Source organism: Streptomyces sp. YIM 121038 (assembly GCF_006088715.1).
Classification (GTDB): domain Bacteria; phylum Actinomycetota; class Actinomycetes; order Streptomycetales; family Streptomycetaceae; genus Streptomyces.
On the sequence record NZ_CP030771.1, the window covers coordinates 572,366 to 628,281 of the forward strand.

At 73.7% G+C, this 55,916-nt stretch carries 56 protein-coding genes (1 of these 56 cut by a window edge); 34 read left to right on the forward strand and 22 right to left on the reverse strand.

The features are described from left to right. Positions 1–38: 38 nt before the first annotated feature. The 6 genes from C9F11_RS02440 to C9F11_RS02465 all read left to right on the forward strand — a co-directional run bounded on the left by C9F11_RS02440 (position 39) and on the right by C9F11_RS02465 (position 5,797). Positions 39–527: a DUF5994 family protein gene (locus C9F11_RS02440; protein ID WP_138957676.1), complete on the forward strand. Its 489-nt coding sequence runs from the start codon at positions 39–41 to the stop codon at positions 525–527. Between the two features lie 311 nt (positions 528–838). Continuing rightward, a complete protein-coding gene (locus C9F11_RS02445; protein WP_138957677.1) occupies positions 839–1,273 on the forward strand; it encodes an NUDIX domain-containing protein in 435 nt (144 codons plus the stop codon). A gap of 77 nt (positions 1,274–1,350) precedes the next feature. Beyond that, the gene (locus tag C9F11_RS02450; RefSeq protein WP_138957678.1) at positions 1,351–2,448 is read left to right on the forward strand and encodes a hypothetical protein; all 1,098 of its coding nucleotides are present in this window, start codon (positions 1,351–1,353) and stop codon (positions 2,446–2,448) included. Between the two features lie 149 nt (positions 2,449–2,597). Beyond that, complete coding sequence (locus C9F11_RS02455) at positions 2,598–3,404, forward strand: DUF4239 domain-containing protein (protein ID WP_138957679.1); 807 nt, start codon at positions 2,598–2,600, stop codon at positions 3,402–3,404. A 151-nt stretch (positions 3,405–3,555) separates the two neighbouring features. Beyond that, on the forward strand, positions 3,556–4,767 hold the full coding sequence (locus tag C9F11_RS02460) for a serine hydrolase domain-containing protein (RefSeq protein ID WP_138957680.1): 1,212 nt from the start codon (positions 3,556–3,558) through the stop codon (positions 4,765–4,767). Positions 4,768–4,819: 52 nt separating this feature from the next. Continuing rightward, on the forward strand, positions 4,820–5,797 hold the full coding sequence (locus C9F11_RS02465; RefSeq protein WP_138957681.1) for an SMP-30/gluconolactonase/LRE family protein: 978 nt from the start codon (positions 4,820–4,822) through the stop codon (positions 5,795–5,797). Positions 5,798–5,823: 26 nt separating this feature from the next. Here the strand turns inward: C9F11_RS02465 and C9F11_RS02470 are convergent, their stop codons facing one another. The 5 genes from C9F11_RS02470 to C9F11_RS02490 form a co-directional block, all read right to left on the reverse strand. Beyond that, a complete protein-coding gene (locus C9F11_RS02470; RefSeq protein WP_138957682.1) occupies positions 5,824–7,134 on the reverse strand; it encodes a cytochrome P450 in 1,311 nt (436 codons plus the stop codon). 109 nt (positions 7,135–7,243) lie between these two features. Then, positions 7,244–8,509 carry a threonine--tRNA ligase gene (gene thrS / locus C9F11_RS02475; protein WP_346347444.1) on the reverse strand — a complete coding sequence of 422 codons (1,266 nt, stop codon included), beginning with the start codon at positions 8,507–8,509 and terminating at the stop codon, positions 7,244–7,246. 178 nt (positions 8,510–8,687) lie between these two features. Further along, positions 8,688–9,098 carry a cysteine/serine endopeptidase inhibitor gene (locus C9F11_RS02480; protein WP_138957684.1) on the reverse strand — a complete coding sequence of 137 codons (411 nt, stop codon included), beginning with the start codon at positions 9,096–9,098 and terminating at the stop codon, positions 8,688–8,690. A 313-nt stretch (positions 9,099–9,411) separates the two neighbouring features. Further along, entirely contained in the window at positions 9,412–10,506 is a 1,095-nt protein-coding gene (locus tag C9F11_RS02485) for a winged helix DNA-binding domain-containing protein (RefSeq protein WP_138957685.1), read from the reverse strand. A gap of 269 nt (positions 10,507–10,775) precedes the next feature. Continuing rightward, a complete protein-coding gene (locus C9F11_RS02490; protein WP_138957686.1) occupies positions 10,776–11,375 on the reverse strand; it encodes a short chain dehydrogenase in 600 nt (199 codons plus the stop codon). Between the two features lie 253 nt (positions 11,376–11,628). On the opposite strand from C9F11_RS02490, the gene C9F11_RS02495 reads away from it, so the two are divergent. Both C9F11_RS02495 and C9F11_RS02500 read left to right on the forward strand, forming a co-directional pair. After that, complete coding sequence (locus C9F11_RS02495) at positions 11,629–12,492, forward strand: LysR substrate-binding domain-containing protein (RefSeq protein WP_138957687.1); 864 nt, start codon at positions 11,629–11,631, stop codon at positions 12,490–12,492. A 385-nt stretch (positions 12,493–12,877) separates the two neighbouring features. Continuing rightward, positions 12,878–13,405: a GNAT family N-acetyltransferase gene (locus tag C9F11_RS02500; RefSeq protein WP_138957688.1), complete on the forward strand. Its 528-nt coding sequence runs from the start codon at positions 12,878–12,880 to the stop codon at positions 13,403–13,405. Here the strand turns inward: C9F11_RS02500 and C9F11_RS02505 are convergent. Further along, positions 13,396–13,578: a hypothetical protein gene (locus tag C9F11_RS02505; RefSeq protein ID WP_138957689.1), complete on the reverse strand. Its 183-nt coding sequence runs from the start codon at positions 13,576–13,578 to the stop codon at positions 13,396–13,398. The two genes, C9F11_RS02500 and C9F11_RS02505, sit on opposite strands and share 10 nt — an antisense overlap. A 219-nt stretch (positions 13,579–13,797) precedes the next feature. Here C9F11_RS02505 and C9F11_RS02510 point away from each other — a divergent pair, with 219 nt between their 5' ends. The 5 genes from C9F11_RS02510 (at position 13,798) to C9F11_RS02530 (ending at position 19,964) form a co-directional block, all read left to right on the forward strand. Continuing rightward, positions 13,798–16,521: a sel1 repeat family protein gene (locus tag C9F11_RS02510; protein WP_138957690.1), complete on the forward strand. Its 2,724-nt coding sequence runs from the start codon at positions 13,798–13,800 to the stop codon at positions 16,519–16,521. A 98-nt stretch (positions 16,522–16,619) separates the two neighbouring features. Continuing rightward, positions 16,620–18,767 (forward strand): hypothetical protein, encoded by a 2,148-nt coding sequence (locus C9F11_RS02515; protein ID WP_138957691.1) that lies wholly within the window; start codon positions 16,620–16,622, stop codon positions 18,765–18,767. A 165-nt stretch (positions 18,768–18,932) separates the two neighbouring features. After that, entirely contained in the window at positions 18,933–19,166 is a 234-nt protein-coding gene (locus C9F11_RS02520; protein WP_138957692.1) for a hypothetical protein, read from the forward strand. Next, the gene (locus C9F11_RS02525) at positions 19,159–19,734 is read left to right on the forward strand and encodes a sigma-70 family RNA polymerase sigma factor (RefSeq protein WP_138957693.1); all 576 of its coding nucleotides are present in this window, start codon (positions 19,159–19,161) and stop codon (positions 19,732–19,734) included. Before C9F11_RS02520 ends, C9F11_RS02525 begins: the two co-directional genes overlap by 8 nt. Then, positions 19,731–19,964 (forward strand): hypothetical protein, encoded by a 234-nt coding sequence (locus C9F11_RS02530; protein ID WP_138957694.1) that lies wholly within the window; start codon positions 19,731–19,733, stop codon positions 19,962–19,964. The genes C9F11_RS02525 and C9F11_RS02530 overlap by 4 nt, the downstream gene beginning before the upstream one ends. Before the next feature lie 56 nt (positions 19,965–20,020). Here C9F11_RS02530 and C9F11_RS02535 read toward each other — a convergent pair whose 3' ends face one another. Continuing rightward, positions 20,021–21,247 (reverse strand): trypsin-like peptidase domain-containing protein, encoded by a 1,227-nt coding sequence (locus C9F11_RS02535; RefSeq protein WP_138957695.1) that lies wholly within the window; start codon positions 21,245–21,247, stop codon positions 20,021–20,023. Positions 21,248–21,751: 504 nt separating this feature from the next. Here C9F11_RS02535 and C9F11_RS02540 point away from each other — a divergent pair. From C9F11_RS02540 to C9F11_RS02560, 5 genes are all read left to right on the forward strand, one after another. Continuing rightward, entirely contained in the window at positions 21,752–22,360 is a 609-nt protein-coding gene (locus C9F11_RS02540; RefSeq protein ID WP_138957696.1) for a hypothetical protein, read from the forward strand. A gap of 112 nt (positions 22,361–22,472) precedes the next feature. Then, positions 22,473–23,048: a TerD family protein gene (locus C9F11_RS02545; protein ID WP_138957697.1), complete on the forward strand. Its 576-nt coding sequence runs from the start codon at positions 22,473–22,475 to the stop codon at positions 23,046–23,048. Between the two features lie 275 nt (positions 23,049–23,323). Then, the gene (locus tag C9F11_RS02550; RefSeq protein ID WP_138957698.1) at positions 23,324–24,682 is read left to right on the forward strand and encodes a hemolysin family protein; all 1,359 of its coding nucleotides are present in this window, start codon (positions 23,324–23,326) and stop codon (positions 24,680–24,682) included. Beyond that, positions 24,679–25,698: a hemolysin family protein gene (locus C9F11_RS02555; protein WP_138957699.1), complete on the forward strand. Its 1,020-nt coding sequence runs from the start codon at positions 24,679–24,681 to the stop codon at positions 25,696–25,698. Before C9F11_RS02550 ends, C9F11_RS02555 begins: the two co-directional genes overlap by 4 nt. 151 nt (positions 25,699–25,849) lie before the next feature. After that, a complete protein-coding gene (locus C9F11_RS02560; RefSeq protein ID WP_138957700.1) occupies positions 25,850–26,293 on the forward strand; it encodes a GNAT family N-acetyltransferase in 444 nt (147 codons plus the stop codon). 71 nt (positions 26,294–26,364) lie between these two features. Here C9F11_RS02560 and C9F11_RS02565 read toward each other — a convergent pair whose 3' ends face one another. Beyond that, complete coding sequence (locus C9F11_RS02565; protein ID WP_138957701.1) at positions 26,365–26,592, reverse strand: hypothetical protein; 228 nt, start codon at positions 26,590–26,592, stop codon at positions 26,365–26,367. Positions 26,593–26,767: 175 nt separating this feature from the next. Here C9F11_RS02565 and C9F11_RS02570 point away from each other — a divergent pair, with 175 nt between their 5' ends. Next, a complete protein-coding gene (locus C9F11_RS02570; RefSeq protein WP_138957702.1) occupies positions 26,768–27,781 on the forward strand; it encodes a sporulation protein in 1,014 nt (337 codons plus the stop codon). 85 nt (positions 27,782–27,866) lie between these two features. Here C9F11_RS02570 and C9F11_RS02575 read toward each other — a convergent pair whose 3' ends face one another. Together C9F11_RS02575 and C9F11_RS02580 are read right to left on the reverse strand one after the other, a co-directional pair. Continuing rightward, a complete protein-coding gene (locus C9F11_RS02575; RefSeq protein WP_138957703.1) occupies positions 27,867–28,802 on the reverse strand; it encodes a M56 family metallopeptidase in 936 nt (311 codons plus the stop codon). Positions 28,803–28,808: 6 nt separating this feature from the next. Then, entirely contained in the window at positions 28,809–29,213 is a 405-nt protein-coding gene (locus C9F11_RS02580) for a BlaI/MecI/CopY family transcriptional regulator (RefSeq protein WP_138957704.1), read from the reverse strand. Between the two features lie 345 nt (positions 29,214–29,558). Between C9F11_RS02580 and C9F11_RS02585 the strand changes: the two genes are divergently transcribed. Continuing rightward, entirely contained in the window at positions 29,559–30,194 is a 636-nt protein-coding gene (locus C9F11_RS02585) for a hypothetical protein (RefSeq protein ID WP_138957705.1), read from the forward strand. A 42-nt stretch (positions 30,195–30,236) separates the two neighbouring features. Beyond that, positions 30,237–30,830, forward strand: a complete 594-nt coding sequence (locus C9F11_RS02590) for a TerD family protein (protein ID WP_138957706.1) — start codon at positions 30,237–30,239, stop codon at positions 30,828–30,830. An 11-nt stretch (positions 30,831–30,841) separates the two neighbouring features. On the opposite strand, the gene C9F11_RS02595 is transcribed toward C9F11_RS02590, so the two are convergent. The 4 genes from C9F11_RS02595 to C9F11_RS02610 all read right to left on the reverse strand — a co-directional run bounded on the left by C9F11_RS02595 (position 30,842) and on the right by C9F11_RS02610 (position 34,835). Then, positions 30,842–32,071 carry a cytochrome P450 gene (locus tag C9F11_RS02595; protein WP_138957707.1) on the reverse strand — a complete coding sequence of 410 codons (1,230 nt, stop codon included), beginning with the start codon at positions 32,069–32,071 and terminating at the stop codon, positions 30,842–30,844. A gap of 153 nt (positions 32,072–32,224) precedes the next feature. Continuing rightward, positions 32,225–33,703: an alpha/beta hydrolase gene (locus tag C9F11_RS02600; protein ID WP_138957708.1), complete on the reverse strand. Its 1,479-nt coding sequence runs from the start codon at positions 33,701–33,703 to the stop codon at positions 32,225–32,227. Positions 33,704–34,011: 308 nt separating this feature from the next. Continuing rightward, positions 34,012–34,275, reverse strand: a complete 264-nt coding sequence (locus C9F11_RS02605) for a hypothetical protein (protein ID WP_138957709.1) — start codon at positions 34,273–34,275, stop codon at positions 34,012–34,014. Positions 34,276–34,427: 152 nt separating this feature from the next. Continuing rightward, a complete protein-coding gene (locus C9F11_RS02610) occupies positions 34,428–34,835 on the reverse strand; it encodes an XRE family transcriptional regulator (RefSeq protein WP_249401560.1) in 408 nt (135 codons plus the stop codon). A 215-nt stretch (positions 34,836–35,050) separates the two neighbouring features. On the opposite strand from C9F11_RS02610, the gene C9F11_RS02615 reads away from it, so the two are divergent. Then, positions 35,051–35,263: a hypothetical protein gene (locus tag C9F11_RS02615; RefSeq protein ID WP_138957711.1), complete on the forward strand. Its 213-nt coding sequence runs from the start codon at positions 35,051–35,053 to the stop codon at positions 35,261–35,263. A gap of 38 nt (positions 35,264–35,301) precedes the next feature. Here the strand turns inward: C9F11_RS02615 and C9F11_RS02620 are convergent, their stop codons facing one another. Continuing rightward, on the reverse strand, positions 35,302–36,234 hold the full coding sequence (locus C9F11_RS02620) for an SDR family NAD(P)-dependent oxidoreductase (RefSeq protein WP_138957712.1): 933 nt from the start codon (positions 36,232–36,234) through the stop codon (positions 35,302–35,304). 130 nt (positions 36,235–36,364) lie between these two features. Here C9F11_RS02620 and C9F11_RS02625 point away from each other — a divergent pair, with 130 nt between their 5' ends. The 5 genes from C9F11_RS02625 (at position 36,365) to C9F11_RS02645 (ending at position 41,238) form a co-directional block, all read left to right on the forward strand. Further along, complete coding sequence (locus tag C9F11_RS02625) at positions 36,365–37,606, forward strand: histidine kinase (protein ID WP_249401561.1); 1,242 nt, start codon at positions 36,365–36,367, stop codon at positions 37,604–37,606. Next, positions 37,603–38,268, forward strand: coding sequence for a response regulator transcription factor (locus tag C9F11_RS02630; protein ID WP_138957714.1), 666 nt, complete (start codon positions 37,603–37,605; stop codon positions 38,266–38,268). Before C9F11_RS02625 ends, C9F11_RS02630 begins: the two co-directional genes overlap by 4 nt. A 19-nt stretch (positions 38,269–38,287) precedes the next feature. Then, positions 38,288–38,908, forward strand: coding sequence for an L-threonylcarbamoyladenylate synthase (locus tag C9F11_RS02635; RefSeq protein ID WP_138957715.1), 621 nt, complete (start codon positions 38,288–38,290; stop codon positions 38,906–38,908). A 144-nt stretch (positions 38,909–39,052) separates the two neighbouring features. Beyond that, a complete protein-coding gene (locus C9F11_RS02640; RefSeq protein WP_138957716.1) occupies positions 39,053–40,126 on the forward strand; it encodes a hypothetical protein in 1,074 nt (357 codons plus the stop codon). A 2-nt stretch (positions 40,127–40,128) separates the two neighbouring features. Then, positions 40,129–41,238 (forward strand): hypothetical protein, encoded by a 1,110-nt coding sequence (locus tag C9F11_RS02645; RefSeq protein WP_138957717.1) that lies wholly within the window; start codon positions 40,129–40,131, stop codon positions 41,236–41,238. 70 nt (positions 41,239–41,308) lie between these two features. On the opposite strand, the gene C9F11_RS02650 is transcribed toward C9F11_RS02645, so the two are convergent. The 3 genes from C9F11_RS02650 to C9F11_RS02660 form a co-directional block, all read right to left on the reverse strand. Next, positions 41,309–41,722, reverse strand: a complete 414-nt coding sequence (locus tag C9F11_RS02650) for a rodlin (RefSeq protein ID WP_138957718.1) — start codon at positions 41,720–41,722, stop codon at positions 41,309–41,311. A gap of 193 nt (positions 41,723–41,915) precedes the next feature. Continuing rightward, positions 41,916–42,170, reverse strand: a complete 255-nt coding sequence (locus tag C9F11_RS02655) for an EF-hand domain-containing protein (protein ID WP_138957719.1) — start codon at positions 42,168–42,170, stop codon at positions 41,916–41,918. A 101-nt stretch (positions 42,171–42,271) separates the two neighbouring features. Continuing rightward, positions 42,272–43,432 (reverse strand): abortive phage infection protein, encoded by a 1,161-nt coding sequence (locus tag C9F11_RS02660; protein WP_171076044.1) that lies wholly within the window; start codon positions 43,430–43,432, stop codon positions 42,272–42,274. 361 nt (positions 43,433–43,793) lie between these two features. Here C9F11_RS02660 and C9F11_RS02665 point away from each other — a divergent pair, with 361 nt between their 5' ends. The 5 genes from C9F11_RS02665 to C9F11_RS02685 all read left to right on the forward strand — a co-directional run bounded on the left by C9F11_RS02665 (position 43,794) and on the right by C9F11_RS02685 (position 50,658). After that, positions 43,794–44,810 (forward strand): DUF4073 domain-containing protein, encoded by a 1,017-nt coding sequence (locus C9F11_RS02665; RefSeq protein WP_138957720.1) that lies wholly within the window; start codon positions 43,794–43,796, stop codon positions 44,808–44,810. 532 nt (positions 44,811–45,342) lie between these two features. Then, the gene (locus C9F11_RS02670; RefSeq protein ID WP_138957721.1) at positions 45,343–46,581 is read left to right on the forward strand and encodes an NAD(P)/FAD-dependent oxidoreductase; all 1,239 of its coding nucleotides are present in this window, start codon (positions 45,343–45,345) and stop codon (positions 46,579–46,581) included. Positions 46,582–46,766: 185 nt separating this feature from the next. Continuing rightward, positions 46,767–47,528 carry a uracil-DNA glycosylase family protein gene (locus tag C9F11_RS02675; RefSeq protein ID WP_138957722.1) on the forward strand — a complete coding sequence of 254 codons (762 nt, stop codon included), beginning with the start codon at positions 46,767–46,769 and terminating at the stop codon, positions 47,526–47,528. Continuing rightward, positions 47,528–49,081 (forward strand): amidohydrolase family protein, encoded by a 1,554-nt coding sequence (locus C9F11_RS02680; protein WP_138957723.1) that lies wholly within the window; start codon positions 47,528–47,530, stop codon positions 49,079–49,081. Before C9F11_RS02675 ends, C9F11_RS02680 begins: the two co-directional genes overlap by 1 nt. Beyond that, a complete protein-coding gene (locus tag C9F11_RS02685) occupies positions 49,078–50,658 on the forward strand; it encodes a S41 family peptidase (protein WP_138957724.1) in 1,581 nt (526 codons plus the stop codon). The genes C9F11_RS02680 and C9F11_RS02685 overlap by 4 nt, the downstream gene beginning before the upstream one ends. A 5-nt stretch (positions 50,659–50,663) precedes the next feature. On the opposite strand, the gene C9F11_RS02690 is transcribed toward C9F11_RS02685, so the two are convergent. After that, on the reverse strand, positions 50,664–51,116 hold the full coding sequence (locus C9F11_RS02690) for an Lrp/AsnC family transcriptional regulator (RefSeq protein ID WP_138957725.1): 453 nt from the start codon (positions 51,114–51,116) through the stop codon (positions 50,664–50,666). A gap of 113 nt (positions 51,117–51,229) precedes the next feature. Between C9F11_RS02690 and C9F11_RS02695 the strand changes: the two genes are divergently transcribed. Further along, complete coding sequence (locus tag C9F11_RS02695) at positions 51,230–51,859, forward strand: LysE family translocator (RefSeq protein ID WP_138957726.1); 630 nt, start codon at positions 51,230–51,232, stop codon at positions 51,857–51,859. 65 nt (positions 51,860–51,924) lie between these two features. Here C9F11_RS02695 and C9F11_RS02700 read toward each other — a convergent pair whose 3' ends face one another. Next, complete coding sequence (locus C9F11_RS02700) at positions 51,925–53,379, reverse strand: L-lactate permease (RefSeq protein WP_171075616.1); 1,455 nt, start codon at positions 53,377–53,379, stop codon at positions 51,925–51,927. Positions 53,380–53,495: 116 nt separating this feature from the next. Then, a complete protein-coding gene (locus C9F11_RS02705) occupies positions 53,496–54,314 on the reverse strand; it encodes an AraC family transcriptional regulator (protein WP_138957728.1) in 819 nt (272 codons plus the stop codon). A 168-nt stretch (positions 54,315–54,482) separates the two neighbouring features. On the opposite strand from C9F11_RS02705, the gene C9F11_RS02710 reads away from it, so the two are divergent. Next, positions 54,483–54,869, forward strand: coding sequence for a hypothetical protein (locus C9F11_RS02710; protein ID WP_138957729.1), 387 nt, complete (start codon positions 54,483–54,485; stop codon positions 54,867–54,869). A 28-nt stretch (positions 54,870–54,897) separates the two neighbouring features. Here C9F11_RS02710 and C9F11_RS02715 read toward each other — a convergent pair whose 3' ends face one another. Further along, positions 54,898–55,916: the 3' portion of a PHP domain-containing protein gene (locus C9F11_RS02715; protein ID WP_212767789.1), read on the reverse strand. Its footprint extends 7 nt past the window's final position; only the last 1,019 of its 1,026 coding nucleotides appear in the window; the start codon falls outside the window, past its right edge — the gene reads right to left on this strand; the stop codon is at positions 54,898–54,900.

Sequence of the window (55,916 nt, forward strand, 5' to 3'; positions counted from 1 at the left end):
GGGCCGCCGCGCGGCTGCCCGGGGACAGGGATCGCGCCATGGACGCGCCCAACGCCCACAACCGTCCCCCGACACGCCCGCAGTACTCCACCCCGCCTCCGCCCGCCCGGCTCGCCCTGCGACCGCCCAGCTTCCCGCCCGGCCCCGTCTGCGGTGCCTGGTGGCCCCGCTCCAACGACCTGGAAGCCGAACTTCCGGGCCTCGCCGCGGCGTTCGCCACCGAGAAGGGACGGGTCACCCGCATCACCTCGCACCGCGAGACCTGGTCGGCGGCGCCCCGCAGCCTGCGCGTGCCCGGCCACACCGTGCGGGCCGCCTGGCTCGTCTCCGGGTGCGACCCGTACTCGATCCGGCTCTTCTCCCACAACCTGCGCCGCTGGGACCTGCTCGTCATACCGCCCGACACCGTCGACGCCACCGCCGCCCGGCTCATGACCGCGGCGTCCGATCCCATGAACCACCTCACCGCGAGCGCGCTCGTGGCGGCGGAGCGGCGACGACTCCCGGAGAGCGGGGCGGCCGACTGAGCCCGGCTCCCGCGCTTCTCCGGGTGGGCTGCCCGGCCCGCCCTCTCCGGGACGACCGCTCTGATCCGGCGCTTGCGCAGATGGCTGCGGTCGGCGCGGGACGACAGCGATCCGCGTCAGGCCGCCCTCGGGGGCCGCGCCCCTCACGCCCGCTACCCCGCGGAGACCGCAGCGCACGTGGATCGGCCCGGCGTCCTCCCTCGTTCTGCGTGCGGTCGGGCCCACGGCAGGAGAAGATCATGGCCGGGTCGGCCCTCCCGCTCCGCCCCGCCCCACGACGACGGCACAGCGAGAGAACCAGGTAGGCGAACATGAACACTCCTCCGCAGACCCGGGTTTCGGCCTACGCCGTCGTGGTGGAGGACGGGCGGATGCTCCTGGCCCGACTGTCCGCCGCGTCGCCCGTCTTCGCGCCGGGGCTCTGGCACCTGCCCGGCGGCGGGATCGACCCGGGCGAGCAGCCCGCGCAGGGGCTCGCGCGGGAGCTGCTGGAGGAGACCGGGCGTGAACTCCTCGACGCCAGGCTGCTGGACGCACGCTCGTACGCGGTGCGGCGCCAGGGCGTCGACTGGCACCTCGTGGGGCTCTTCTACGCCGTCACCTTGAAGGCGGGCGCCGCCACGGTCGCGGAGACCGACGGCTCGACCGACGCCGCACGCTGGATACCCCTGGCGGAGCTTCGGCCCTCCGCGCTGTCACCGGCGGCCGTGGACGCGCTGCGGCTCCTGGACGCGCCGGTCCGCTGAGCGGAACACTCCCTTGTCCCCCGTGCCACCCCCGCGGATGCTGTGTGCACACGCCACCCAGACAACGGGGGAACCTCGTGACACCTCGCTCACCGTCCCGCCGCTCGCTGCTCAGAGGAGCGGGGGCCGCCGTGCTGGCCGCGGGCCCGATCGCCCTGGCCGCGCCCGCCACCGCGGCGCCCTCCCCCGCACCGCGCCGACCGTCGCGCCGCGGGCGGGCGCGCATCGTAGCGGCCGGCGTACGGGACAAGATGACGTGGTGGGACGCCACGAGCACGGCCGCGCCGACCGTGTACCAGCCGAACAACGTCCCGCTCCTCGCCTGGCGCGGCAACCGCAACAGCCGCAACATCACCCTCGCCAACGTGATCGGCCCGCGGCTTCAGTTCGCCGGATCGAGCCTGCAGAAGACGATCCTGGGCGCGGCGTCCGACTACGCCCCGGTCTTCCTGCCGCAGCTGTCGCCCCGACGTACCGCCCGCCTCGCCTGGACCGGGCTCGAACAGCGACGCCTGGTGCACGTCGGTGACTTCGCCCTCACCGACGACCTGCGGCTGACCGGGGAGATGACCGAGCAGACCCCGGTGGGCAGCGGGCAGCTCAACGCGACGAGCGGCCCCGACCTGTCCTGGCTCCAGCGCCACCGGGTCAACGTGCTCGACGAGAACGGCCGCGTCGCCTTCGCCCAGGCCAGGGACATGACGTTCGACGAAGCGCTGCCCCTGCCCTTCCTGGGCAGCCCCCGGGGCCCGGTCCGCAACCGTGGTCTCAACGAGCCCGGCGCCCTGTGGGCTTGGACCGCGGCCGACGGCGCCCTGTGCTTCGCGCTCACCCGGTCCCCCGTGCCGACGACGGAATCGCCGACGGTGGCCCGCTCGGCGCAGTCGAGCATCTGCGAGCCGTCCCGTCTCCTCCCCTACGGCAGCTCGCTCTACATCGCCTGGACCGGCGTCGACGGCGCCGGACGCCTCAACATCGCCCCCGTCGACGTGGAGGCGGTCCGGGCCGGGAACGACCCCATCGGCACGGTGTACACGCTCCCCGAGAACAGCCTCGCCGCCCCCGCCGTGGAAGTGCAGATCGACGTCGGCAGCGGGCGCAGCCGCCTGGTCGTCTTCTGGACCGGCACCGACGGCACGGGAGCGCTCAACGCCTGCGAGGTGCTCCTGCCCTGACACCGGGGCACGGCCGCGCCGGTCCCTTCGGCCCAAGCGGCGTACCCCGTTCGTGGGGACGCCCGCCGCCGCGGTGGCATGCCCTCCGGGCCTGGGCATGATCATGACGCCCCGGGCATCCGGGCCCGCCGTCCCGGAGGTACGCGTCCGTGGTTCTCGTCATCGTCGTCGCCGTTCTCGCCCTGCTCGCGGGCCTCCTGGCGAATCGCCATCTGCGGCCCAGGCTGATCACCGCCGACGACAACGAGGGCATGGCGGTCAAGGACCTGGTCGGGCCTCTCCTGACGCTGACGGTGCTGCTGCTCGCGTTCGTCCTGGTCACCGCATCCGGCTCGTACGGGAAGGCCGAGGTCGCCTCCCGTGGTGAGGCCCGTGCCCTGGACCAGCTCGTCGAGACCGCGGAGTACGCGCCCGCGGCGCAGCGGGCCCGGGTCCAGGCCGACGCCGTCTGCTACGCGCGCGCCGTCCGCCACCAGGAGTGGCCCGCGATGGCGGACGGGAAGGGGTCGGCCGCGCCGAGCGTGTGGTCGACCGACTTCCGGCGCGCCTTCGGCGAGGTACAGGGCAAGCCGGTGTTCGGCATGCTGGTCGCCGCGGACAGCAAGCGGTCGGAGGAGCGCGAGGAACGCCTCACCCAGGCCACGGCCAGCATTCCCAGCGCCATCTTCTGGTTCCTCCTGGCGACCCTGACCCTCACGGTCGTGGCCCTCGGCATCTGCCTGCCGCGCCGGAACAACCGGGGCCAGCTGATCACCCTCGCCCTGATCACGGCGCTCCTGACGACGACGCTGTGCATCATCAGGGACGTCGACCGGCCCTTCGGCGGCATCATCGACGTGGAGCCCACCGCGATCAGCGAGGCCGAGCGGCAGGCCGACCGGGACTTCCTCATCAACCACACCGCGGCCGAACTGCCCTGCGACACCGACGGCGACCGCCGCCGCGCCACGACCTGACCCGGCCGCCGGAGCCACTCGCGCCCGCGTGCGCGCCCTCTCCCCGTGCGCCGGTCGGCCTCCACCCGGACGGGTTGCTCCGCGTGCACCGTACCGGCGTGCCAACCCCTGCCCGGGCAGCATGAGTCTTCCTGGCGAGAGGGAGGTTCTCATGGCGATGCGCACGGTACGGATCTCACTGGCCGCCGTGGTGGCGGCGGCCTCGATGGTCGCGGCGAGCGGACTCGGCGCCCCCTCCGCGGGGGCGGCGGCACCCGAGGTGCCGGACCGGGGGCACGTACGGACCCGGGCCGCCGTGGACGCCGCCGTCGCGGGCGGGGTCCCGGGCGTCCTGGCGCAGGCGCACGACGCGCGGGGCACCTGGCACGGCAACGGCGGGGTCGCCGACCTCACCACGCGGCGCCCGCCCCTGCCGGGCGACCGGTTCCGGGCGGGCAGCATCTCCAAGACGTTCATCGCGACCGTCCTCCTCCAGCTGGAGGCGGAGGGCAGGCTGAGCCTTTCGGACACCGTGGAGAAGTGGCTGCCGGGCGTGGTCCGCGGCCACGGGCACGACGGCCGCCGGATCGCCCTCCGGCAGCTCCTCAACCACACCAGCGGCGTCTACGACTACACCGAGGACCCGGGCCTGCACCTCCAGGGCAAGCAGTATCTGGCCCACCGCTACGACACCTGGCGCCCCGAACAGCTCGTGGCGCTCGCCATGCGGCACGCGCCGAACTTCGCGCCCGGGACGAGCTGGGGCTACACCACCACCGAGTACGTCCTCGCCGCGATGGTCGTCGAGCGGGCGACGGGCCGCGGCTACGCGGCGGAGGCCGAGCGGCGGATCTTCAGGCCGCTCGGGCTGCACGCCACCACCCTGCCCGGCACCCGCTCCCGCCTTCCGGCGCCGAGCGGGCGCATGTACACCAAGTTCGCCGACGACCCGGGGCACGAGGTCCACGACATCACCGAGTTCAACCCGTCCTGGGGCTGGTCCGCCGGGGAGATCATCACCAGTACCGGCGACCTCGACCGCTTCCTCACCGCCCTGATGCGCGGAAAGCTCCTCCCCCAGGCCCAGCTGGACGAGATGACGACCACGGTCCCCTCCCCCGACTTCGGCGACGGCCAGGACGACGGCCTCGGGATCTTCCGCGCCGAACTCCCTTGCGGCGAGGTCGTCTGGGGTCACACCGGCTTCCTGCCCGGCTCGCAGAGCATGGCCTACACCACCCGGGACGGCCGCCACCGTCTGGTGGCCAACTTCAACACCGACTGGGCCGGCGACGGCGACGCGGCCGGGTATCTGCTCCTGGCGGAATTCTGCGGGACCGTCCCGCCGTCCCCGACCGCTGCGGCGTCGGTTGTGGTTCCGTAAGCCCGTCGACCGCGCCGCAGCCGGTCGATCCCATCGCGGAAGGACGTACGCCATGGCAGAGCACGTCTCCGGTACTTCACGTCGAAGGGTTCTCGGCGCGGGCGCCGCCCTGGGCGCGCTCGCCGCGCTCGGGCCGCTCGCGACGGCGGCCGACGCCGCGCCCGCACGGGCCGTCTGGCCCACGGAATTCCCGCTGCCGGACGGCTTCCGGCCCGAGGGCATCGCCACCGGCCCCGGTCCGTACGCCTGGTTCGGCTCGCTCGGCGGCGGGGACCTGTACCGCGCGAGCCTCGCCACCGGGCGCGGCGAGACCGTCTCCACGGGGACGGACGCGATGAGCATCGGCCTCAAGAGCGACAGACGCGGCCGCCTCTTCATCGCCGGCGGCGGCTCGCGCCAGCTGCGCGTCGTGGCCGGGCGCAGCGGCCGCGTCCTCGCCACGTACGAGGTCGGCAGGCCCGCCAGCCTCATCAACGACGTCGTCCTCACACCCCGGGCGGCCTGGTTCACCGACTCCACGCAGCAGCAGCTGTACGGCCTGCCCCTGGGGCCCAAGGGCGAGTTGCCCGCCGCCCGTGACGTGGTGACGCTGCCGCTGGGCGGCGAGTGGATCGAGGCCCCGGCCCAGGGCTTCACCAGCAACGGCCTCGCGCGCACGCCGGACGGGCGCGGGCTGCTCGTCATCAACGTCCACGCCCACGGCGGCAGTCTCTACCGCGTCGACGTGCGCAGCGGCGACGCCCGCCGCGTCGACCTCGGCGGCAGCAAGCTCCCCGACGGCGACGGCGCGCTCCTGCTCGGCCGCACGCTCTACGTCGTCCAGCAGTTCCAGAACGCCGTGGACGTGTTCCACCTGGACGCCGCGGGCCTGCGCGGCACGGCGATCGCGCGGATCACCGACCCGCGCTTCCGCATCCCCACCACCGTCGCCGCGTTCGGCGACCGGCTGTATCTGCCCAACTCCCGCTTCGACGAGGAGCCCACGCCGACGACCGAGTACAACGCGGTGGCGGTGCGCCGGGTCCACTAGCTGGGTAGCGCCCGACCCCGGCGTCGCTACCCGGCCAGCGACGCCGGGGTCGGGCCGTCGGGGCGGACCGTGATGCTGTACGCGGACCCGTCCGGGACGGAGTGGAAGCGCGGGACGGGGCCGGGCAGCAGGTGTTCGAGGAGCGCGGCCGACTCCCGGAGGGCGAACTGCAGGCCCAGGCAGGCCCGGGCCCCCAGGCCGAAGGGGTAGTAGCTGCCGGGGTGGGTGGGGCGCCGTCCGGGGGTGGTGAAACGCCCGGGGTCGAAGCGCTCGGGGTCCTCCCAGAGGCCGGGGTCCCGGTGGGTGAGGTAGGGGCAGACCAGGACGTCGGTGTCCGCCTCGACCTCGTACCCGGCGAGGACGTCGGCTTGCGCGGCGCAGCGCGGCAGGATCCAGGCCGAGGGGTAGAAGCGCAGCGTCTCGTGGACGAGCGCCTGGACGGCCTCCCGGCGCGCGGCAGAACCCTCGGCGCCCGCGGCGAGGGCCTGCTCCCGCGCCTCCGGGTTGCGGTCCAGCAGGAGGTGGAGCCAGGTCAGGGTGGTGGCGGTGGTCTCGTGACCGGCGACGAGGAGGGTGACAAGCTCGTCGCGGATCAGCCGGTCGGTGTACTCCGGGCGCGTGCCCGCCGCCTCGACCAGGACGTGCAGCAGGCCAGGCCCTTCGGGGCCGGGCGCGTCGTCCCGGGCGGCGGCGATGGCGCGGCTCGCCACGGCGTCGATGCGGGCGAGGTCGGCGGCGACGGCCCCCTGGGGGTCGGCGCCGTCGGCGGGCAGGCTGGGCAGCGCGGCCACCACGGCGGGCACGGAGGTCAGTTCACGCTCCGTGGCGGGGTCGAGGGGGTGCCCGGTCAGGGAGCGCCAGATGGTGTCCAGGGCGAAGCGGCGCATCTCGTCGCCGACGTCGAAGACCTCGCCGGTACGGGCGTACGCGGCCCAGCGGGCGGCGGTGGTCCGGGCGGCCCCGGTGATCCGCTGCTCGTAGCGGCGCATGCCCCGGCCGGTGAACTGGGCCTGGAGCAGCCGCCGTTGCCGCTGCCACGCCTCGCCCGTCGCGGCCAGGAGGCCGTCGCCGATCAGGAGCCGGGCGCGGTGCGAGCGCTTCACGTACCGGTCGGGGTGGAGCGCGAGCACGTGCTGTACGGCCTGGGGCTCGGTGACCAGGACGGTCGGGCGCGGGCCGAGCCCGATCGCGGCGACGCCGCCGAGCTGTTCGCGCGCCCGGGCGAAGAGGTCGACGAGTTCCCCTTCCCGGGCCCGCCACTCCCGGACGGCGGCGGGATCGAGCTCGGGGATCCGGCGGCCGGTCGGGGACGGGCCGGGGCGGGCGTGGGTGGCCACGTGGCTGCTCCTGTTCAGCGGCTGTACGCCGACACGGGCGGGTGCGGGCTTCACGCACTGTAGGGGAGCACGAGCGGTGGGCGACAGCCCACCGGCCCGTGCCCCGGAGTCACGAAGTCCCCTCGTCCCACAGGTCGGTGCCCCGGGCCCGGACGACTGCCTCGACACGGGTGAGCACGTCGCCGTCCGGCCGTGGGCCGAGGCGTCGTCCGTCGCGCAGGCGCAGGGCGACGTGGTCGTCGGCTGCCTCCTTGGGGCCGATGACGGCCTGGTAGGGCACGAGGCGGGCCCGGCGGACGCGCGCGCCGAGGCTGCCGTGCTCCGGGCCCACGACCTCGGCGCGCAGGCCCCGTTCGGCGCAGCGCCCGGCGAACGCCCGCGCGTTCGGCATCTCGGCGTCGGTGAGGGGCAGGACCGCCAGCTGGGTGGGCGCGAGCCAGGCGGGGAAGGCGCCGCCGTGCCGCTCGACGAGGTGGGCGACGGCCCGCTCCACGCTGCCGATGATGCTGCGGTGGACCATGACCGGGCGGTGCTTGGCGCCGTCCGCGCCGACGTAGTGCAGGTCGAACTGCTCGGGCTGGTGGAAGTCGACCTGCACGGTGGACAGGGTGGACTCGCGGCCCGCGCTGTCGGTGACCTGGACGTCGATCTTGGGTCCGTAGAACGCGGCTTCCCCTTCCGCCGCTTCGTAGGGGAGCCCGGAGCGGTCGAGTACGCCGGTCAGGAGGGCGGTGGCGCGCTCCCACTTGTCGGGGGCGGCCACGTACTTGCCTCCGGCGCCGGGCAGGGAGAGACGGAAGCGGGTGGGGGTGATGCCGAACGCCTCGTACGCCCGGCGGATCATGTCCAGGGCCGCGTGCGCCTCCTCCTCGACCTGGTCGAGGGTGCAGAAGACGTGCGCGTCGTTGAGCTGGATGGCACGCACCCGGGTCAGTCCGCCGAGCACGCCGGAGAGTTCCGAGCGGTACATGCCGCCGAGTTCCGCCATGCGCAGCGGCAGTTCGCGGTAGCTGTGGGAGCGGGACCGGTAGATCACCGCATGGTGCGGGCACAGGCTCGGGCGCAGCACGACCTGCTCGCCGCCGAGGTCCATCGGCGGGAACATGTCGTCGCTGTAGTGCGCCCAGTGCCCGGAGATCTCGTACAGCTCGCGCTTGCCGAGCACGGGCGAGTACACGTGCCGGTAGCCCGCGCGGCGCTCGGCGTCGCGGACGTACTCCTCCAGGGTGTGCCGGAGGACCGCGCCGTCGGGCAGCCAGTACGGAAGTCCCGCGCCGATGAGCGGGTCGGTGTCGAACAGGCCGAGCTCGCGGCCGAGTCTGCGGTGGTCGGGCATGGCGGTCTCCTCGCGGACGGAAGGGGCGGGTGACCACAGGACGAAGCCCCGGGGCACTCACCCCGGGGCTTCGGATCAGGACGTCTGTCAGCGCGCCGGGATGCTCTCCGGCGTCGTCGTCATCTCTGCGCGCTTCATGCGGGGGACGGTAGCAAGCCACGTCGGCGCCCGCACCGCGTTTTCCGTCCGCCGGGCGGACTCGCGCCCCCGCCGCCGTCTACCGTACGAACTTCCAGGTGAGGCCGCTGATCACGCCGGTCTCCAGGGGCGCGAGGCGGCGGAACGCGGCCTCGCCGAGGTCGATGTGCGTCGAGGCGCAGGACGGGCACTTGTCCCGCACCGGCACGGTGATCGTCCTGCCCTGGTACGTCACCCGCACCTCGACGCCCCGGCACAGCGGGTCGTTGTTCGGGTTCGGGCCGGTCCACCAGGCGGCGGACACGGCGACCAGGTCCTGGGCGGTCGGGTCGAGGGGCGTGCCGCAGGCTCCGTAGCCCTTGATGCCGTAGTACGTGGCCTTGCCGGACATCGGCCGGCCGATGGGTATGTCGGCGCGCGCGGGACCGGTGCTGAGCGCGACACCGACCACCGCGGTGGCCAGGACACCGCCGCATCGACTGAGCCTCATGACGTGACACCCCACTCTCCTTGCGAACGCCCACCTGTCGAGGGCGCTTTCACGAGGAGTGAGCATGCGGAGGCCGCGCCCGCGCGGACAAGAAGCCGTCGGCACGAGTGGCCTCAACCTGTCGTAACCCAGGGGCACTTGCCACCCACGCGCCTCACGGCTGACACGTGCCGCCCCGGTTGCGGCGCGGAAGTCGGCCGAGCGGCACAGCCACGGGCGACGGGAATCGGCGAACGGCTCGATGTGGCGGGCGGGCGACCGTCGGGGGACGGACGGCGGCCACGGTGCGTCAGCGCGCCGTCGGCGGGGACGCTCAGTCCGTCGCGATGCGTACGCGCTCGCAGGCCCCGTCCGAGAGGAACGCCGACAGCGCCCTGCCCTCTTCGGTGACGGCGGCGCGCTCGGCCCGCGAGACGCGGCGCAGCGGGGTGACCGTCACGGTGTCGTCCCGCACGGTCCAGGTCGCCGCGACCCTGCCGTCGAGCAGGACGACGCGGGCACCGGCGACCGACAGGCCGCGGTGGTCGTCGTCGATGATCCGGCCGCGGTCCTGGTAGCCGAGGATCGCGTTGTCGAACGCGGGCAGGAAGCGCACCGGGGCAGGCGTGTCGGGGTCCGGTCGGGGCGCGTCGGGGAGGTCGAGCAGCTCCCGGCCGCGCTCGTCGCGGAAGGCGACCAGTTCCCCGCGGACGGCGGCGACCGCGGCCGGAAGCCCCGCGAGGCCGCTCCAGGCGCGCAGGTCGGCCGTGGCGGCCGGGCCGAAGGCGGCGAGATAGCGGCGTACCAGCGCCTCACCGACCGGATCGGAGCCCGCGGGCGACGGCGGCGCGGCAGCGCGTCCCAGCCAGGCGGAGAGCGGGAGGTTGCGCACGCCCGCCTTGGTGCGCCACAGCCCGCGCGGCGGCACCTGCACCATGGGCACGAGCGCGGCGATCAGCATCTCCCCCAGGGCGCGGGGTGCCGTGTCCGGCCAGCGCCCTGCGACCGCCCGGGTGAGTTCGGCCATGGTGCGGGGCTCGCCGTCGGCCAGCAGCGCCCGGCCCGCCGCGGCGAGTTCGTCGAGGTCCACCCCTTCGAGCTCGCCGCGGTAGACCCCGAGCACCCGCTGGCGCAGCATCGCGTCGTGCCGCGACCGCCAGGCCAGGGCGTCGTCGGCGGTGACGAGGTGGACCGTGCGGCGCATCAGGTGCGTGCGCACCACGCGCCGCTCGACGAGCAGGTCCGACAGCTCCCCCGGCGCGAAGGCGCGCAGGCGCGACCAGAGTCCGACGAACGGCTCCTGCGGCTCCTGTGCCTGGAGTCCGCCGAGGTGCGCGACGGCGTCGAGGGCCGGTAGGTCGGCGCGGTCGAGGAGCAGTTGCCGGGCCAGCGTCGCGCGCCCCAGCGCGCGGGCGTCGAGCACGGTCACCGGGCCGCCTCCGCGCGCCGGTTTCCGGTGCGGCCGTGCGGAGAGGACGGCACTGGTCCGTCCTCACTGGCTCGTCGGCTCGTGCTCACTGGTTCGTCCTCACTGGCTCGCCCTCGCTTCGGGATCACGCGTCCTTCGGTCGGTGATCACAGTGCCAGGAATCGCGGTCAGCCTGTGTCCGCAATGCGCGCCGCCTTCCGTTCGCGCCGCGCCTCACACAGGCGGCGCGGCGCCCCGGCCCGGACGCGGGCCGGGGCCCTCGGCGTCGCCTAGCGCACCCGGTACACCTGTCCCGTCTGCGCGCCCTCGACCGCGCGGACGTACGCCGTCGCGACGCGCGCCGCGGGGACCGGCTCCATGCCCGCGAAGAACGGCCCGTACGCGGCCAGGGACTCCTCGGCCACGGTCGGGCTGACCGCGTTGATCCGCTGCGGCGGGAGCTCGATCGCGGCGGCCCGTACGAAGGCCTCGACGGCACCGTTGGCCGCGGACGCGGCGGCGCCCGCCACGATCGGCTCCTCTGTGAGGATGCCGCTGACCAGAGTGAACGAGCCGGTCGCCGCCACGTGCCGAGCGCCCTGGCGGACCAGTTCCAGCTGGGCGACGGCCTTGCCGCGGAACGTCGCCGTGACGTCGTCCGCCGTCAGGTCGGCCAGCGGCTTGAACACGGCGTCGCCCGCCGCGACGGCCACCGCGTCCAGCGCACCGGCCTGCGCGTACATCCGGGCCACGGCCGCCGGGTCGGTGACGTCGCAGATCAGGTCGCCGCCCGTGCGGCCGACGCCGATCACCTCGTGGCCGCGCCCCGTGAGCGCCTCGCGTACCGCGGAGCCCAGCGTGCCGCCCGCGCCGACCAGAAGAATCCTCACAGTCCACCCTCCAATGCCTCGAAGACGAATCCCCCCGGGATCGCGAGCCGAGATCCGCAGGCCAACGGACCCGCAGACCCGCAGACCCGCAGACCCGCAGATCCAGCAATGCGCAGATCCGGCGATACCGGGAGGCCCGGGGAGCGCCCCCGGGGAAAGCCGGGTGAACGGTGAACCACCCGGCGGACCCGACGCTACGGATCGCGCTCCGCGCCCGGAAATGCCGTCTGGGCAGGGACTATGCTTCGTACGCATGGATGTGGAGCTGCGTCACCTCAAGGCCCTGACCGCCATCGCCGAGGCGGGCACCGTCACCGCCGCGGCCGCCCGGCTGCACATGACGCAGCCCGCCCTGTCCCGCACGCTCGCCCAGCTGGAGGCCCGCGTGGGGGTCCGGCTCGTCGACCGCTCCTCCCGGCAGCTGGACCTCACCCCGGCCGGGGCGACCCTCCTCGGGCACGGGCGCGCCATCCTCGCCCACCTCGACGCGGCCCTCGCCGACACCCGGGCCGTCGACCGGCCGCTGCGGCTCGGCTACACGTGCGCGGTCCTCGGGCAGCAGACCGTCCCGCTGCTCCGCTCGTGGCGGCGGGGGCAGCCGCACGCGCCGCTCGAAGTCGTCCGGCAGGACAACAGCACCGCGGGCCTGGCCACCGGCGACACCGACGTGGCGGTGCTGCGCACCGTGCCCGCCGACCCGCGCATCCACACCGAGGCCCTGTACACCGAGGACCGGGTCGCCGCCCTGCCCGACGACCATCCGCTCGCGGCCCGTGAGCGGGTGCGCCTGGCGGAGCTCACCTCCGGCCCGGCCCTCCCGCTGGCCCTGTGGCCGGACACCGGCACCGCGTCGGTGGACCTCTGGCCCCCGGCACAGCGCCCGCACCGCACGGTCGAGGTGCGCAACGTCGACGAGTGGCTCAACCTCATCGCCACGGGCGGCGCGTTCGGCGTCGGCGCCGCGGGCACGGCGGAGAGCCACAGCCACCCCGGGGTGCGCTTCGTCCCGATCGACGACGCCCCCGCCGCCACGGTCTACCTCGCCCGCCCGTCCCACCCCACGCACCCCCGCACGGAGGAGTTCCTGGCGGCGGTACGGGAGGTGGTCAGCGCCTGAGCCATGCCCGACGGGTTCGCTGGATTCGGCCGGGTTCGACGTTCCGGACGTACGCACGGCGGCGCCACGGTCCGCTCCCGCGCCCGGAAGAGGGTGTGGAGCGTGCGTACGGAGACGTGGTGCCGGGCCGCGACGGCGGGCGGGGTCAGGGCGGGATCGGCGAGGTTGTCGTCGATGAAGGTGTCGACGCGGGCCAGCAGCATCCGGGTGCGGGCGGAGATCCGGCCCACGACCGGCGCGGGCTCAAGGTGGACGACGCGTCCCGCCAGGCCCCCCGGCAGCGGCGGCCCCGGTGCGACGACGGCTCAGCAACGTACAGCCGCGCTCGGCACCTCGAAGCGAATCTGTAATACCCAACCTGGCAGTTCACTCCTATACTGCGGGCATGCAGTCGACCACCATCAGACGTGCGGCCGAGCAGGACGCAGAGCCGCTCACCGCCCTGGTCCAGGGCTCACGTGCCTACCAGGGGCAGTACGCCCCCATGGTGTCGGGCTACCGGGTCACTGCCGACTACCTCGCTCGGCACGAGGTGTTCACGGCCGTCGACCCGGCCGGGCACCTCCTGGGCTTCTACGCGCTGGTGCTCGAACCGCCGGAGCTGGACCTGATGTTCGTGGCGGACACCGCGCAGGGGTCGGGCGTCGGGCGCCTCCTGGTCGCGCACATGAAGGAACGGGCCGCGGCGGCCGGGCTGACCCACGTGCGCGTCGTCTCCCACCCCCCGGCGGAGAAGTTCTACCGCCGTCTGGGAGCGGAGCGCGTGGGAACCGTCGCTCCGCTGCTGCCGAAGGTCACCTGGGAGCGGCCGGAGCTGCGGTTCGCCGTCGCCGCTCCGTCGCCGCTCCGCGAAGCACGGCCCCCGGGGGCAGGTGTCGCGGACCCCGTACCGCCGACGGCCCGTCAGCGATAGGCCGCCACCGCGCTGACGTAGAGCGCGCAGGCGCTCGCGGTGGCTCCGCCGCCGATGAGGAGGGCGTGCGCCACCGGTGTGCCGCCGCGCCAAGCGGTCAAGGCCGCAGCCCCACCGAGGTGGAGGGCCGCGGAGAAGGCCAGCAGGAGCGCGAGGAGTTGGGTGGCGGTCATCGGGTGGTCCTTCCGTCGGGGCCCCGTCTCGCGGGGCGCGGTCGGCAGCACACTGCGCGTCCGACGGCGTGTCCGGCTGCCCTCCGCGCGGAATCAGCCGTCCCGGCTGCGCTCCCGCTGATGGGGAGCCTAGGCTTCGGGCATCCGGTGGTGGCTGTTCGCGACGGCCCGGCCGGTCGGCGGCGGCAACGGCGGGATGAGGCGGGCCGGTTGGAGGACGTGTTCGCACGGTTGCGCCGGGTCGGCGCGCTCAAGCGCGGCCGTCTCGACGGCGACCCCTCGGACCGTCGACTCGCCCGAGCCGCCGGGGTCTCGCACGGGACACCGGGCGCGTGGCTCGACGGGCGACAGCTTCCGCAGCGCATCGACCCGCTCCTCGCCGTCCTCGACGAGATCCGGACGGAGGCCGCCCGCAGAGGCCTCCTCGCGACGCGGGCCGACGCCCTGGGGGCCGACACCGTCGGCGAGTTGCTCGACGAGCGGCGGTGGCGCGCCGCCTTCGAGGCCGAGCGCGGGCACCGCAACGAGCGTTCCCGCCTGGAGGCGGAGCGCCAGCGGGCGCGCGCCGCGCTGGAGCGTGACGGGCTACGGGCCCGCCAGGCGGCGCTCGCCGACCGGCCCCGCCCGGTACGTCAGTGGCCCGCGGGACGGCTGGGAGTCCACCCGGCCATCCCCGGCCGCACCCCCGTCCCGGGCCGCGCCCCGATCCCCGGTCCCGGCCACAGCTCGGCCCCCGCCGCCGACCCCACCCACGCCCACGCCCACGCCCACGCCCACGCCCACGGCAACAGCCCGACGGCCGCCGAGGACAGCGGATTCGTCCTGCCCCGTTACGTGCCCCGCCCGCACGACGTACGACTGCGGCGCCTCCTCGCCCCGGCCGTCACCGACGGGGCTCCCCCGATCCTGGTGGTGGTGCAGGGGCCGTCGTGCGCGGGAAAGACCCGCACCGCCTACGAAGCCCTCCAGGTGGCCGTCCCGGCAGGCTTCGACCTGCTCTTCCCCGCCGACACCGACAGCCTGCTGGCCACCCTCGCGGCCGACGCGCTGCCGCCACGGACCGTGCTGTGGCTCAACGAGGCCCAGCACCACCTCACCGACCCGCAGGGCGAAGCCGCGGCGGCCGCGCTGCTCCGCAGGCTCGACGGCGAGGGCCCGCTCGTCGTCATCGCCACGCTGTGGCCCGAGCACGCGGAGGCGCTCACCCGCCCGGCGTCGCACTCCGGGGACGCCCACCGCCACGCGCGGGCCCTGCTCTCCCAGGCCCACTGGGTGGACCTGTCACGGACGTTCGCGTCGGACCTGGACGCGGCCCGGGCCGCCGCGGCCGAGGACGCCTCGCTCGCCGAAGCCGTGGCGGCCGGTGCCGCCGAGCTGACCCAGGTGCTCGCCGCGGGCCCGGACCTCGTGCGCCACTACGAGCGGGCCGCGGGCCCCCACGGCCCGTACGGCAGCGCGCTGATCAGCGCGGCCATGGACGCCCACCGGCTCGGCGGAGTCGGCGCCCTCCCCCTCGCCTTCCTCGAAGCGGCGGCCGTCGGCTACCTCACCGACGCCGAGCGCGCCGCCGCCCGCCCCGACTGGTTCGGCCACGCCCTGGCCCGTGCCCGCACCCTCATCAAGCACACCACCAGCCCCTTGCAGGACGTCCCCCACCCGACCGGCATGGGACGGCTGCCCGGCACGGCGCGCCTCGCGGACTACCTCCAGCACCACGGCCGCCACGCCCGCCGGTTCCACTGCCCGCCCGACTCCTTCTGGCGCGCGGCGCGCGAGCACCTCACCCACCCCGAAGAGCTGCTCCGCCTCGGCGACGCGGCACGGTGGAGGGCCCGGTACGCCCACGCCGTGCGGCTGTACAGCGCCGCGGCCGACGCCGGGGAGTCGTACGCCCTGATCCGCCTCGGGCAGATGCGGGAGGACAACCTGGACATGGAGGAGGCCCAGAGGCTCTACCGCCTGGCCGTCGACGCCGGGAACACCGACGGCCTCCTCTGTCTGGCGGCCCTGTGGGAGGACGCTTGGTGCTGGGAGGAAGCCGAAGAGCTCTATCTGCGGGCCTCGGCGGCGGGGGTCGAGGACGCCCTCGCCTACGCGGGCCTGATGTGGGACGGGGCGGGCGAGCCCGCCAAGGCGTGGGCCACGTACGAACGGGCCCTGCGGTCGGGCCACACCGACGTCCTCATCTTCATGGCGCAGTCGCGGCGGCGCGAAGGCGCGCCGGAGCAGGCGGCCGAGCTCTACCGGCGCGCGGCCGACGCCGGACACACGGACGCGCTCCACCAGCTCGTGTGCCTGTGGGAGGAGACCGGACAGCAGGAGGAAGCGGACCGGCAGCTGCGCCGGTTCGCCGAGGACGGCGACACCTCGGCGTTGCTCAACGTGGCCCACATGCTGGGCGAGTCGGGTCAGCCGGAGCGCGCTGAACGGCTCTATCTGCGCGCCGCTTCGGCGGGTGACGACCGGGGCTGGTACCTGCGCGCCTTCATGTGGGAGAAGGCCGGCGGCCGGGCGAAGGCCGAGTCGTCCTTCCGCGCGGCCGTGGAGTCCGGGGACCTCGCCGCGCTCCTCCAGCTGGCCCGCTCGCGGGAAGCGGGCGGAGACATCACCGGCGCCGAGGCCCTCTACCGGCAGGCCGTCGACGCCGAGGCCGACAGCGAGGCCATGCTGTGCCTGGCCCGGCTCCAGGAAGCGGCAGGCGATCGTGAACGGGCCGAACGGCTGTACCTCATGGCGGCCGACACCGGCGACGTCCGCGTGGCCTCAGCCGTGCTCGCGCTGGCCCGGCTGCGGGGTGCGGAGGAGGAGGCGTATCTGCGGTTCGGCCTGGCGGCCGACGGCTCCGCGAGCGACCCGTGGGAATGGCCGCTGACGCCTGAGCCCGTCCCGGCCGCCTCCGTCCGCGCCGCCGTGACCGACCACCCCGCCCCACGCTGTGATTGACGTCCGTCCCGTGATTGACGTCCGTCCCCGCCTGCGATAGGAACTCCGGACACACCATTGACAGCGTTGTCATCACTGCGGTGCAAGGAGAGACGGCCATGGAACAGAGACCGACGGCGGCGACCGTTGAGCGACGCGCTTTCCTCAAGATGCTCGGTGCCGCGGGGGTGACCGTGGGCCTGGCCGGGACGGTGTCGCTCGCCGGGGCGGCCGGGGTCGCGTACGCCGCCGAGGAGGGCCGGGTCCGCGCGCCCCACCAGCCGTACATGCACGGGTACAACGCGGCCGGGCTCAAGTCCTGGACCCCCGCGTCGGATCCGTACGCGCGGTACTTCCGCTCGCGGGTGCCGCTCGCCTCCCGCATCGCCCCCTTCGCCGCGACGCAGGCGCGCCCGGCCCTGGCCTCCGAGGCCCAGGTCATGAACATGTCCTACGACTACGACAACGCCTTCTTCACGGCCTACCGCCACAACGACCAGTACGCGCGCAGGCTGCTGAGGTTCTGGCAGTACAGCGATCTGTACAGCTCCTGGCACGGCATGCCGGTGGCGGGCTCGTCGACGACCGACCCCGAGCACGGGCTCATCAACCTCCCCAACCCCGCGTACACCGACGCCGCGCACCGCAACGGCGTCAAGTCGCTCGCGGGGTGGTTCTGGCCGCGGAACGGGTCCTTCTCCGCCTATCTGGAGCAGCGGTCCGACGGTTCGTTCCCCGTCGCCGACAAGCTCCTGGAGATGGCCGGCTACTTCGGGTTCGACGGCTACTTCATCAACCAAGAGGCGTCCATATCCAGCGCGGACGCGACGCGGCTGATGGCGTTCCTCAAGTATCTGCGGGCCAAGGCCCCGGCGGGGTTCCATCTCCAGTGGTACGACTCGCTCACCACGAGCGGTCAGCTCGCCTACCAGAACCAGTTCAACGACGCCAACGCCCCCTGGGTGCGGCACCAGGGCGCTCCCGTCAACAACAGCATCTTCATCAACTACGCCTGGAACGCCTCCCGGGTGGCCGCGTCGGTCGCCACCGCGAAGCGGCTCGGCATGAAGGTCCACGACGTGGTGTACCTCGGCACCGAGAACGAGAAGTACGGCTTCAACCCGCCCTACGACACCCGGCTCGTGTTCCCCGAGGGCGGCCGTGCGCAGACGAGTTGGGCCCTGTTCGGCACGCACATGGCCTGGGCGAACAACCCCGACCGCGGCGACCCGGACAAGCAGCAGAACACCTTCGTGCGCGAGCGGCGCTACTGGTCGGGCCCCAACGAGGATCCCACCCGCACCGGCAGGACCGAGTACGTCCCCTGGCCCGACAACGGCCGGCCCAACGACCCCGACAACCACCGCAAGTGGGACGGTGTCGCGCACTACATCGCCGAGCGGTCGGTGATCGGCTCCTTCCCCTTCGTCACCCGCTTCAACACCGGGCACGGCCGGGCGTTCTTCCTCGACGGAGTGCGCCGCTCCGACCGCGAGTGGAACAACGCCGGGGCCCAGGACCTGCTGCCCACCTGGCAGTGGTGGGTGCGCGGCGAGGGCGACGGCGCGCCCGCCACCGTCGACTACGACCCGACGACGGCGTACGACGGCGGCTCCTCCCTCCTGATCTCCGCGGCGCGCGGGTCCGCCCGCGCCACCACCGTCCGGCTCTTCAAGACGGGGCTGCGCGTCACGGGCGGCGAGAGCGCCCGCCTGGTGTTCCGCACCGAACGGCCGGGCCAGGACAGCGGTCTCGAACTGGGGCTCGTGTTCGAGGACGCCCCGGACCGCACGTCGTGGCTCGCGGCCGGTCGCACGGCCGCCTCCGGCTGGACCACGGTCACGCTGGCGCTGGACGCCTTCCGGGGCCGGACCGTCGCGGCACTGCACCTGCGCGTCTCGCCCCCGGCCGGGGACGCGTACCGCCTCAACCTCGGAGAGCTGGCCCTGCTCCCCGCAGGCTCCTCCCAGCCCCCCGCGCGGCCCACAGGCTTCACGGTCGAGAAGGCCCACCCGGACGCGGCACGCACCACCGCCGAGGCCTTCCTCGCCTGGGACTTCGCGGACTCGGGCGTCTGGTACTACGACGTGTGGCGGCTGCGCGCCGACGGCACGCCGGAGCCCCTCGGCCGCGTCTACGACGACGTCCACTACGTCAAGTCCCTGACCCGCGAGGGCACCGAGACGGCCACCACCTTGGCCTTGGTGGCCGTGTCCCCGGACGGCACACGCTCAGCACCGGCCACCGCGCGGGTGACCTGGGCCTAGCGACGACGCACGCCCGGCGCGAGGTCCCGGCGGGTGGGGGCCTCGCGCCGGGCGCGCTCGCGTGCGGCCGCGGGCGGTGATGTCACGCTCGGCCCTCCTGGATGCACTACTTGGTGTATCGGGTGCTGCGCACCGTGGAACGGCTGCACGGATGGAGACCTTGCCGTGGTGGAACTTGCTTTGAGCGGCGTGCTCGCCGCACTGGCCGGCGCGGTCGTGCGTCTGCTGCATCAATGGATCCGATGCCGCACTGTCGTACGGCTGACCCGGCTGCACCAGCAGGGCACGAGTGAACGCGCACGGCACCTCCCCGCAGGAAGCCGGATGACCGAGCGCCTGGCGGGGCGGGAGACCACCATCGAGATCGGCACACCCCACCCGGGCGGCAGCCATGGATGAACCCACGACCGTCGAGGACGCGGTGGCCAAGAGGGTTCACAAGCACGCCCCACGGCGCCCCACCGAGGGAGCGCAACTCCTGGGGCACCGGGCCGAGTTCGCACTGTTCTACTACCGGCACGCGACGGGCCTGACCCGGTTCGTGATGCGGCTGGGCGCCACCCCTCACGAGGCAGCCGACGCCGTCCACACCGCCTTCACCGAGGCCTTCCCGCGCTGGGCGGCGATCACCGCGCCGCACGCCTGGCTGCGCACCGTCTCAGCGCGCAGCTACCTTCGCCAGACGGCACGGCGGGAACGCCCCACCGCGCTGCTGCCGGATCAGCCCGGCGACTCCTCCCCGTTCGAGGCCGTCACCCTCAAAGAGGAAGAGCAGCGCGTCTACACCGCCTTGGCCGCACTGCCCCCGCGGCAGCGACACGTCATGGCCTGGCACCTCGACGGCTTCACCCATGGAGAGATCGCCGAGGCACTGGAGATCACGCCGGCGGCGGTCCGCCAGAACTACGCCCGCGCCCGAGCGGCCCTCAAGCAGTCCCTCGGCCTGGCCTCCAAGGAGCGGCGATGACCGACCACACCCCCGGCACCGAGTACACCAGCGACGACGCCCTGCTCGATGAGCTCCTCACCCGCGCCGAGGAGGGCGTACTCGCGGCGCTGTCCTCCCGCGTCGACCCGGACTCGGGATTGGCGGACATCTTCTTCCAGCACCCCCTGCGACGCGCCTCAAGGCGCACCCAACGCCGCACAGCACGGCAGGCCCCCGCGGGGCAGGCCCAGGAAACACAGCGCCCCTGACCCCGGCGCGCGCACGCGGGACCCACCTGCGTGCGCGCGGAGCCGCACGGCTCGGGTCAGGACGGGTTGAGCTTGATGGCGAAGGCGTTGAAGATGTCCCAGACGTCGACCCAGACGACCCAGGTCGGGTATCCCGTCCACCCTCCGCGGACGATTCCGTTGAGCTCCCGGGAGTCGGGGTGGTTGACGGTGATCACGGGGCCACCGCTGTCGCCGCCGCGGGCGGCCGTGGCGCCGTCCTTCTGGACTCCGACCGTCGTGATGACCCCGGCGTGGTCGAACTCCACGTTCGTCACGCGGATGCCGCAGACCACCTTGGAGTTGTAACCCAGCTGGCAGACCTCGTCGTTGACGATGTTGCTGCGGACGCCGTTGAGGTACCGCGTGTAGCCGGTCGCGTCGAGGCCGTCCCAGGTGTTGCGGTACGTCGGCACTTCGATGAAGGCGGCGTCCACCTGCGGGAGCACCCGCCAGACGTTGCCCACGTAGCGACCGCCGTTGGTGCGGACATCGGCGCCCTGGGCATAGCAGTGGCCCGCGGTCACCAGCCACTGCCGGCCGTCCCAGGTGCTGACCGCGGGGATGCCGGACGTGCAGTGCGACTCGGGGTTGCCCGCGTTGTCCAGGGCCGCGCCCGCGTAGAAGGGCGAGGAATCGTCCTGGCGGGTGTACAGCAGGGGGCCCGAGCCCCGTCGCCGGCCTTGCAGGACGTCGTAGCGCGGTGTCTCGCCGTTCGCCAGGCGGGCCGCGGACGCGGTGGCGAAGTACTCGTCCGCCTTCGCGGCGTCGCTGGCCACGACCTTGATCTCGGTGCCGTCCACCGAGTGCCCGATGCCCTGGATCTCGAAGGGAAGCCTGGATCCGAGGCTCTTGAGGCGGTTGATGTGCCGGAGGAGTTCCGTACGGCTCGACGGTGCGCTCTTGACCTCGACGAGCCCGAGGTCGGCCTTCGGTGCGCGCCGCTTCACCTGGGCCAGGAACGCGTCCTTCTTGCCGGGGTCGGTGAGGAAAAGCTCCACCGTGCGGTGGCCGGGGGCGATGCGTACGCCCGTGAACACGTCCTGGCGCTGTTCCCTGCCGACCTGCTGCGCGGTGCTGCCGACGAGCCGCAGCGGGTTGAGCACCGCGGCCTTCTGCCGGTCCGTCATGCGGTCCAGGTCGGCCTGGGACAGCGGCGCCCGCCCCGGGGGTTCGGCGGAGGCCGAGCCGGGGGCGAGGGACGTCAGGAGGAGGAGCGAAAGAGCTGCGGCCGGGATCCCGTACCGCCGTAAGTCACCATGCATGTCACCCTCCACAGGGTCACTGCTCTGATCCACAGAGGAACTGCTCTGGCCCACAAGAAAACCGCTCTGGTCCACAGGGGAACTGCTCTGCCGGACCCGGCAACGGACGCTAACAGCAGCGGAATTCACGGGCACAGCAGGAGCGCACGGCTGGCCGGATGCGGCACACGGAACGACCGGCTCCCGCACGGTGGTGCGACACGGGGTGCCATTGGGGTGCACGCGGCGGCCGCCGCCCGGCGCGGTCGGCGGCCCGGACAGGCCCACGCCACTTCGGGCGGAGGCTGCCGCGCCCCTCACGCCCGAGCACCGGCGCGACACGTTCCCGTACGGCCCCGACAGACCCTTCATCACGGTGAATTAACGGCGATCCGGCCCTTCACCACTTCTACACTGATGTAGATTCCTTCGCGATCTCCCTCCGGAAGGAGCCCTCGGCACGACGCCTTCGCCGGGGGCCGGACGCGGGCACGTCGAAGGAAGAAGCCATTGCCTCACGCCGAGATGTCGGAGAGTTCCGCCGCCCTTGAACGCACCCTCGAACAGGCCCTGCGGTCCCGCGAGTTCAGGGACGCGGCCGGCCGCAGCGGCCACGTCCCGAACGCCGTACAGCTCCGTACGCGCGCCCGCGGGGCCCGCCGCGCGATCCTGGCGAAGGCCGACGAGGAGTACTCCCGCTATCTGCGGGCGCGGGCCACGGCCGCTGCCTACCGGCCCCGCAGGCGATGCGCCGGCGCGGACTGCCGGTCCGGCGGCGGCGCCGCGCTCCTGTCCACGCTCGTACCGGTGCTCTCGGCCGTCACCGCCGAGGCGCTCCTCCTCACTGGATTAGCCCTGGCCGCCTTCACCGAACGGCAGTACCTCCCGGAGGCCTTCATGACCGTGGGCCTCATCGCCGCGACCGTGGCCGTGGGGTCGGTCCTGCCGAACCTCGCCCGGCTGTCCGCCCGCGCGCGGCACCGTCACCCGGGACCGGTGGCCGCCGGTCCGCACACCCCCGACGGCACCATCGAACAGGCCCGCGCCGCCTGGCACATGGCCCTCCTGGAGCGGGGAGTCATGCCGTTCCTCCTCGGCTGCCTGACCGAGGTGCGGCCCGAGGACACGGGGTAATCGGACGAAGTGCGATACATGCTGGTGGGACGCAACCCGGGTGGGCCGACCGGCGTCCTTGCCGAAGGACGACGCACACCGGCGCGCCGCGACAAGCGATGGAGGATGAGCAGTGGGTGTTTCCCTGTCCAAGGGTGGCAACGTTTCGCTGAGCAAGGAGGCGCCCGGCCTGACCGCCGTACTGGTCGGCCTCGGCTGGGACGTGCGGACCACGACGGGTACCGACTACGACCTCGACGCATCGGCTCTGCTGTGCGACGAATCCGGCAAGGTGATCTCCGACCAGCACTTCGTCTTCTACAACAACCTCACCAGCCCCGACGGCTCGGTCGAGCACACCGGTGACAACCTCACCGGCGAGGGCGAGGGCGACGACGAGGCCGTCAAGGTCAACCTGGCCACCGTCCCGGCCGACATCACCAAGATCGTCTTCCCGGTCTCCATCCACGACGCCGAGAACCGCGGCCAGAGCTTCGGCCAGGTCCGCAACGCCTTCATCCGCGTCGTCAACCAGGCCGACAACCAGGAGATCGCCCGCTACGACCTCTCCGAGGACGCCTCCACCGAGACCGCCATGGTCTTCGGCGAGCTCTACCGCCACGGCACCGAATGGAAGTTCCGCGCCGTAGGCCAGGGCTACGCCTCCGGCCTGCGCGGCATCGCCTCGGACTTCGGCGTCAACGTCTGACCTCAGACCGCAGTGCAGCACCCCGGACCGGCCCACGCGCACCCCGCGCGGGCCGGTCCACGTGCGGGCGGACCCAGCGCACGGCGGCTGGCGGGGGAACTCGGGCGCGATGACAATCGTTGCACTGGCACACACCCCAGCACGAGGAGCCACCCCTTGTCCGCACGGCCGACGGACCCCCCGGGGCACTGTCCCGGACCATCCCGCCCCACCCCGGCCGCCGCTGACCGGCCGGCCGCCCCGGCCGACCGCGGCACCCCGCGGGATGGCGCTCGATGAGTGCCGCGCTCGGCCTGCTCGCCGTCCTCGTCCTCACGGCGGGCACCGGCTACTTCGTCGCCCAGGAATTCGCGTACGTCTCCGCTGACCGGCTCGCACTCGCCCGCGAGGCCGCAGCGGGCGACCGCCGCGCCGCCCGTGCCCTGACGGTGCTCGAGCGGCTCTCCTTCATGCTGTCGGGCGCACAGCTTGGCATCACCGTGACCGGCCTCATCGTCGGCTTCCTCGCCGAGCCGTCCGTGTCCGCCCTGCTCAAGCCCCTCCTGACCGGCATCGGCATCCCCGACGGCGCCGTCACCGGCATCTCCGTCGCCCTCGCCTTCGTCCTCGCCACCGTCATCCAGATGGTCCTCGGCGAGCTCGCGCCGAAGAACCTCGCCCTCGCCGTCCCCGAGCGCCTCGCCAAGTCCCTCGCCGCCTCCACCCTCGCCTATCTGAAGGTCGTCGGCCCCATCGTGCGGATCTTCGACGGCGCCGCCAACCGACTGCTGCGCCGCCTGGGCATCGAGCCCGTCGAAGAACTGCACCACGGCGCCACCCTCGAAGAGCTCGGCCACCTCATCGGCGAATCCCACGAGCGGGGCGAGCTGCCCGAGGACACCGCCGCCCTCCTCGACCGCGCCCTGGACTTCTCCGAGCGCACCCTCGGCGAAGTCCTGGTACCGCGCGTCGACGCCGTCTTCGTCCGCAAAGACGCAGGTGCCACCGAAGCCGTCGCACTCATCGCCCGGCACGGCCACTCCAACTACCCGGTGCTCGGCGACCACCCCGACGACGTCACCGGCGTCCTGGGCGTGCGCGAGCTGATGCGGACCCCCGCCGACCGCCTCCCGGACGCGACCGCGGCCACCCTCGCCCGCCCCGCCCTGCTGCTCCCGGAGACCCTCGAGCTGCCCGACGCCGTACGGCAGATGCGCGAACGCGACGACGAATTCGCCGTCGTCCTCGACGAGCACGGCGGCGTCGCGGGCATCGTGACGTACGAGGACATCGCCGAGGAACTCGTCGGGGACATCGCCGACGAGACCGACCACGTGGTGCGGGTGGCCGTCCGCGACGGCCACGGCTGGCTCGTGGACGCGGGCCGACGGCTCGACGAGGTCGCCGACGCCACCGGCATCCACCTGCCCGAGGAAGACGACTACGACACCGTGGCCGGTCTCGTCGTCGACCGCCTCGGACGCTTCCCCGCCATCGGCGACCACCTCACCCTGCCGCTGCCGGACGGCGCCACCGTGGCCGTCGACGTCCGCACCCTGGACCGGCACGTCCCCGAGCGCGTGCGCCTGGAGCTCCGGCCCGCCCCCACCACGGGCACCGACGAACAGGCCCGCCCCGAGGAGACCCGCCCATGAGCTTCCCCATGGCACTGTTCGTCACCGTGCTGCTGCTGATCGGCAGCGGATTCTTCGTCGCCGCCGAGTTCGCCCTCGTCGCCGCCCGCCGCCACCGCGTGGAGAAGGCCGCCGCCGAAGGCCGCCGCGGAGCCCAGGCCGTGCTCGCCGGAATGCGCGAGCTGTCGCTCATGCTGGCGGGCGCACAGCTCGGCATCACCGTCTGCACCCTGGGCCTCGGCTCCGTCTCCAAACCCGCCATCTCCCACGAGCTCGACCCGCTGCTGCACCGCGTCGGCCTGCCCAGCGGCGTCAGCTACGGCATCTCCTTCGCCCTCGCGATGATCATCGTGGTGTTCCTGCACATGGTGATCGGCGAGATGGCGCCCAAATCCTGGGCCATCGCCCACCCCGAGCGCTCCGCGATGCTGCTCACCCCCGCCTTCCGTACGACGGTCAAGGCCGTACGCCCGCTCATCTGGATCCTGAACAAGGTCAGCAACGCCCTGGTGCGCCTGTGCCGGGTCGAGCCGCGCGACGAGCTGACGTCCGTGCACAACCGCGAGCAGCTCACCCACCTCGTCGCCGAGTCCCAGCGCCTCGGCCTGATCAGCCGCGACGACTCCGAGCTGATCACCCGCTCCCTGACCGAGCCGCTGACCCCGGTGGGCGACCTCCAGACCCCGGCCGCCGCCATCACCGCCGTCGACGCCTCGGCGACACCCGAGGACGTGCTGCGCGTCGCCTCCGCGCACGACCGCACCCGGCTGCTCGTGCGCGACGGCGCCCGGGTCCTCGGCTCCGTGCACGCGCGCGACGCCCTCGTCGCCCAGGCCCGGGGACGCGGCACCAGCGCGCGGGAGCTGGCCCGCCCGCTGCCCGAGCTGCCGGCGGACACCACGCTCGCCCACGCGGTCGAACAGCTCCGCCAGCGGCGGGCCTACCTGGCCGTGGTCTGCGACGACTCCGGCCGCCTGACCGGCCTCGTCACCCTGGACGACCTGCTGGCCCGCTACCTCCAGCCGAAGCCGCCCTGACGGCGGCGTCGACACGCGACAGCGCACACCGCGACTCCGGCCCGCCCCCCGTACGGAGTACCGCACCCAGGATTCCGGTGCCCGCGCGCGGGCAGGTGTGCCACGATGCCGGGGCTCAGTAGCTCAACGGGGAGCCTGGGAAGGATGGTTCGTGCGTGCCAACCCGCTGAGCGCGTGGCTCACCCCCGGCCACGGCGCCCCCACACAGGACAGTGAGGCGGTGCGGCTGACGGCCCTGGCGCCCCCGGCCCCGCACGCGCCCTCCACCATCGCCCTGCACCTGGAGCGGGGCCCCCTCATCGGCCAGGTCGACTTCCGCCTCTGCCACGCCTGCCGCACGGGCCGCATCCAGCAGATCTGGATCGACGAGACCTGGCAGCGCCAAGGGCTCGGCAGACAGGCCCTCCACACCGCCCTCGCACAGGCACCCGGCTACCGCTGGAACACGACGACGCAGTCCCGCCAGGGACGCGCCTTCTTCCGCGCCATGTCCGAGGAGACCGGCGTGGAACTCTCCTCCCGAACGCCTCCCTGCGCCCACCTCATGGGCCGCTGCCGACGGCTGTGGCGCCTGGTGCGCGGCGCGTGGCGGTGACTCCGCCCGGCGCGCGGCGGAGGCCCCGCCTCGGCGGAGCCGGGCTCGGGAGCCGCAGCCGCAGCCGTCGGTCAGTCCGTCGGCTCCTCGGGATCGGGGTGCTCCGGATGCACGGTGTCGGAGCGCTCCTCACCGCTCCGCCGGGCCCCGGGCTCGTCCGGGCTCGGCGCGTCCTCGCGGTCCACGTGATCCCGGTCGTCCTCCAGCGGATCGTCCCCGGCACCGGCCTGCTGATCGGGAAGGTCTCGCGGAATGGGCTGCTCGCTCTCACCCGGTGTCTCATCCCTGCGCTCGGTCACGTCACGCTCCCTTTCCGACGGCTCGGCACCTTCGTACGCCCCGGTGGACGTCTGCACGAGGTACCGCGCCGAGAGCCACCGAAACCCCCGCCTGCGCGTATTCTCTCTACAGCCCTGTAGAGCAGGGCTTCTGACGGATACTCACAGGTACTCAGGTGAAGGAGTGAACGCCGCGATGGTGTTCAAACGACTGCTCGGCTCGCTCGGTGTGGGCGGCCCCTCGGTGGACACGGTGCTGGAGCCCGGTGCGGCACGGCCCGGCGGACCGGTGCGCGGGCAGGTCCACCTCCAGGGCGGCAAGGCGGACTTCGACATCGAGCACATCACGCTGGAGCTGGTGGCCCGGGTGGAGGCCGAGCACGAGGGCGGGGAGCACGAGGGCTTCGTGGTGTTCGACCGGAGCACGGTCGGAGGCGGCTTCCGGCTCGGCGAGGGGCAGCACCACAGCGTGCCCTTCTCCCTGGCCCTGCCGTGGGAGACACCCGTCACGGAGCTGTACGGACAGCACCTGGGCATCGTGCTCGGCGTGCGCACCGAGCTGGCCGTGGCGGGCGGCAAGGACAAGGGCGACCTGGACGCGCTCGCCGTGGGCCCGCTGCCGGTCCAGGAGGCGGTCCTCGAGGCGTTCGGACAGCTCGGCTTCGGCTTCAGGTCCGCCGATCTGGAGCTGGGTCACATCGGCGGCACCGGCCAGCAGCTCCCCTTCTACCAGGAGCTCGAACTGACCCCCGCCCCGCGGTACGCCCAGGCGGTCAACGAGATCGAGGTGACGTTCCTCGCCCACCCCGGCGGCGTGGAGGTGGTCCTCGAGGCCGACAAGCGCGGCGGTTTCCTCTCCTCCGGGCACGACGCGGTCACCCGCTTCACCGTCGGCCACGACGGCGTCGAGCACCAGGACTGGAACGCGGTGGTGGACGGCTGGGTGCGGCAACTCGTCGAGCACCGGGCCTCGTACGGGAGCCACTCCTTCCACGACGCCCACGCTTCCCACGGCTTCCACGACACCGGTCACGGCCACGACACCGGTCACGGGCACGGCTCGCAGCACCGCTCGGGGCCGGGCATGGGCACCGTCGTCGCCGCGGGAGCCGCCGGGCTCGCGGTCGGTGTCGTCGGCGGCATGGTCGCGGCCGAAGTCGTGGACGAGGTCGGGGACTTCTTCGAGGGGGACGAGGAAGAGGAAGGCTGATGAGAGCCCGGTGGGGGAGCCCGGTGCGGCGCGCCGGGCCCTCCCCCGTTGACACCGAGCCCCCCTGTCGGCGCGGCCCCGCCCGTCACAGGGGCGTGGCCGCGTGCAGGATCAGCACCATCGTCACCGTCGAGTTCGCCGAGGACATGGCCGAGGCCACCGTCCCCACCGCCGCCGTCCACGCGGCGAGCCCGACGGAGGTGAAGACCGAGGGCCAGCTGCGGGCCGTGGGCGCCGGGCGCAGCAGGGCCGCGACCCGGCGCGGGACGGGCCCCGGGGCGGCGAGCCCGGCGAGGGTCGGGGCCGGGGCGCCCTTGGAGACCAGCGCGGCCTTGCCGATCGCGAGCGCCACGGACCTGCGGTCGCCCACCGCTTGGGCGGCTTCCTCGTCGGCCCACCGCTCGGTGGTGTACGAGACGGTCGTCCGCAGCGGGCGCAGGAAGGGGTTGGCGCGGGCGGCCAGCTGCACCGCGAGCAGATGCCGGTGGTGCCGGGCGGCGAGGTGGGCCCGTTCATGGGCGAACAGGGCCCGGCGCTGCGGCGCCTGGAGGCAGGACAGCAGGCCTCGGGACACCACGATCCGGTCGCGCGCCCTGCCGCCGGGCAGCGCGTACGCGTACGGAACGCGGTCGTCCAGGACCACGACCGTCGTGCCGGGGGCGCCGGTCAGCGCGCGGTGGGCGCGGCGGCGCACCCGGCGGTGCCGCCACAGGGTGCGTCCGCATCCCGTGGCCACCGCGAGGAGGACCGGGATGGCCAGCTTGCCCACGACCTCCTCCCCCGGCACGGCCTCGCGCACCTCGGGATCCGACCAGCCGTCGGGCAGCGGGTTGCCGGGCAGCTGCGCCGTGCCGACCACCATCAGCAGGCCCAGGCTGACCGTGCTGCAGGTCGCCATCACCACGGCCACGCCGGTGAGCAGCCGGGTGGCGAGACGCGGGTGCAGCCGCTGCTCGGCGAGGCGCGCCACCGGCCAGGCCGTCAGCGGGAGCACCAGCGGCAGAAAAATGAAGACCCCCATCAGGCGTCAGTCTTCCCGCCCCGTCTCGGCGTCGCGCAGCAGGTCCCGCAACACCCGTTCGTCCTCGGCCGACAGGGTCGTGACGAAGCTGGCGAGGACCGCTTCGCGGTCCTGCTCCCCGTCGAGCACCTTGCGCATCTTGTGCGCGGCGAGCCCGGCCTCGTCCGATGCCGGGGTCCACACGAACGACCGGCCCATGCGCTCCCTGGTCACCGCCCCCTTGGCGAGCAGCCGGGTGAGGATCGTGATCACGGTGGTGTACGCGAGGTCGCCGCCGAGGCGGTCCTTGACCCAGGCCGCGCTGACCGCCTCCCCGGCCTCGCGCAGCGAGGACAGGACGAGCAGTTCCAGCTCGCCCTGCCCGCGCCGCCGGTGTCGCGCCGCGGGTCGACCGCGTCCGCCGTCCGCCATGCTGAGCTCCCTTCGGCCCCGGGCCCCGTATGCGTACCCGTACCCGTCGCTTCCCGAGGCGCGCGCACATCGTACTGATCGGCGCGGGAGCGAACGGGCCGTCCCGGCCGGATTCCGCCGTGGGTGGGCGCATACCGCAGCGACCCTCACTTCTACATTGCTGTAGATTCTTGTTCCCGGGGCCGACCCATCGGTCCTTCGACCGTTCAACTCGGGAGTCGAGCATGGGAGTTTCGCTGTGTGGAGGCGGTTCCGCGCCGGTTTTCGGGGCCTGTGGCTGACAGCGATGCCTCACGACGAGACGCGCCGGGAGCGCCGCTGCCGCCGGGCCCGCCGGAGACCGGCGTGACCCTTCGTCTGCGCCCGGAGGACCGGGCCGACTTCGCGTGGGTCCTCGCCCTCGCCCTGGACGTCACGGAGATCCGCACCGCCCTCGCCCGGTCCCCGGTCGCGCCCGACACGGCCCGGCTCCGGGCCGGGGCGCTGGCCGAGGCGGACGGGATCGCGGCCGCGGCCGCCGACGAGTACCGGACGTATCTGCGCGCACGCGCGGCCGTGATGCCGCCGCCCGCGCCCGCCGCCCCGCCCGCCGGGACATCGCCCACCGACCGGGGCGCCGGGGCCCTCCTGCCCGCCCTCGGTGTGCTCACCCCGCTGGTCTCGGCGGTCGCGGCCGCGGTGTTCCTGCTCTCCGGGTACGGGCTCCGCCTCGCCGCACCCCGGAGCCAGGCGGCGACGACGCTCGTCACCGCGGGCTGGGTGTGCGCTCTGGTGGCGGCGGTCAGCGCCGGCGTGGGACTCTGCGCCCTGCTGGTGGCGGCGGTGCGCGACCGCACGCGACCGCCGTCCGAGCATCCCCTGCCCGTGCGCAACCCGGCAGCGGAACGGGCCCGTGCCGCCTGGCACCAGGCGCTCCTGGACCGTGGTCTGCTCCCTTACCTGCGCGGTCGGCTCACCGTCAGCCCGCCTCCCGCGGACTGACCCCGTACCCCCTCACCACATCGACGAAAGGCGGCACTTCCCATGTCCACTCCCGTGAATCTCACCAAGGGCCAGCAGATCAGCCTGAACAAGGCCGACGGGGGCGCGCTCACGGCCGTACGCATGGGGCTCGGCTGGCAGGCCGCGCCCCGCAAGGGCTTCCTGGCGAAGCTCACCGGCAGCCGCGAGATCGACCTCGACGCCTCCGCGGTGCTGTTCAGCGCGGCGGGGCAGCCGGTCGACGTGGTCTTCTTCCAGCACCTCGTGAGCGACGACGGCTCCGTCCGCCACACCGGCGACAACCTGGTCGGCGGCGCGGGGCAGGGCGGTGACGACGAGGCGATCCTCGTCGACCTCGCCCGGGTCCCCGCCCACGTCGACCAGATCGTGTTCACCGTGAACTCCTTCACCGGGCAGACGTTCGCCGAGGTGGCGAACGCCTTCTGCCGTCTGATCGACGAGTCGACCGGCCGGGAGCTGGCCCGCTACACCCTCACCGGCGGCGGCAGCCACACCGCCCAGATCATGGCGAAGGTCCACCGCACCCCCTCCGGCTGGCAGCTGAAGGCCATCGGCGAGCCCGCGTCGGGGCGCACCTTCCAGGACCTGCTCCCGGCGGTCGCGCAGCACCTGTGAGCCGTCGGGGCTCAAGGGCGTAGCCGTACGGGGAGCTCCTTGTGGCCGTTGGAGATGAAGGAGTCCAGGGGCCGCAGCTCCTCGGCGGGGACGGCGAGTTCGATGGCGGGGAAGCGGTCGAAGAGCGCGCGCAGGGCCGTGGTGACCTCCAGGCGTGCGAGCGGGGCGCCCAGGCAGAAGTGCGCGCCGTGCCCGAAGGCCAGATGGTCCTTCAGGGCGCGGGTGACGTCGAAGGCGTCGGCGCTCGGGCCGTGCCAGTCGGGGTGGCGGTTGGCCGCCGCGTAGGAGGCGAGGATCGCCTCGCCCGCCGCGATGGTGCCGCCGCCGGGCAGGGGGATGTCGGTCAGGGCGTAGCGCAGGGGCAGGTGGGCGACCGCCGGTTCGTGCCGCAGCGTCTCCTCGACGACGTCGTGCCACCCGGCGCGGCCCGCGCGGACGTGGTCGAGTTGCCCGGGGCGGGTCAGGAGCGCGGTGACGGCCTGGTCGATGACGTTGACGGTGGTCTCGTACCCGGCGCTGATCATCAGCGTCAGGGTGCCGCGCAGTTCGTTCTCGGACAGGCGGCTGCCGTCGCCCTCGTCGTCGCGCACGTCGATGAGCAGGGACGTCATGTCGTCACCGGGAGCGGCCCGCTTGGCGGCGATCAGCTCGTCCACCGTCGCGTACAGGCGGGCGGTGTTGGCGGTGGCCTCCTCCGTGGTGAGGGTGGTGTCGAAGACGCCGTCGACCAGGGCCCGGAAGGCGGGGCGCCGCGCTTCGGGGACGCCCATCAGATGGCCGATGACACTGATCGGCAGCGGGTAGGCGAGGTGTTCGCGCAGGTCGACGACCTCGCCGCCGGGCGCCTTCGCCCTGGCGGCCAGGTCGTCGACGAGACGGGTGACGACGTCCTCGACGGCCGGAGCGAGCGCCGCGATGCGGCGGGCGCTGAAGGCCGGGGCGATCATGCGCCGCAGCCGCCGGTGATCGGCTCCGTAGGCGGTGAACATGTTCTCCACCGCGATCCACAGCGCCAGCGGCCAGGTCGCCACGGTCCTCTCGTACGCGGGCCAGTGCGCGCGGGCGTTCTTCGACACGTCGGGGCTGGTGAGCAGCGTCTTGAGCAGGTCGGGGTCGGTGACGGCCCAGGCCGTCACGCCGAGGACGTCCACGCGGACCGCGGGCCCGTGCGCGCGCAGGCGCCGGTCCTCGGTGTGACGCTGGTTTCCGGTCGGGTCGAGCACGATCGGCTGGGCGGTCATACCGGTCTCCTTCAGCGGCGGAAACGAGGCGCAAACCGCCAGGCTATGCCGCCCGGGGCGAGGGGCGCCGCTCCCCCGGCGAGGATGGCCGGGGGAGCGCATGGCGCCCGCCCCCGCCGGTCGCTCCCCGCTCGACGCGGACGTGACGGCCGGTCAGTCCGTGCGGCCGAGCAGGTAGGCGTCGATCCTGTGCCGGGGCTCGGGGAGGCTGTAGAGCCAGTGGCCCACGGTGTCCACCGTGTACAGCGACGCGTTGGGGAAGGACCGCGCCATGCGGCGTGCCCCGGCCAGAGGTGTCGCCATGTCGTCCGTGGCGTTGACGACGAGGACCGGCGGCAGCTCGCCCCTGGTACGGGCCGGCCGGGGCTTGGGCGGGACGGTCCAGCCCTGGCAGGCGAGGACGAAGTCCAGGGCCTGGGCGTTGTAGCGGACGTGCGGGGCGGCCTTCGCCACGCGGTCGCGGATGGCCCGGTAGTGGGCGTAGTCCCGGATCCGGTAGTCCTCGTCCCGGCACAGGACGAGCCGTGCGACGGGGTCACCCGCGCTGCTGGTCCAGTTGACCTTGCCCTTTCCGGTGTGCAGCGCGGCGAGTTGGCGTGCGGTCCCCTCCGGGCTCCAGCCGCTGAGTGCCGCGCTGAGGAAGTCGGACAGCTGGTCGGCGCTGACCTTCCTGCGCGTCGGCCCCGTGCTGCCGGGGTCGCGGAGTGTGCCCGCGTCGGCGCGGGCGAACAGCGTGTCCGTCACGGCCGCGAGGTCCTTGCCCTTGAGGGCGCAGGAGGCGTTGCGCACGCACCAGGCCGCGACCCGCTCCAGGGTGTTGTTCAGGGAGACGCTGCCGTCCATGAGGGTGCGCTCGGCGCCGGGCCGGTCCGGGTCCATCGCGCTGTCGAGGGCCAGGGCGCGCAGTCTGTCGGGGAAGAGCCGGGCGTAGCGCTCGCCCAGGAACGTGCCGTACGAGTGGCCGATGAAGCTGATCCTGCGTTCGCCGAGGGCGGCGCGGATCGCGTCCATGTCGCGGGCCACGCTCTCCCCGTCCATGTGGGCGACGAGCGGTCCCGTGCGCCGCAGACAGCTCTGCGCCAGGCGGCCGTTGAGGGTGCGAAGGCGCTGGAACTCGGCCGCGTCGCGGGGGCGGGCCGGGATCTCGTCGAGGATCGACTCGTCGCAGCGGGCGCCCCCGCTGCGGCCGGTGCCGCGCGGGTCGAAGCCGACCATGTCGAAGCGTTCGCGGACGGCGGGGCCGTAGCCGTCGTACGGATCGTCCGCGTAGAGCGCGTCGTCGGCGCCGGGCGCGCCGGGGCCGCCCGGGTTCGACATCAGGACGCCGATCCGCTTCGCGGGGTTCGATGCCGGGTAGCGGGCGACGAAGAGCCCGATCTTCTTCCCCTGCGGCTTCGACCAGTCCAGCGGCACCTTGACGGTCGCGCACCGGGCCTTGGGGCTCGGCGGATGACCGGGCGGGTTGCCTTCCCGGGGGCAGGGGCCCCAACTGATCGACGAGGAAGGGGCCGTGGCGCCCGACGCGTCCCGTGCGACGGCGGCGCCGGGCGCGCCCAGGGAGGCGGTGGCGGTGACGCCCAGGGCGAGCAGCGCGGTGAGGCCGCGTCGTCTCGCGGGTGAGTGGGTGTTCATGCGCGTCACTGTGGCGGGTGAGCGTGATGAGGCGTCTATGTCCTCATGATGAGAACGTAACAACGCGGCCGCGTCGTACGCGCGTTGTGGGATGGCACCGCACGACGCGGCCGTGTCGTACGCGCGTCGCGGGGCCGCCCGACGCTTCGGCGTCGTCGGCGCGCTGCGGGATGGGACCACGCGACGCGTCGGCGTCGTACGCGCGCTGTGGGGCACCACCGCGCGACGCGCCGGGCCGCGCCGCACGGCCCCACGACGCGGCACCGCCTGCCCCACCGCGCGACAGCACGGGAGTCGCCGGGCGAGGCCTATTCCGTCTCGGCCGGCCAGTTCTGTCGCCAGAGCCCGCGGCCCACGATGTGCTGGATCTCCTGCACGAACTCCCGGCGCGCCTGCTCCGAGACGTGTCCGCGCGCGACCAGCCAGGTGAACCGGCCCCGGCTCTCCACCGGGATCACGACCCTGCCGCCCGGCAGCTGGTCCACGAACTCCATGTCGAACTCCGCCAACGGCTCACCCGACTCACCCGACTCGCCCGGCTCACCGGCTAGCTGCGCGTGCTCGTCTGCCATTCCAGCCCCTCACAGCCACACTCGTCACCGCCGCACGGCCGCAGCCGTGAGCGGTTGGTATCCGACTGCGCCCCCCAGGCGGCGGATCACCGACTGTGCCACACCGGGCCTGGGGCGGGCCAGAGCGAATCGCCGCGTACGAGCGCCCCGTGCTACCCCGGCGCGCCCTCGCTCCGCGCGCGCCTGCGGGCGAACGTCTCGGCGATGTCGGCCAGTTGCCTGCGCTCGGCGTCCGTCATCTCCTCGATGTGCGCGGCCAGTACCCGTGTCGTACGGTCCTCGCTCCACACGTACGAGGTCATGCCGAGGAACTGCGCCGCCGCGGCCTCCTGGAGCACGCGCAGCGGCAGCGCGAGACCCACCGCCAGGGCGCGGAGCAGAGCCGGGGGCGGGGCGTCGATCGGCCGCCCCTTCTCCACCTTGGAGATCCATCCGAACCGGGCCCGCTCACCGGCCTCCGGATCCACGGACCGGGCCTCCAGCTCCCGGAGGCTGATGCCCAGCTCGGCCCGGCGCTCGCGCACCAGGTCGTTGAAGTCCATCCGTTCCTGCTCGCCCATGACGCTCATCCTGCCTGCTCGTCGGCCTGCCCATGCCTATGCCGTGAGACGCGGAAACGCCACCCCCGCGCCAGGGGGCGAATCCGGAAAGCACTGTGTGTCCGCGTAGACATCCTGTATACGAGAAGAGCACATCCGAGGGGCAGTCAACGCCGACGAAAGAAGTGCCGATGCCGTGGGCTCAATTCGATGCGCGGTTCCCATGGAACTGGAGGGTGCGGTTCCTGTCCGACGGGGCCTTCCGTCTGTACGTCTCCGCGGTCTGCTGGTCGGCGGAGAACCTCGCCGGCGGCGTCATCACCCCGGGCGAGCTGAGACAGGTGGTCGACACCCGGGCGCCGCGCCGCCAGGCCGAGGAGCTCGTCGCGGCCAAGCTCTTCGAGGAACTCCCCGGCGTCGGCTGGCGCATCCACGACTACCACGACTAGGGCCCGCCCGCCGGGGCGGCGCGTCTCCGCGGCGGCGCTCACGTCCCCGCGGGCCGCACCATCTTCCGCCCCGCCGTGCTCCCGCCGTCCACGGCCACGGAGGCGCCGGTCATGTACGGGAAGTCGTCCGAGGCCAGGGCGAGCACGGCGCGGGCGATCTCCTGGGGTTCGGCCATGCGCTCCAGGCCGTCGACGTTGAGGGGGCCGAAGGCCTTCTTGTAGGCCGCCCAGTCCGCGTCGGGGATGCCGGGCGGGCGGACGAAGGCGGTGTCGGTGGTGCCGGGCAGGATCGCGTTGACCCGGATGCCGTGGGGGCCGTAGGCGAGGGCCGCGGACTTCACGATGCCCTGGACGGCACGCTTGCTGGCCGTGTACGCGCCGCCGTTGGGCCTCGCCTGTTCGGCCGCCGAGGACGACGTGCACACGATCACGCCGCGTCCCGCCTTGAGCATGTGCTCGACCTCGTACTTGAGGGCGAGGAACACCCCGCGCACATTGGTGGACTGCACGTCGTCCCACTCGGCCGGGGTCAGTTCGTGGAGAAGTTCGGCGCTGCCGATCCCCGCGTTGTTGAAGGCGATGTCGATGCCGCCGTGGCGGTCGGCCATCCGGTCCACGAAGGCGCGGACCTGCTCGGGTTCACGGACGTCGGCCCGCATGTACGTCGCGTCGCCGCCCGCCTCGCGGATCTCGTGCTCCACGCGGCGCCCCAGGGAGACCCGGCGTCCGCAGAAGCCGACGCGTGCGCCTTCCGCGGCGAAGGCCTTCGCGGTCGCCTCGCCGATGCCCGACGTGGCGCCGGTGATGAGGACCGATACGCCGTCGAAGCGGCGGCGGGCCCGGGGACGCGCCGCCGCGCGGGCGGTGCCGTCGAGGGTCAGCGAGGCGAGCCCGAGGGCGGCCGCGCCGCCGAGCAGGGAGCGCCGGGAGGTGTCCTGTGCGTGCGGTCGGGAGGTGTCCTGTGCGTTCATACGGACCACGCTCGCAGCGGGGCCGTGCCGCTCGCCTCCGGCAACCGGCCCGTGCCGCGGCCATCGGGAGGAGGCCGCCTCCTCCCACGGCAGGACCCCGGCGGGGCCGTGCCGCCCTATCGTGTGCCCAGTGAACCGATCTTGGGTCGAGCCGGTGTTCGACACGAAGTACGCGGCACCGCGAGGTCTCGCGGTCGGCGCGGCGCTGCTCGGCGCCCTCCTCCTGATCCAACAGCCCTCGCAGGCGCGGGACTGGCTGTTCGCCGCCGTCGCGCTCGCGCTGTGTCTCGTCGGCGTCGGACGGGCGTTCGGCGCGGCCGTCGCCCAGGCGGGGCTGCTGGTGGCCGCACACGCCTGCGGCGCGGACCTGGTAGCGACGCTGAAGGTCCTTGCCGCGATCGCCGTGTTCGAGGTGTCGGTGCGGTGCCCGGGGCGGCGGCCCGCCGTCGCGGCCTCCGTGCTGGCCTGCGCGGTCGTCGCCAACCGCGTCACGGACCTGCCGGGCGAACTGGCCTCGGTGCTCTACAAGACGGGGGTCGTGGCCGGTGTGCCGTTGCTGCTCGGCGCGTACGTGCGGGCCACCCGGGGGGCCGCCCGCCGGGCCCGCGAGCACCTCGCGCAGGAGGAGGCGCGCGCCGAGCAGCGCGTGCACTCCGCCCGGGCCGCCGAACGGGCCGCCATCGCCCGCGAGTTGCACGACCTCGTGGCCCACCACGTCTCGTCCATGGTGGTACGGGTGGGCGTCGCCCGGCACGTCCTGCCGGGCGCGGGCGCGGACGGCCCGGCCGACCCACGGATCGGTGCCGTACTCGACGACCTGCACGCGAGCGGCACCGCGGCGATGGCCGACCTGCGGCGCCTGGTGGCGGTGTTGCGCGACCCCGACAGCGTCGGGCCCGACGCGCCGCCGCTGCTCACCCCCGGGGCCCTGGCCACCGCGGTGGCGGCGGTCGTCACGCAGAGCGCCCGCTCCGGCCTGACGATCAGCGCCGCCGTGGACGAGGAGGGGCTCGCGCGCGTCGACACCGCCCGCGGCCTGGCCGTGCTGCGCCTGGCGCAGGAGGGCCTGGCCAACGCGGCCCGGCACGCCGGGGCGGACGCGCACGCGGAGCTGACCGTACGCGTGGACCGGGACGGCGGCGTCCAGGTCACCGTCGACGACGACGGCGGCGCGGCACACCGGCCCGAGCTCCCGGCCGCGGGGCCGCACGGCCACGGCCTCGTCGGCCTGCGCGAACGCGTGGACCTGCTCGGCGGCAGCCTGGCCGCGGGCCCCGCCGCACGCGGCTGGCGCCTGCGCGCCGAACTGCCCGCCGCGCCGCCTTGCGCGCCGCGCACCGAGAAGACCCCGCAGAGAGAGACCCAGCCGTGATCCGCCTCCTCGTCTCCGACGACCAGCCGCTCGTCCGCATGGGCCTGCGCATGCTCTTCGAGCAGCCCGACGACATCGACCTCGTCGGCGAGGCCGACGACGGCCAGACCGCCGTGCGCCTGGCCGAGAGCCTCGCCCCGGACGTGATCCTGATGGACCTGCGCATGCCGGGAGTGGACGGCATCACGGCCACCCGGCGCGTCCTCGCGGCCCGCCCCGCCACCCGGGTGCTCGCCCTGACGACGTTCGACGACGACGATCACCTGTACCCGGCCCTCACCGCCGGTGCCTGCGGCTTCCTGGTGAAGGACACCCCTCCCCCGCAACTCCTGGACGGTGTGCGCCGCGCCGCACGCGGAGAGGCCCCCTTCAGCCAGGCCGCCCTGGACCGCATCGTCGCGCGCGCCCTGGACGCCACAAGCCCACCGGCCGGGCGGAGCGTCACCGCGTCCCCCGCCGGGCTCACCGCACGGGAGCGGCAGGTCCTGGGCCTGCTCGGGCAGGGCCTGGCCAACAAGGAGATCGCCGAGCGGCTGCACCTGGGCGTGACCACCGTCAAGACGCACGTGGCGAACCTGATGGCCAAGACGTGCCGCGCCAACCGCATCCAGCTCGCGGTGCTCGCCGTCCAGTCGGGTCTCGCCGCCCCGCCCTCGCCCTGATCGCCTAGACTCGGCGCCCATGGCCAGGTACTTCGACGTGCATCCGGACAATCCCCAGCGGCGCAGCATCACGAGCGTGGTGGACGGCGTCCGCTCCGGTGCGCTCATCGCGTACCCGACGGACTCCTGCTACGCCCTCGGCTGCCAGCTGGGAAGCCGCGACGGCATCGCGCGGATCCGGACGATCCGCAATCTCGACGACCGGCACCACTTCACCCTCGTCTGTCAGAGCTTCGCCCAGCTGGGGCAGTTCGTACGGCTCGACAACGACGTGTTCCGCACCATCAAGGCGGCCACTCCGGGCAGCTACACCTTCATCCTGCCCGCCACCAAGGAGGTGCCGCGCCAGCTGCTGCACCCCAAGAAGAAGACCGTCGGGGTCCGGATCCCCGACCACTCCGTCACCCAGGCCCTCCTCGCCGAGCTGGGCGAGCCGCTGCTCTCCAGCACCCTGCTCCTTCCCGACGAGGAGGAGCCGCTGACCCAGGGCTGGGAGATCAAGGAGCGCCTCGACCACCAGGTGGACGTGGTCGTCGACTCGGGCGACTGCGGTACGGAGCCGACGACCGTGATCGACTTCTCCGACGGGGAGGCGACGATCGTGCGCCGGGGAGCGGGCGACACCGCGCGCTTCGAGTAACGCCGGGCGGCTCCCCCGTCACGCGGACGACTCCCCCCGGCACGGCAGGCTCCCGATCGGCGCCGTGATCGGCCGGATGTCATCTATTCACCGGCGGGTACATGCCAATACCGTGTGCGGCCTTCTGCGTTCTCGGGGGGTCTGGTGAGCGGTCTCCGTGCGGTCGTTGTCTGCCTGGTGCTCGCGTGTGCCGCGGTGGTGTCGCCGATCGCCACCGCGGCACCGGATCCGGCGCTCCGGCCCGGCTGGTCGGCGCTGCCGGTGCCCGCGGCGGCCCCGCCGGTGACCGTGAAGGACCTCGCCGCCCGCGGACCGCGCGACGTGTGGGCGACGGCCTACGAACACGCCGCCGACGGGCTGCGGCCGTTGCTGTACCGGTGGGACGGCACGGCGTGGAGCCGCGACACCACCTTCCCCGGCGCGGGCGAGCCTGGCTGGCTCGGCAAGGTGCAGTTCGTCGGGGACGAGGTGTGGATCTTCCACAACCGCGCGGGGGCGGGCGAGATCCTGCGCAGGTCGGCGACGGGAGCCTGGAGCGCGGTGCCGCTGCCGCAGACCCTGTGGACCTACCAGGACTTCGCCGCGGTACCGGGCGGGGCGTGGGTGGTCGGTGAGGACTCCACCGGGCTGAAGGTCCTGCACTACGACGGCTCCGCCTGGACCACGCGGTCCACCCCGGACGACGTGCTGTTCCTGATGGGAATCACCGCCCGTACGGCCGACGACGTCTGGGCCTGGGCGGACAAGCGGACCGGCGGGATGGCCGTCCTGCACTGGGACGGCACGGCGTGGCGGGACGCGAAGGTGCCCCTGCCGACGAACGGCAACGTCCACACGATGCTGCTCGAACCGTCCGGCCGGGCCACGATCGGCGGCAGCCAGTACACCGACGGCGTGGGCCGCACCTATCTGATGACCTTCGACGGACACGCCTGGCACACCACCTACCCGCCGCTGGGCGACACCTACACCGAGGGCATGGTGCGCGGCCCGGACGGCGCGCTGTGGCTGCCGGTGCGCAGCGACCGCGCGTTCCAGTCGAAGTACGCACGGGTGGACGGCTCCCGCACCACCTTCTCCTACGGCTCGAAGCGCACGAACGCGATCGACGTCGAGCCGCGGGCCCTGGTGAGGGCCGGGACCTCGCTGCTGTCCCTCGGGACCGTCGAGATCTACGGCACGAAACCGAATCTGATGAGCGAGCGGCGGGGAGGCTGACCATGGCGCGCAGACTGCTCGTCGCGGCCCTCGCGGCCGCCCTCGCACTCCTCACCGGCCTGAGCCCGGCCGCGGCGGACACCGCGTCCTGGCAGCACGTCCCGGTCCCGGCGCAGGTGCGCCCGCAGGCCGCCCTGAACGAGGCCGTGGCGCTGGGCCCCGACCGGGCGTGGGCGGTGGGCACCGACGCCGTCGGTCGCTCGGCGCCGGGCTTTCCGCTGCTGCTGCGCTGGGACGGGACCGCGTGGAAGCGCCAGGGCCTGCCCGGAACCCGCTGGCAGGGAGAGCTGCTGTCCGTCGCCGCGACCGCGCCGACCTCCCTCTGGGCGGTCGGCCGCGACACGGCGGGCGGCGCCCGTCTGCTCCGCTTCAACGGCACCGCCTGGTCCGAGAGCCGACCGCCCCGCGGTGTCGTCCTGACCGAGGTCGTCGCCGGAGCCGGTGAGACCTGGCTGATCGGTACGCGCGACGGCGCGCAGGCCCTGCTGCGCTACGACGGACACGGCTGGCAGGACCTGCCGGTGCCGCCGGGATCCGTGTACGGCCTGCACATCAAGGCGGCCGACGACGTCTGGGCCGCGGGCTCGGCCGACTCCGCCGCGGCCGTGTCGCACTGGAACGGCAAGGAGTGGCAGCAGACGATCGTGGACGGCTTCCCGCGGTCGGCCGTGGGCAGTGTGCTGGCCGTCTCGCCCACGGAGGTGTGGGCGGGGGGCACGGCCGGGTTCATCGGCGGCCCGCCGGGCAAGCCGATCCCGCCGCTCCTGGTCCGCTTCGACGGGGAGAAGTGGAACCGGGTCGCCCTGCCCACCAACTTCGGCGCGGTCAACTCGCTGGCCCCCACCGCGGCCGGCGAGCTGGGCTGGGTGGCGGTGGTCCGCTCCCTGAAGTGGGCCCCGCCGGGCAGCAATCCGCCGTTCATTCCCGGGCCCGACTTCCTCGCCTGGAACGGCCGGTCGTTCACCGAGTACGACGAACCGGCGGTGGCCGGGGAGAGCGACTCCGCGGTGCTGCGCCTGGCGGCGGTGCCCGGCACGACGACGGTGTGGTCGGTCGGCCGCGCCGGTGGCCCCGAGAGCACCTTCGCCCCGCGGATCCAGCGGTTCGGCTGAGCCGCGGGCACAGCACAGCGGGCCGCCGGGAGGAAGGTCGGCGGCCCGCTGGGGCAGGGGGCGGGTGGGGTCAGCCGTTGCCCGCGCCGTTGCCGGACAGGGCCGAGATGTCGTCCGCGAGGTGCGAGAGCGGCTCGTCGCCCTTGGCCTGGGTCGAGTTCTCGGCGCACTGCTGGTTCTGCGGCGCCGACAGGATCGGGATGTCCTGGACCGCGACCGGGACCAGGAGGCCCACGATCGCCCCGGCGTTCACCTTGACGGGCACGCCGAGGCAGGGCTTGTTGAGCGAGCCCTGGACGATCGAACCCTGGAGGCTCATGTCGCCGTGCGTGGCGGAGTTGCCGAACGCCTGCGAAGCGCCGTTGCCGCTCGCCGAGGTGGTGCCGTGGTCGTCGCCGATGGCGCTCGCGGCGGGCGCCACCGCGCCGACCATGCCCACCGCGGAAGCAGTGACCGCGGTCGCCGCCATAACCTTCTTCAGCACGAGGGTTTCCCTTCTCATAAGCCGTGGCTCAGCCCCTGTCCAGGAGCACCATGGGTAACTGCCGTGGTGGGCAGGGGTTGCTCGACTTCGCTCGGACGGCTCAGCGGCGGCGGCTCGGGGGGGCGCGGCGGCCCGGGCGCTCGGGGGCCCGGGCCGTGCTGCTCGACACCCGCAGCGAGCTGACGGACCGCTCTCAGCGCCAGCCGAAGCGGCGGTCGACCTCCGCCGAGAACTCCTCCAGCGTCAGCACCGCGTCCCCGTTCTGATCGGCGGCGTCGAACAGCGCCGAGGAGTCCTCGGCGTCCCCGAGCCCCCAGAACGGCAGGTCCCCGGACGCGGCCAGGGACGGACCCTTGGTCCGCAAGGCGATGATCACCTCCTCGCGGGTCAGGGTCCCGTTGTGGTCGAGGTCCAGTGCCTCGAACAGCTTCCGGGCCTTCTCACTCATCGCGTCATCTCCCTCGTCGGCGGGCGAGCCCGGCCCGCCCTGCTCGTGAACGACAACGTATGCCGCCCGGCGCCGGTTCCTGCGCCCGCCCGCGCGGCGTCTCAGGCGCCCCGGCCCGCCCGGGCGTAGTGCGCGGCCACCGCGTGGAAGGCCTCCTTGGGCTCCCAGTGCCAGCGCGCCGTCGGGTCGTCCTCGGTCTTCCAGATGGCCTTGGTGAGGCTGTAGCTGGCCATGTCCAGGTCGTAGCGCCGCTCGCGGCGGTGCGGCATCTCCGGGGACACGAACTCGTACGCCATCGCCGCGTGCAGGTTCATCCGCTCGAACACGTCGAGGACCTGCGTCATATACCGCGCCTGGACGCGTTCGCTGCGCCGCAGGCCCTTGCGCACCTCCGGCTTGGGCTTGCTGTAGTCGATGCTGTTCCAGCCCATGCCGCCCGCCTCGGGGGCACCCCGGAACGTACAGGTGCCGAACTCGGTGATGGCCACGGGCCTGCCCCACTTCCGGTAGGGGTCGAGCTCCTTGTAGTAGCCGCGCGGGTCGGCGAAGTAGGAGTAGTAGTTGACGCTGACGATGTCGAACAGGCTCCAGTCGACGACGTCTTCGTGTGCGCCTCCGTACGTCACCGGGCCGTGGAAGACGCGCCGCGCGGTGCGCGCGGCCAGCGGGATGAGCCGGTCCAGCTTGCGCTGTGCCTCCTTCGGGTCCCAGTTGCCCTTGAGCATGTTCTCGACCCGCTCCAGGGCGTCGTCCCCGGGCACGATGCCGGGGACGAACAGGACGAACTCGCAGCCCACGCTGAGGTAGACGCGGGCGCCCTGGCGGCGCAGCCGTTCGGCCTGCCTGCCGGTCTCGGCGAGGTGGTCGAGGATCTGGCGCTCGGGCACGTCGCCCAGGCGCGGCTGGAGCCACACGTGCAGTCCCTGCTCGGCCGCCTCCGCGGCCGTGGCGGCCATGCGCTCCACGCCGGTGCCGTAGACCACGACCGAGTTCGCGTGCAGCGCGCGCCTGATGCTCCGCAGGTCGGCGCGCATCCGCCGGGGGTTCCAACTGGTGTGGGGCGAATCGCCGTCGGCGCACTCGTACATGACGCCCCGGTAGGTCAGTCCGCGCCGGGCGGTGGCCGTCGGCTCGCTGCCGGGGCGGGGCGCGGCCCCGGCCGGTGCCGCCGCCAGGGCCGGGCCGGCGAGCGCGGCGGCGCCCGCCGCCGCTGCCGCGCCGACGAGGAACCTTCCTCTGGTCATGCCCTCGTTCCGCTTCACGTGCTCCCCTTCGTCGCGTTCGTCGCGGTCGGGCCGGTGCCCGGTCGGATCGCCCCCAGCCTCCGCCGTCGGTGGCGTGCCGCTCATCGGGCTTCGGTCCTGTCCGCCGTAACCAAAGTCGGCATCGCCCGGGCCTCGGGACCGCCGCAAGCCGACGGCCGACCGATACTTCCGGGTCGGGTCGGGTCGGTCCGGGCCGGGTCGGCGCCGGGCGGCCCGTCAGATGTTCATGCTCGATACACATACACGCCCACCGCGCGTGGCAGGGACGGCATCGGCCCCCGTGATGTTCACCGACGACGCACCCCGTACGTCACTTCCCTCGCCGTCCACCACCCACCACAGCCCTACGGAGCCACGCATGGACCGCAGAACCCTCCTCACCGCGAGCGGCGGCGCCCTGGCGACCACCGCCTTCGCCCCGCAGGCCTACGCCGCCCCCGCCGCGCACACCGAGCGGTGGTTCGGCCGGGACCCCGTGCGGTTCAACGTCATCAGCGACATCCAGGGCGATCTGAGCGACTTCGGCCGCGCCCTGGACGACATGGCGGCCGTCAATCCGCGCAGCGCGGGCCTCGCCGTGGCGGGCGACATCACGCCGCGCGGCTACGACTTCGAGTACGCGCAGGTCACCGCCGAACTCCGGCGGCACTCCCACCCGCGCAGCATGTCCTGGGCGATCGGCAACCACGAGTTCTACGTGCCGAAGTGGCGCGACCCCGACACCCTCGCCCAGGACACCTGGCCCAACGGCACCACCGAGGACTCGCTCTTCCGCAGCTTCTACCGGTTCGCCAAGCGCGGTTCGGTGCACGCGGAGACCTCCTTCGGCGGCATCCCGGTGCTCGCCCTCGGCACCGAGCGGTACGCGCACTTCCACGACCCCAAGCTCTGGGACGAGGTGTGGCTCAGCGACGCGCAGTTCGCCTGGCTGGAGGACCGGCTGTGGCACTGGTCGCGCCGCCGCAAGCCCGTCATGGTCATCACCCACCACCCGCTGCCCAACACGGTCTCCGGCACCCGCAACAAGCTCTACTCGAGCGACTACCTCCAGGCCGACCGGCTGCTGAACCTGCTCGGCCGCCACCCCGACGTGTTCCTCTTCTCCGGGCACACCCACTGGGACCTCGACCTGTCCGACTGGGTGGTGCGCCGCGTCGTGCCGGGCACCGCCAACCTCAACGGGTTCACGGTGGTCAACACCGGAGCCATCCAGACCGGTTACCGCGACGACGGCAAGGGCGGCGAGGTCGCCGTCGAGGGCTCCTTCAACCAGGGCCTCCAGGTCGAGGTGCACCGCAACTCCGTCGTCATCAAGGCACGCGACTTCGCCCGCCGCACCTGGCTGAAGCAGTTCACGGTGCCGCTGAGCCGCTGAGCAGTTCGACCACAGGGGCGCGCCCGATTTCCGGATGGCCGGTCGGGCGCGCCCCTTTCCGCATGGCCGGTCGCGGGCCCTTTCGGGATTCCGAATCGGGGTACGACACCTGATCAACCGCCCTACGCGGGAGTCCACTTCCCGCCCGTGGCGGCCCCGCACCACCAACTCCCCGCGCATCTGTGGCAGTTGCCCTCACGGTGGGGCGGTCGCGCGGCCGGTACGGCGGTGCGCCCGGAAGGCCGTCTCGTCGCCAGGACAACGACAAGTCGACCGCGGAGTCGAAAAGGCGGCGCTGGACGGAGAATGGGTGAGGGCGGGGCTATGGTTGGCCATCATTCCTTTCCGAACGCAGCGCTTTCGGTGACCGTCTCATTCCGTTCCGGCCCTCCCCGCGACGTCCGCCGAGATCTCCGCGGGGGGCCGTACGCGCCCCACCGCACCGCCCTTTCGTTCTTTCGCCCTTTCCCGTTCCGCCATTCCGCAGGACAGCCCGGCCCGGACGAGTCGGTGCCCGACGAGGAGGTATTTCGTGTACGACGTGATCGTGGTCGGGGCGCGGGTCGCCGGCTCTCCGACAGCGATGCTGCTCGCCCGCGCCGGGTACCGGGTGCTCATGGTCGAGCGCAGCACCTTTCCCAAGGAGACGCTGTCGACCCTGTACATCCACCAGCCGGGCATCGCGCTCCTCAGCAAGTGGGGCGTGCTGCCGGACGTGGTGGCCACCGGCTGTCCGCCCCTGGACAGGGCCGCCTACACGTACGCGGGCGTCCGCATCGAGGGGTCCTCCTGGCCGGTCGAGGGCCAGCAGGCTTCGTACGCGCCGCGCCGCTTCCTCATCGACACGATCCTCACGAAGGCCGCGGTCGACGCGGGCGTGGAGTTCCGCGACAACTGCTCGGTCACGGACCTCGTCTTCGAGGACGACCGGGTCGTGGGCGTCCGGCTCAAGCCGAGCGACGGGAGCGAGGTGGTCGAGCGCGCCCGTCTGGTCGTCGGCGCCGACGGCATGCGCTCCACGGTGGCGGCGAAGGTCAAGGCGCCGTACGAGATCGAGGACCCGACGCTCACCTGCTGCTACTACAGCTACTGGGAGGGCCTGCCCACGCGCTTCCGGCTCTATCAGTCCCGCGGCAGCTGGGTGGGCACGGTGCCCACCAACGACGGCGCGACGCTGGTCGCGGCGTACTTCCCGCAGGCACGCTTCGCCGAGGTCAAGGGCGACGGCCTCGCCGCCCTGCTCGACACCGTGCGGCACACCGCGCCCGAGGTGCGCGCGGAGATGGACGCGGGCACCCAGGTGGAGCGCCTCTTCGGCACCGGCAACCAGCTCAACTTCTTCCGCAGGGCGGCCGGTCCCGGCTGGGCCCTCGTCGGCGACGCGAGCCACCACAAGGACTCCATCACGGCACGCGGCATCACCGACGCCTTCATCCAGGCCCAGCTCCTGGTGGACCGGATCGGTGACACCCTCCAGGACCCCGACCGGCTGCGGAAGTCGCTCGACGAGTTCGCCGCGCAGCGGACCGAGACCCTCATCCCGGACTACAAGAGCACGCTGAAGACGGCCGAGCTGAATCCGCCCGGCCACCACCTGGACCTGCTGCGCGCGGCCGCCACGAGCGGCGAGCTTTCCGACCGCTACTTCTCGGCGCTCTCCGGCGCCTGCCCGGTCAACGAGTTCCTCACGCCGGAGCTCCTCGACCTCATGGAGGAGATGCGGGAGATCCGCGACCTCGACGAGCGCGGCGCCGCCGCCGGCGCCCGGTGAGCCGGGCGGCCGCCGCGCCCGGAACCGGAGCCCGCGCCGGTCGATATGCCACCGTTTGCGCCATTCGGGGTGGAGTGATCCACTGATTCCGACACCGGTTTCGGCCGCCGGGCCCCCGGCCCGCCGCCGAGGGGCCCGTGTGCTCACGGGCGCGCACCATCCGGCCGGTGAGGAGGCGTTGCCCCATGGCGGAGTTCGACCGCGGGCCCACGGCCCAGTTCGCCGAGTTGCTGGCCCAGGTTCCCGAGCCGCCCGTGAAGGACGCGTTCTGGTTCGACTGGGGGCCGATCTTCTACCGCGGGCGGCTCGACGGCTCCGCGCGCGTCCTGATCGTGGCCTCGGACCCCGGGCCCACCGAGCGGATCGCCGGGCGCAGCCTCGTCGGCAACGCCGGGCAGCGCGTCCAGGGCTTCCTCACGAAGCTCGGCCTGACCCGCTCCTACGTGTGCCTCAACGCGTGGGCGTACGCGGTCCAGCCGAGCCGGGCCCTCGCGATGAAGGAGCGGCTCGCCGACCCGCCGCAGACGCAGTGGCGCAACGCCGTCTTCGACCGGGCGACGGACCCGACCCTGGAGGCCGTCGTCGCCATGGGCTTCATGGCCCAGGAGGCGGTGCGGCTGTGGCCGTCGCGGCCCCCGGTGCCGCTCGTCGAAGTGCCCCACCCCTCCAGCCACGACCCGGCGGCCCTGCTCGACGGCTGGCGTGCCGCCATCACGCAGCTGCGGCCGGTGGTGACGCCGGACCCGGACGGGGACAACACCGGGCCGAACTACGGCACCGAGTTCCTGGAGTCCGACTACGGCGCGATCCCCCACCGTGACCTGCCCTTCGGTGCCCCCGCCTTCCTCGGCGACGACGCCTGGGTGCGCGCCAAGGGCGGGGCGAACTCCGTCAGCCGCCCCTCGCCCGACGACAAGCACACGCTGCTCTGGAAGGCGCCGGGCTGATGGCCCTCGTCCTGCGCGGCACGGTGGTCACCTGCGACAGCGACCACCGGATCCTCGACCCGGGCGCCGTGTACGTCGGCGACGACGGCCGTCTGGCCGCGGTGCGGGAGGCCGGGCAGACGCCGCCCGCGGGCTTCTCCTCCGCGCCGGTCATCGACACGGGCGCGCTGATCCTGCCGGGCCTGATCGACCTGCACAACCACCTCCTCTACAACACGCTCCCGCTGTGGGAGGCGGTCGGCGTGCCCTATCTGCACCACGACCGCTGGGTCGGTGAGAAGCACCCGCCCGACTACGCGACGTCGGTGACCTGGCCCGCCAAGGTGCTCGGCCAGGCGGCACCCGAGGCACTGATCAAGTACGTCGAGGTGAAGGCCCTGGTCGGCGGGGTGACAGCCATTCAGGGCGCCCCGCTGTCGACCCGCCCCGTCGACGGCTGGCTGCTGCGGACCATCGACAACGAGAAGCTGCCCGCGGGCGCCGACATGGTGATGACCGCCGCGCTCCAGCTCGACGCCGACGAGCTGCGCGAGGAGCGGGCGCCGCGGCTCGACGGCACGCGGCTGCTGATCTACCACGTCGCGGAGGGGAAGCCCGGCTCGATCGTGCACCGCGAGTTCGACGACCTCGAACCGTGTCTGAAGCCGGGCCTGATCGGTGTGCACGGCACCGCCCTGACCGCGGCCGACTTCAAGAAGTGGCAGAGCGCGGTGACCACGATCAACCCCGCGGAGAAGGCCACCGTCGTGTGGTCGCCGTTCTCCAACTACTGGCTCTACCACACCACGACGGACGTGGTGGAGGCCGACAAGAAGGGGCTGCGCATCGCGCTCGGCTCCGACTGGTCGCCCTCGGGCACCAAGAACGTCCTGGGCGAGCTCAAGGTCGCCGACTCCGTCAACCGCCACGAGCTCGGCGGCCGCTTCACCGACCGCGAGCTGTGCGACATGGTGACCGCGAACCCCGGAGACGCCCTCGCGACCGCCTGGGGGCCGCAGGTGGGCCGTCTGGAGCGCGGCAGCGCCGCGGACCTGCTCGTCCTCGAACGCCACGACCCGGCCACGGACCCGTACCGCAATCTGATCGACGCCACCGAGCGGCACGTGCGCCTGGTCCTGGTGCGCGGCCGCCCCTTCTACGGCACGCGTGCGCTGATGGCCGCCGCGGGGGCGAGCGACACCAGCGCGCTCACGGTGGCCGGGCTCTCCCGGCGGGTGGCGGTGCGGGATCCGCACCGGGCCGACGCCACGCTCGACTGGCCCGGGGTCAAGCGGGCCCTGGAGAAGGTCCGGGAGGACCCGGTGGCCGCCTGGCGCGCCGCGCAGGACGCGCTCGCCGACTGGGGTGGTCCGCTCGACGACCCCGACGCGCCCCTCGCCCTGTTCGGGGACATGCCGGAGGGCGACACGGGCGCCTTCGCCGCCGCGGGCGAGGTCCCACTGGACCTGGTCGTCCCGCGCCTCGACCCGCTGGCCCACGACGCCGCCTACTTCGCCGCCGTGGCGCGCGGCGGCGTGCCCGAGCTCCAGCACCTCGCGGACTACTACCCATGAGACGGACGCTCGCCGAACCGGACAGGACCCTGCCGGACTCGGTCGGCCTGGAGGAGTTCATGCGGCGGGTGGAGGCCGACCCGCTGCCGCTCGCGGACCGCTACCGGCTGGTGGCCGCCGCGCGCGTTCTCCTCGAGGAGCTGTACGTACACCTTCCGCTGAAGCGGGCGATGCACGCCACCGACCCCGTGCAGCGGCTCCGGCTCCTGGAGCGCCGCCTCGCGCCCCTCAGTGAGCTGCAGTTCCACGCCGAACTCACGGACGTCTTCCGGGGACTGCGCGATCTGCACACCGTCTATCAACTGCCGGATCCCTACCGGGGCCACGTGGCCACGCTCGGCTTCCTCGTCGAGCGCTACGCCGCCCCCGACGGCACGCCCCACCACATCGTCTCCAAGATCGATCCGTCCCTCGTGCACGCCGGCTTCGACGCCGGCGCCGAGCTGGAGGCCTGGAACGGGGTGCCGATCGAGCGCGCCGTCGAGCGCAACGCGGCCGCGCAGGCGGGCTCTCACCTCGACGCGCGCCTGGCGCGCGGCCTGGAGTCCCTGACGCTGCGCCCGCTGCGGACCGGTCCCCCGCCCGACGAGCACCGCGTGCTCCTGACGTACCGCACCGTCGGGGGCCGCCGCCGCGAGACGCGCGTCCCGTGGCGGGTGCGGGCCGTCGAGCAGCGCGCCGGGCGCGCCCAGGACCCGGTGCCGACGCTGGCCACCGCCCTCGGCATCGACGTCGGGAGCGAGGCCTCGCGGCAGGTCAAGCGCGCGCTCTTCGCGCCGCCGCAGGCGCGGCGCTCGGCCGCGCGGGCCCTGCGCAGCGTCGTCCGCTACCGCACGGTGCGTGTCCGGGGCCGCTCCTACGGATACGTACGCGTCTACTCGTTCAACGTCGCGGGGGCGCGGCCGTTCGCCGAGGAGGTGGCGCGGATCGCGGCCCGCGCACCGGAGAGCGGCCTGATCGTGGACATCCGCGGCAACCCGGGAGGCCACGTCCCGGCCGCGGAGTCCGCCTTGCAGGTGCTGAGCCCGCGTCCCGTGGCGCCGGTGAGCTTCTCGCTGTCCACCACCCGGGCCGCGCTCGCCCTCGCCCGGTCCAACCCGGGTTTCCGCGTCTGGACCCCCTCGATCCGCGCCGCCGTGGAGACCGGCGAGGTGTACTCGCAGGCCTTCCCGCTCACCGATCCCGAGGCGGTCACCGCGGGGCTGCCGCGCCACTCCGGCCCCAAGGTCCTGATCACCGACGCGCTGTCGTACTCGGCCGCCGACATCTTCGCGGCCGGTTTCCAGGACAACGGCCTCGGGCCGGTCCTCGGCACCGCGCGGCGCACCGGTGCGGGCGGCGCCAACGTCTGGACGCACGAGCTGCTGCGCGTGTGGCTGCCCGAGATCCTCGGCGAGCTGCCGCGCGGCGCCGGGTTCCGCGTGGCGCTGCGGCGTGCCACGCGGGCGCTCGGCAACGTCGACGTACCGCTGGAGGACCTCGGCGTCGAGGCGGACGAACTGCACCGGCTGACCGAGCGCGACGTCACCGGGCACAACCAGGACCTCCTCGCGGCGGCCGCGGCGCTGCTCGGCTGACGGGCCTACTGCGGCAGCGGGCGGTCGTCGACCACGTGCTTCATCACGAGGGTGGAGGTCAGGCGCTGGACGCCCGGCAGGGTGGCGAGCCGCTGGTCGTACAGCTGTTGGTAGGCGGCCAGATCGGCGGTGGCGACGCGCAGCAGATAGTCGGGTTCCCCGAACAGGCGCTGGGCCTGGATGACATGGGGGACGTCGGCCACGCCCTCCTCGAACGCGGTGACCGTGTCGCTGTCCTCCCAGCGCAGGGTGACGAACACCAGGGCTTCGAAGTTCAGGCCGAGCGCGGGCGGGTCGACCACGGCGCGATAGCCGCGGATCGCCCCGGACTTCTCCAGGTCGCGCACGCGCCGGTGGCAGGGCGAGACGCTCAGCTGCACGCGAGCGGCCAGCTCCGTCACCGTCAGCCTGCCGTCCTGCTGCAGCTCGGTGAGAATCTTCCGGTCCAGGGCATCCATACGCAAGATTCTCCCCCGCCATGCCGGGTGCCGGAGTAATTACGGAAACACCTTTGGCCGAAAAGCTCCTAGCCTTCCCTCTCGTATCACAAGGGGAGAGGAAACGATTCTTCATGGAAACGGGCACGTTGGCGGCGTTCCTGGCGGTCGACCTGCTGCTGGTCTGCACACCCGGCGCGGACTGGGCGTACGCGATCTCGGCGGGGCTGCGCGAGCGGTCGGTGGTCCCGGCGGTGGCCGGTCTGGTGGCCGGGTACGCCGGGTACACACTGCTCGCGGTGGCGGGCCTCGTCGTGATCGTCGCGAGCTCCGGGGCGCTGCTCACGGCGCTGACCGTCCTCGGCGCCGCGTATCTGATCTGGCTCGGCCGGGGCGTCCTGGCCCGTCCGGCGAGTCCGCAGGCGGCCACCGAGGCCCTGGCGGAGTCCCGCTGGCAGATCGCGTGGAAGGGGGTCGGCACCAGTGGCCTCAACCCCAAGGCGCTGCTGCTGTACTTCTCGCTGTTCCCGCAGTTCATCCACCCGGGCGCGGGCTGGCCCGTCGCGGTCCAGAGCGGGCTGCTCGGCACGCTGCACATGGCCAGTTGCGCGGTGGTCTACCTCGGGGTCGGCGTCCTGGCGGGGGCCGTGCTGAAGGCCCGGCCCGCGGCGGCCCGGGTGGTCACCCGGGTCAGCGGCGCGATGATGATCGGCATTGGCGGGTTCCTCCTGGTGGAGCGCCTCGGGGGGCAGTTCGTCGGGTGACGTCCTGAGCCGGGGCGAGGCGCGCCCGCGCGCGCTCGGCCCCGGCCCGGCACTCCCGTGGCGGGTCAGGCGGCTCCGCCGATGACCACCACGGCGACCGCCGTCAGGGCCAGGGCGGCGTACACCGCGGCGGCCACCCGCAGGCCGAAGCGCAGCAGGCCGCGTTCGGTGACACCCGCGGACCTGGCCCGGTCACCGGCCACCGCCAGGATCAGCATGATCATGGGGAGCGAGGTGAAGACGGTGTGCCCCGCCGCGCTGTTCTGCAGGGCGGCGAACCAGGTGTCGAGGCCCGCGCCGTCCGGGGCGAGGCGCTCCTGGAGCGGCATCATCAGCGCGTTGCCGCCGACGTTCGAGCCGGTCAGGAAGCCGCTGAGCATGCCGAGCGCGGGTGCGGCCAGGGCGATGACCAGTGGCGGCGCCCCGGCGACGGCGCCGCCCAGCTCCCCGATCATGCCGCTGTCCGCCATCAGCCGCCCCAGGGCGACGAACCCGGTCAGGGCGAGCAGCGGCCTGCCGACGCGGGTCATCGCGGTGCGCGCGTCCCGGCGGTGCGGGCGGCCCCGGTCCAGGATCAGGGCCGCGGCCAGCAGCGGCAGGCCCGGCGAGCTCAGCAGCGCGAAGCTCACGTCGCCCGCGTGCAGGGCGAGGGGAGGCACGCCCCAGGCCTTGGCGACGCGCGTCAGGGCGATGCCGCCGAGGACCAGGCCGTACGCGGACAGGACCGCGCGCGGTGGCAGCAGCCGACCGGCGGCGCCGGAGCCGGTCCGCCCGCGGCGGGCGGCGCACAGCGCGAGCCCGGCGCCGGTGGTCACGAGCCCGGCGAGGACGCCCGCGGGCTGGACCGCGCCGAGGCGGTTCAGGGCGAGCAGCCCGAGCGCGAGCAGCCCGCCGGCGCCCGCGGCCACCACGGCGGTGCGGAACCGTCGGCGCGGCCGGGCGAGCAGCGCGGCCCACGCGGTCACCAGGGGGAAGACCAGGGCGCTCGTGACCGCTGTGGCGGTGCCGAGGTCGGCCGTGCCGGTGCCGGTGAGGGCGGCGCCGATGACGGTGGCGAGGCCGAGGGTGCCCCACGGCATGATGTTCATGCCGAGCATGGCCTGCCGCAGGGCGGTCGCGGGCGGCGCGAGGGCGAGCAGCACCGGCACGGTGACGAGCAGCGAGACGCCGAAGCCGGTGAGGGCCTCCACCGTGGGGGCGATGCCCGCCACCACGAGGGCGATCGTCGCGGGCCCCGGCAGCGGCAGGCCGCGCACCCACTCCTGCAACGCCCCGTGCACCGCGCGGCGGGTGAGCACCTGACTCAGATAGACGCCCGGGAGCATCACCGCCGCGGCGTTGAGCACCAGCAGCGCCGCCCCTCCCGCGGTCGCGCCCGCCGCGTCGCCCGGCAGCGCGAAGTCCGGCAGCCACCAGATCAACAGGGCCGCGAGGACCGCCCCCACGACCGCCGCCCAGTGCGCCGCCCGACGCAGTCCCGTGATCATCCCCAGGACCACGACCAGCGGGGACACCGCCATCGCCCACACCATGTTCGTGTCGCCGCCTTCCGTCTCTCCTTGCCCGACGTGGCCAGCCTGGCGCGGCGGTGCGGGGGCGGTCTTGAACGAAAGTCTCGCGGGGGCCTGCACCGCGGTCAGGGCCGGATGGCCCCCGGCGTCACGCCGAAGTAGCGCTTGCAGACGCGGGTCAGATGGGCCTGGTCGGCGAAGCCGGTGACGGCGGCCACCTCGGCGGGGCGCCGCCCGGTCAGGAGGAGACGGCGGGCACGGTTGGCGCGCAGCCGCAGCAGGTAGGCGTGCGGGGGCAGCCCGTACGCCTGCCGGAAGGCGGCGATGAGGGAGGCGCGCGGCATGTCCGCGACAGCGCTCAGCTCCGCGACCGTGACGGGCTCGGCCCAGCGGTCGTGGAGCAGCTGCCGCGCCAGGTCCGGGCCCCGGCGCGGGTCCCGCCGGGGCCCGGCGGCTGCCGTCCGGCCGGTGCTCGCGTGCCGGCGCAGCACCGTGGTCAGCGCGCCGAGCAGCAGTGACTCGGCGGTGAGGGGGTCGTGGGCGTGCTCCTGTTCGCGGTGCACGCGGCGCAGTGCGGCGAACAGCTCGGGGTCGGGCACGGCCGTCCGCGCGAACCAGACGTCCCGAACGCCCAGGTGTTCCTCGGCCAGTTCGTCGACCATGGCGGTGTCGAAGTAGAACATGCGGTACCGCCAGCCGGACTCCTCGGCGGCGAAACCGGTGTGCACCTGCCCGGGGTTGAGGATCACCAGCTGCCCCGCGGGGACCACGACCTTGCCCCCGGCCAGGTGCAGCCCCTCCGCGCCCTCCTCGATGACGCCGACGGACAGCTCCTCGTGGCTGTGCCGGTCGAAGGCGAAGCGCTCGAACCGCGCGGACAGCAGCTCGACCTGCGCGCTGCCGGGCGCGGCCCAGAGCCGTGCGTGTTCGCCTTCCTCAGTCATCGGCGCATGCTCGCAGACGGCCGCGCGTCGGCCTAGGGCCCTGGTCACAGTGGCCGCCCGGGTGGTCCGCGCGGGTCCCGTAACCAATGATCTTGCGCCGCGTTGGTCCGCCCGGGAGTCCGTGGCAGCTGGTCACGGGCGTCGCGACACACATGAGGGTGGCTCACCATGCCGGACATCACCAGGAAGACCGCCGCGGGGATCGGGGCGCTGGCCGCCGCCCTCGGCTGCGTCGTCGCCACCGGCCCCTCGGCGGTGGCCGACGGCAAGTGGTGCAACCACTCGGTCTGCATCGAGACGTACGACACCGGGACCTATCTGGGCCGCGTCGAGGTGTCGGTCACCAACACCAACCGGCCGCACCGCATCAGCGCGCGGGTGTGGACCACCAACGGCTGGAGCGCCCACACGAAGGTGGAGGACGTCGCCGCGTTCCGCACCTACCGGGACCAGGCCTACCCCCAGCGGCACTTCCCGGCGGGCACGCGGCTGTGCGCGGAGGGCTTCCGCGGCGGCGAGAGCGTCGGCCTGCCCTGTGTGACCCTCACGAACTGACCGCGCCGCGCCCCGGAAGACACCCGGCTCAGGCCGGACCCCGCCCGGACCTGCTCGTCCACGCGAGCAGGTCCTCGGCGTTCCAGGTGGTGACGGTGCGCTCGGCCGGTACCCCGCACTCCTCGGCGCGGGCGCAGCCGATGATCTGCCAGTCGAGCTGGCCGGGCGCGTGCGCGTCGGTGTCGATGGCGAACAGGACCCCGGCGTCGACCGCGCGGCGCAGCAGCCGCCGGGGCGGGTCCTTGCGCTCGGGCCTGCTGTTGATCTCCACGGCCGTGCCGGACTCGGCGCAGGCGGCGAAGACCGCGTCGGCGTCGAAGGCGGACTCGGGGCGGCCGCAGCCGGTGACGAGGCGGCCGGTGCAGTGTCCGAGGACGTCCGCGTGCGGATTGCGCACGGCCTCGACCATGCGGCGGGTCATGGCCGCCGCGTCCATGCGCAGCTTGGAGTGGACGGAGACGACCACGACGTCGAGCCGGGCGAGGAGCTCGGGCTCCTGGTCGAGGCCGCCGTCCTCCAGGATGTCGCACTCGATGCCGGTGAGCAGGCGGAACGGGGCCCACGTCTCGTTGAGCGCGGCGACCACCCGCAGCTGTTCGCGCAGCCGCTCCGGCGAGAGGCCGCAGGCGATGGTCAGGCGGGGCGAGTGGTCGGTCAGGACGGCCCACTCGTGGCCGAGGTCGGCCGCGGCCCGGCCCATCTCCTCGATGGGGCTGCCGCCGTCGGACCAGTCGGAGTGCAGATGGCAGTCGCCGCGCAGCAGGGACCGCAGCTCGGCGCCGCCGGTCACCAGGGGCTGTTCGGCCTCCTCCTCCAGGCGGGCGAGGTAGCCGGGCACCTGGCCGTCGAGTGCCTCGCGCACCACCGTGCCCGTCTTGGGCCCGATGCCCTTGAGGGCTTCCAGGGTGTGCGTCCGGACCCGCTCGGCGAGCTCCTGGGCCGGCAGGGCGGCGACGGCGGCCGCGGCGGTGCGGAAGGCGCGTACCCGGTAGGTGGGCGCGTGGACGCGTTCGAGGAGGAAGGCGATGCGGTTCAGTGCCTCGACGG

Excerpts from the sequence above, each read along its gene's own strand:
- C9F11_RS02540 (WP_138957696.1), top strand. The coding sequence starts at position 21,752 with ATGTCGGAGAGTTCCGCCGCCCTTGAACGCACCCTCGAACAGGCCCTG.
- C9F11_RS02675 (WP_138957722.1), top strand. The coding sequence starts at position 46,767 with ATGGCGGAGTTCGACCGCGGGCCCACGGCCCAGTTCGCCGAGTTGCTG.
- C9F11_RS02655 (WP_138957719.1), bottom strand. The coding sequence starts at position 42,170 with ATGAGTGAGAAGGCCCGGAAGCTGTTCGAGGCACTGGACCTCGACCAC.
- C9F11_RS02610 (WP_249401560.1), bottom strand. The coding sequence starts at position 34,835 with ATGGGCGAGCAGGAACGGATGGACTTCAACGACCTGGTGCGCGAGCGC.
- C9F11_RS02570 (WP_138957702.1), top strand. The coding sequence starts at position 26,768 with ATGGTGTTCAAACGACTGCTCGGCTCGCTCGGTGTGGGCGGCCCCTCG.
- C9F11_RS02575 (WP_138957703.1), bottom strand. The coding sequence starts at position 28,802 with ATGGGGGTCTTCATTTTTCTGCCGCTGGTGCTCCCGCTGACGGCCTGG.
- C9F11_RS02465 (WP_138957681.1), top strand. The coding sequence starts at position 4,820 with ATGGCAGAGCACGTCTCCGGTACTTCACGTCGAAGGGTTCTCGGCGCG.
- C9F11_RS02595 (WP_138957707.1), bottom strand. The coding sequence starts at position 32,071 with ATGACCGCCCAGCCGATCGTGCTCGACCCGACCGGAAACCAGCGTCAC.
- C9F11_RS02645 (WP_138957717.1), top strand. The coding sequence starts at position 40,129 with ATGGCGCGCAGACTGCTCGTCGCGGCCCTCGCGGCCGCCCTCGCACTC.
- C9F11_RS02480 (WP_138957684.1), bottom strand. The coding sequence starts at position 9,098 with ATGAGGCTCAGTCGATGCGGCGGTGTCCTGGCCACCGCGGTGGTCGGT.
- C9F11_RS02525 (WP_138957693.1), top strand. The coding sequence starts at position 19,159 with ATGGATGAACCCACGACCGTCGAGGACGCGGTGGCCAAGAGGGTTCAC.
- C9F11_RS02580 (WP_138957704.1), bottom strand. The coding sequence starts at position 29,213 with ATGGCGGACGGCGGACGCGGTCGACCCGCGGCGCGACACCGGCGGCGC.
- C9F11_RS02500 (WP_138957688.1), top strand. The coding sequence starts at position 12,878 with ATGCAGTCGACCACCATCAGACGTGCGGCCGAGCAGGACGCAGAGCCG.
- C9F11_RS02685 (WP_138957724.1), top strand. The coding sequence starts at position 49,078 with ATGAGACGGACGCTCGCCGAACCGGACAGGACCCTGCCGGACTCGGTC.
- C9F11_RS02680 (WP_138957723.1), top strand. The coding sequence starts at position 47,528 with ATGGCCCTCGTCCTGCGCGGCACGGTGGTCACCTGCGACAGCGACCAC.
- C9F11_RS02705 (WP_138957728.1), bottom strand. The coding sequence starts at position 54,314 with ATGACTGAGGAAGGCGAACACGCACGGCTCTGGGCCGCGCCCGGCAGC.
- C9F11_RS02555 (WP_138957699.1), top strand. The coding sequence starts at position 24,679 with ATGAGCTTCCCCATGGCACTGTTCGTCACCGTGCTGCTGCTGATCGGC.
- C9F11_RS02515 (WP_138957691.1), top strand. The coding sequence starts at position 16,620 with ATGGAACAGAGACCGACGGCGGCGACCGTTGAGCGACGCGCTTTCCTC.
- C9F11_RS02635 (WP_138957715.1), top strand. The coding sequence starts at position 38,288 with ATGGCCAGGTACTTCGACGTGCATCCGGACAATCCCCAGCGGCGCAGC.
- C9F11_RS02605 (WP_138957709.1), bottom strand. The coding sequence starts at position 34,275 with ATGGCAGACGAGCACGCGCAGCTAGCCGGTGAGCCGGGCGAGTCGGGT.
- C9F11_RS02700 (WP_171075616.1), bottom strand. The coding sequence starts at position 53,379 with ATGGCGGTGTCCCCGCTGGTCGTGGTCCTGGGGATGATCACGGGACTG.
- C9F11_RS02550 (WP_138957698.1), top strand. The coding sequence starts at position 23,324 with ATGAGTGCCGCGCTCGGCCTGCTCGCCGTCCTCGTCCTCACGGCGGGC.
- C9F11_RS02695 (WP_138957726.1), top strand. The coding sequence starts at position 51,230 with ATGGAAACGGGCACGTTGGCGGCGTTCCTGGCGGTCGACCTGCTGCTG.
- C9F11_RS02600 (WP_138957708.1), bottom strand. The coding sequence starts at position 33,703 with ATGAACACCCACTCACCCGCGAGACGACGCGGCCTCACCGCGCTGCTC.
- C9F11_RS02710 (WP_138957729.1), top strand. The coding sequence starts at position 54,483 with ATGCCGGACATCACCAGGAAGACCGCCGCGGGGATCGGGGCGCTGGCC.
- C9F11_RS02690 (WP_138957725.1), bottom strand. The coding sequence starts at position 51,116 with ATGGATGCCCTGGACCGGAAGATTCTCACCGAGCTGCAGCAGGACGGC.
- C9F11_RS02440 (WP_138957676.1), top strand. The coding sequence starts at position 39 with ATGGACGCGCCCAACGCCCACAACCGTCCCCCGACACGCCCGCAGTAC.
- C9F11_RS02445 (WP_138957677.1), top strand. The coding sequence starts at position 839 with ATGAACACTCCTCCGCAGACCCGGGTTTCGGCCTACGCCGTCGTGGTG.
- C9F11_RS02620 (WP_138957712.1), bottom strand. The coding sequence starts at position 36,234 with ATGAACGCACAGGACACCTCCCGACCGCACGCACAGGACACCTCCCGG.
- C9F11_RS02535 (WP_138957695.1), bottom strand. The coding sequence starts at position 21,247 with ATGCATGGTGACTTACGGCGGTACGGGATCCCGGCCGCAGCTCTTTCG.
- C9F11_RS02505 (WP_138957689.1), bottom strand. The coding sequence starts at position 13,578 with ATGACCGCCACCCAACTCCTCGCGCTCCTGCTGGCCTTCTCCGCGGCC.
- C9F11_RS02590 (WP_138957706.1), top strand. The coding sequence starts at position 30,237 with ATGTCCACTCCCGTGAATCTCACCAAGGGCCAGCAGATCAGCCTGAAC.
- C9F11_RS02530 (WP_138957694.1), top strand. The coding sequence starts at position 19,731 with ATGACCGACCACACCCCCGGCACCGAGTACACCAGCGACGACGCCCTG.
- C9F11_RS02495 (WP_138957687.1), top strand. The coding sequence starts at position 11,629 with ATGGATGTGGAGCTGCGTCACCTCAAGGCCCTGACCGCCATCGCCGAG.
- C9F11_RS02460 (WP_138957680.1), top strand. The coding sequence starts at position 3,556 with ATGGCGATGCGCACGGTACGGATCTCACTGGCCGCCGTGGTGGCGGCG.
- C9F11_RS02665 (WP_138957720.1), top strand. The coding sequence starts at position 43,794 with ATGGACCGCAGAACCCTCCTCACCGCGAGCGGCGGCGCCCTGGCGACC.